Genomic DNA, 56,687 nt, shown 5'->3' on the forward strand with positions numbered 1-56,687 from the left:
CATATCCCTTCCAATTCCATATTCAATTTTCAAAGACCGTCATCCCCGTCGCCCCAGAAGCCCTAGAAATGAGCCCCGCTGCGTCGGTGAACGGGCTTATACGGGGGCTACCGGGAGGGGTCAACAGGAAAATTGCATTTTTGTGAAAAAATCAGATTCCGTGGAACTTTTTGAACCAAACGGCGAATTCCCTCATGCCGTCCTCAAAGGAGACTTCAGGCTTCCACCCGCACAATTCTCTCACTTTTTCCAAAGAAGCCCATGTCGATTCCATATCCGCCACAGGACGGGGGTGCCGTTCAACAAGAGCCCTCTTCCCCAAATCCCGTTCAAGCAATGCGATCATGCGGGTAACTTTTTCAGGCCTGTCACCCCCAAGATTAAGCAGGCGCGCCTTTCCTGCTTCTGGCGGCTTGGCAAAAACCTTCACCACACCTCTGACAATGTCATCGATATAGGTGAAATCGCGTGAAAGATCCTTCCCTTCATAAAGGGTGACGGGCCGATCTTCTGAAATCGCTTTTGCAAACCCGTAATAAGCCATGTCAGGCCGTCCCCACGGACCATAGACCGTGAAAAACCTCAACCCCGTCTGCGGGATACCATACAGATATGAATAGGATTCCGACGTCAGTTCGGCGGCACGCTTGGTGACCGCATACAGAGAACTCGGCTGTTCGACCCGATCCGTTTCCCGAAAAGGGGTTTCCTGATTGCGCCCATAGACCGAGGACGAAGACGCATACACAACATGCGTCAGTTTTTTCAGACTTCGGCACGCTTCCAGAAGCGAAACCTGCCCCATCACATTCGACGTCACATAAGAATAGGGATCCACCAGAGAATACCGGACACCAGCCTGAGCGGCGAGATGGATCACGCCCACCAGATCGGAATGTAGCCCGATGACATCCTGCATGGCCTGGGCATTGGCCACATCCACTTTCAGAAAGCTGAACTTGGGATGAGGCTCCAGCTGGCCTAACCGCGCCATTTTCAGGGAAGGATCATAATAGTCGTTGAGAACATCAATCCCAACGACATCCATCCCCTGCTTCAGAAGGGCTTCGGCAACATGAAACCCGATAAATCCGGCAACTCCGGTAACCAGAATCTTCACAGGCCCATCAGTGCTTCAGGGCAGAACTGGTAACAACATCCCCCACACGGATCCCCAGCTTCTCCGTCACACCCCCCGCGAGCTCGAGCGTATTAGCAACTACACCATCGCTCCGCAGGATAGCTTCGCTCAGGGGAACAGCATTTTCCGCGATGGCATGAATATGATTTGTGGAATCAATGAAAACAATGTCCAGAGGCACAAGCGTATTGCGCATCCACATGTCTGACACCTGCGGCGCTGGCCACATGAACAGCATGCCCTCGTTCTCAGGCAGATGCTTACGGAACATTTCTCCGACTTCCTGCTGACGATACGTCTTGGCCAGTTCCACCGTGAACACATGCTTCTGCCCATCACGTGTCGTGATCGTCAGGCTATCCGTTGGCAAACGCGCCTGCGCCTGCGTGATCGGATCTTCCGCTCTGGCAACGCCAGCACTCATTCCAACAGCCGCCAGCAGCACAAAACTTAAAATTCGCATGAGGATATGACTTTCAGGTTCAGGAAATCAGGAACGGATTGGTGCGACGCTCTTCGCCGATGGTCGTCGGCATTCCATGTCCACACAGAACCACGGTATCATCTGGCAAATTCAGAAGATGGGTCCGGATGCCATCGATAAGGGCGCGTGAATCTCCATAGGCAAAGTCCGTACGACCAACCGTTCCACGAAACAGCGTATCCCCTGCCAGCACCCGTCGGTTACCGTGATCCACGAAAACGACATGCCCCGGAGTATGACCCGGAACATGCGCCACATGCAGGTCCTGTCCCAGAAAATGCAGAACCTCACCGCCTTCAACGAAGCGATCAGGAACCACATTTTCCATGCCGGTGATCCCGAAAGCCGCAGCCTGTTTCGTAATACTCTGCAAAAGGAATTCGTCCCGCCGATCCGGCCCTATAACCGGAACACTCTGATTCTGCCGTTTTTCAAGAGCTTTTTTCAGGGGAGGGGCCCCACCGGCATGATCCAGATGACCATGCGTCAGGAGAATGGCCTCGACAGACAGGTCGCCCAGTTCCTGAAGGATATCATCAACATCCCCGCCTGGATCCACCACGACAGCGCGGCCCGCGTCGTTCGAGAGAATGGTGCAGTTCTGCCGCAAGGGCGTAACCGGCACCCGCTTCGCATACAAAGGAGTCATCACTCCTCCTCCCAGACGATCCGTTCTGATGTGGCGATACAGGCTCCGCCTCCGCACGACAAGTCAATCAGGGGATTGCCGCGCGCAGATCATTGACCCGTTTTCACAGGAAGGTCACTCTTGCCCTTTCCTCTCCAGACCAAGGTGTCATCATGAGCCGCATCATCCGCACGGAACCCAACGCCATCCTGTCCAAGGCTGTCGAATATCACGGATTCATCTTCACTCAGGGCGTTGTGGCCGCGGATCTTTCTCAGGGCATTGAAGAACAGACCCGCAGCGTGCTCGCCCAGCTCGACCAGATTCTTGAGGAACATGGCACCGACAACACGCGCATTCTTCAGGCCCAGATCTGGGTGAAGGATATCGCCGATCGCGCTGCGCTCAACACGATCTGGTCGGCCTGGCTTCCGGAAAACGCAGCACCCGCCCGTGCTTGTGTTCAGGCGGTGATGGCCGACCCGAAAATTCTTGTCGAGATCATGCTCACAACAACGAAGTGATCTGACCCGAACGATTGTGGCGAGAATGCAGCACGATGTGGTGTCAAAAAGATTTTCCATGGAAATGAAAATTTAACACACAGGTCTGCATTCTGCTCTTGTCAGGGTTGCAGGAAGGTTGTTACCTCCCTGTAACCCGAACAACACACAACCAATCAGGATCCTAAAGATCGTGAAGCATAAAAGTTGCCGGAAAACCTTTCTCTCCGCTCTGGCGCTCTCCGCTGTCGCGTTCTTTTCAGGACAGGCTCAGGCCCGTCACAGTTCGGGTCATCATGGACGGGCTGTTTTCCACGCCCACCGTTCCATCAGTCACCACCATTCCTATGCTCACGTCATCCAGTGCGTCGCCTATGCCAAAACGGCCTCCGAGGTCGAACTACACGGCAATGCGCGGGACTGGTGGTATAATGCTGCTGGCGTTTACGCGCGCGGGTCTGCACCGCAGGCCGGATCGGTTCTGAACTTTCGGGCTATCCGCCGCATGCCACTCGGCCACGTCGCTGTCGTGCGTTCGGTTGAAGACAGCCGCACGATCTATATTGACCAGTCACACTGGGCCTCGAATGGCATTGCACACAATGTCCGTGTCGTTGACGTTTCTCCCAATAATGACTGGAGCGCCGTCCGCGTCAGCCTCAATGATCGCAGCGGTCGACTGGGCAGCATCTACCCGACATACGGCTTCATCTATCCCCACTCCGACGAAGGTGACCGCAGCCCGGCCCCGCATGTTGTGCTGGCCCGTGCCTCGACCTCCTCGAGTTTCCGTCACAGTGCTGTCGTGAATGGCTCCGATGCCCTGAGCCATCCGATGCTCAGCACGGAAGTTGCCGAAGCGCCGGACGACGCCTTCACCTCGGACGCGCCAGACCGCTCGATTCGCTGATATAATCGGGGAAATATAACCCGGCGCTCAATCCGGCCGGGATTCCCGATGATAGGGATGGCCGGTATTGATGGCCTGGGCCCGGAAAACCTGTTCGGCGATCAGAACCCTGACCAGCATGTGCGGCCAGGTCAGTTTCCCAAGGGAAATCACGGAATCAGCGCGCTGGATCACGCTCGAATCCAGCCCTTCCGCACCACCGATCAGAAAATGAATGGGACGCCCCGACTCCTGCCAGCGGGACAGCATCTCCGCAAGACGCAGACTGTCAGGCGTCTTGCCGCCCTCATCCAGAGCCACGATCAGCGCATTGTCGGGACAGGCCCCCAACAGAGCCGCAGCATCCTTGCGCTTCTGCTCTTGGACGCTGCCCTTTGACGGCGCGAGTTCCGTCACCGTCAGGGCGGGCCGGATCCGGCCCGCATAACGTTCGAACAGTTCGCGCTCCGGCCCGGCTTTGAGCCGGCCGATTGCGACGAGTTTCATTCAGTCCTGCGCTTCGCCCTGTCCGACCGCGACTTCGTTTTCGCTGCCATCCAGATCCGTGCCCCACATCCGCTCCAGACCATAAAGCTCGCGGCTTTCCGGCTTGAAGAGATGAACAACAACATCACCAGCGTCGATCAGGACCCAGTCGCTACCATTCGCGCCTTCGATCAGGATACGCTTGATGCCGATCTCATTGAGTTTCTTCTCGATGTGATGCGCCATCGCGGAGATCTGGCGGTCGGCGAGACCGGTCGCGATGACCATGCGGTCTGCGAAGTTCGCACGGCCAACAAGATCCAGCACAACAATGTCTTCACCCTTGTCTTCATCCAGACTCGTGGTGATGACCGCAAGCATGCTGGTCAGAACGTCCGGCTGCACGGCTTCGCGCTTGACGGCCGTTTTCTTCGGTCCGGCGACAGCAGCCTTCTTGCGAGCCGTTCCCGGCACCTTGGCAGCCTCGGCCAGTGCCGCATCGGGGGAGCTGGTTTTCCGGCGCACAGGCTTTTTGGCCTGCGATTCGGGAGAGGTCGTCTTGGTGATGGTTTTTACTCCTGATCGGACTCCGGACGAAACTGGCCGGACTCACGCAACGCTGTAGCCGATATATCGTTCTGCGGCGCAGAAAGGAACGTCCATGCGTTGCCTTTTCGCTCCGCAAGCACCGGAGATTCCCGCGAAGGCCGCCTCTGATGCCGTAAAACAGACGCCCCAGCCCCTCTGAGCGCGGGCGAAACGCTTCCCGGACGCGGAGCGACGGCTATGGGAACCATCGCCGCCAGGCGCCGCCAGCGCTTCCATCGCGAGAGTTGCGCCAGGCCGTCCGCCCCCATCAGCCAGACAAACCGCACATGCGGAAAGCGCTGCTTCAGCAACGCCACGGTCCTGACAGTAAAGCGCTGCCCCAGACGGGACTCGATATCGGTCGCAACGATTCGCCGCCCATCTGCAATCCGCTCCGCAGAAGCAAGACGCACCCTGAACGGCGCCATCCCCTTGCCCGGCTTGAGCGGATTCCCCGGCGAGACCATGAGCCACACCTGATCCAGCCGCAGCGCCCGCAATGCCCGCCGTGCCACCATGAGATGACCGGCATGGGCGGGGTTAAAAGATCCCCCCAGCAGGCCGATCCGCATGTTCCGGCCGTCGCCAGACGTCGGAATACTGCTCAGCCCCGCACCTGTCCGGTGCCGATCACCTCGTAGCGATAGCATGTCAGCTGTTCGAGCCCCACCGGGCCGCGTGCATGCATGCGGCCAGTCGCAATCCCGATTTCCGCTCCGAATCCGAATTCTCCACCGTCACAAAACTGCGTGGACGCATTCCACATCACAACCGCACTGTCCGTTCCATTAAGAAACCCAGCCGCGGCCTCCGCATCCTCCGCAATAATGGCCTCGGTATGCGAGCTTCCATGCCGGGCGATATGATCCAGAGCGTCCTCAACCCCATCCACCACCGCAACCGACAGCACCGAATCCAGCCATTCCGTCCTGAAATCTTCAGTTCGGGCCGCTTCAAGTGTCGGCACAATCGCGCGGGCCCGGTCATCAGCCCGGAACGCGCATCCTTTCGCCCCCAGATCCTGAACCAAGAGCGACAGGAGTGTCGGCGCAATCGCAGCGTCAATCAGCAACGTTTCCGTTGCCCCACAGACGCCCGTCCGGCGCATTTTCGCGTCCAACAGCACCTTCCGCGCCATGGCCGGATCAGCGCTTGCATGAACATAGGTGTGATTCAGGCCATCCGCATGAGCAAGAACCGGAACGCGGGCTTCGCGCTGCACCCGCTCCACAAGGGATTTGCCACCACGCGGAATAATCAGATCAATCTGCCCCGAAGCCTGCAACATCGCCCCCACCAGAGCACGATCGGCAGATGGCAGAATCTGCACACAGGCTTCATCCAACCCGGCGGCCCGTAATCCATCTTCCATCGCAACCTGAATCGCGCGCGCCGAATGCAGGCTCTCCCCGCCCCCGCGTAAAATCACAGCATTGCCTGACTTGATGCACAGCGCCGCCGCATCCGCGCCAACATTCGGACGGCTTTCGTAGATCATGCCGATCACGCCAAGTGGTGTCGCAACCCGGCGGAAGTGCAAACCATTCGGCCGATCCCACTCTGCCAGAATACGTCCCACCGGGTCCGGCAGACGCGCAACATCCTCCAGACCCCGCGCCATGGCCTCGATCCGCTCCGGCGTCAGCGTCAGACGATCACGGAAAGCTGCATTCCGGTCTTCGGAAAGGGCAGCCAGATCCTTCCGGTTGGCCGCAACAATCCCGGCAGACCGCTCCCGCAAAGCTTTTGCAGCCTCAAAAAGCGCAAGATTACGGATTTCCTCGCTGGCGCGCGCCAGATTCCGGCTGGCACGGCGGGCCTTTTCCGCCAGACCGCCCAGAATCCGGACGGCGTCTTCCCCCGTCTCAGACATTGAAACGGAACAGCAGGACGTCTCCATCCTGCACCACATATTCCTTGCCTTCGATCCGCAGCTTGCCGACTTCCTTGGCCCCGGCCTCGCCATTGCAGGCCACGTAATCGTCGAACGCCACGGTTTCGCAGGCGATGAAGCCACGCTCGAAGTCGTTGTGAATGACAGCAGCGGCCTGAGGTGCCTTCGTCCCGGCCGTAATCGTCCAGGCGCGGGATTCCTTCGGTCCAACCGTGAAATACGTCCGCAGACCCAGAAGTTTGTAACCAGCCGCAATCACACGATCCAGTCCGCTGTCCGTCAGGCCCAGACCGTCCAGAAATTCCGTACGGTCTTCATGCGGCAACTGACTGACTTCCGCTTCAATGGCGGCCGACACCACGACAACGCCCGCACCCTCGGCTTCGGCCCGCTTGCGCACGGCTTCCGAAAACGCGTTGCCGGTGGACGCCGAGGCTTCCTCGACATTGCAGACATACAGAACAGGCTTCGTCGTCAGAAGCTGAAGACGGGACGCCTCAACCTCCTGTCCCTTCGGAACAGCCGTCCGCGCCGGCTTGCCATCCCGCAGAGCCACAAGCAGCGGCTCCAGGAGTTCAAGCTGTGCCTGTGCCTCACGATCGTTGCCGCGGGCGCGTTTCTGAAGCCCGATCTGGCGCTTCTCAAGGCTCTCCAGATCCGCCAGCATCAGTTCAGTTTCAATGATGTCCGCATCACGAACCGGATCAACGCCACCTTCAACATGCGTGATGTCGTCGTCTTCAAAGCAGCGCAGAACATGCACAATGGCATCGACTTCACGGATATTGGCAAGGAACTGGTTCCCAAGCCCTTCGCCCTTGGACGCGCCGCGAACCAGACCGGCAATATCCACGAACTCAAGGCTTGTCGGAACCTTGCGGATGGACTTGCCGATCCGCGCCAGTTCATCCAGCCGCGCATCCGGCACGGCCACACGCCCCGTATTCGGCTCGATGGTGCAGAACGGGTAATTCGCAGCCTGTGCAGCCGCCGTTTCCGTCAGGGCATTGAACAGCGTGGACTTGCCAACATTGGGCAGACCAACGATGCCGCAATTGAAACCCATTCGTGCTCTCCATCATCATTAAAAGACCGCTCGGACGCGAACGACCCGTTCCAGAAAATTCCGTTGCCCTGTTGTTCGCAGAAACCGGAGAGGCTCACAACCTCCCACCCTCGCGAAACAGGCTTCAGCCCACGATTCCCGCCAGATCCTGCAAGGCCCGCACATGCGCCTTCAAAGCCGCACGCCCCTGTGCAGTCAGAACCAGCCAGGTTCGCTGCCGCCCCCCCAGAGGCGCCTTGCGCAACCGCACATAGCCCGCTTCCTGCATCTGCGCGAGATGCTTGGACAGGACCGAGTCACTCACACCCAGAAGGTCCCGCGCCCGGCCAAATTCCATGTCGTTCACTTCCGACAGGGCCGCAGCAAGCTGCAAGCGAACCGGAGGATGAATAACAGGATCGAATTGGGGAACAGCCGTCACAACCGCGCCGTCATACCAGCCTGCCAGGCCCTCCGCCAGAGCAACGCAACCCCATAGCCGATCGCAAAACTGCCCAGCGTCGCAATCCACGGCAGCCACGCCAGATGAAGCACCCTCGCCCCCGCTCCGGACAGCGCCATCATCGCATAAACCCCCAGAATCATACCGATTGCGATCTTCCGGGTGCGCCCCCGCCGGTATCCATTGACGAAATATCCCATCTGCCGCCGCGCGAGCGCGTAGAAAATGCCCATCAATGCGACGCACAGCCCTTCCAGCAGAAAAATAAAGGGCGGGTCCAGACTCATCGCAAAGGTCAGAAGCGCCAGCAGACCGCCCATGACCGGCGCATTCCACCACGGACAGACCAGCTCCTTCGGAAGCCTGTTCCTGAAGGCGTCCAGGGCTTCCAGCTGCGCACGCGCATCGTCCCGACTCCTCACATTCGTCGTTTCGAATCCATCCTGCTGCATAGCCTTGACTTTCCAATATGGAAAATGATGATCTGACTTTCCAATATGGAAAGAGAACCCATTCATGACAATCCTGCACGACATCCCGACAGCAAGAATTCTGGCAATCCTCTGGCTCGCATTCCTGCTGGCCGCCTGCGTGCACCACAGCCGCAGGGGAATGCAGGACTGGAAAATCTTCCGCACTGCCCCCCATACTCAGGAAAGACGCCGCTTCTATCTGAAATGGCTGTTGCAGAGCGTCCTGTTTTTCGATCTTGGGGGTCTCGTGACGCTCTGGATTCTGCCTGAATCCGTGAAGCCCACATCCCTTATCCAGCTACGCCTGTCCGCACCGGCGACACCGGTCAGCACGACGCCTCCTGAAATATCACCCGCATTTTTCGCAGGATTCACCTGCGGTCTTCTGATCCTCGCGGGCATGTTCATTCTGCTCCGCAAGCTGAAGCGGCCCGCACTCCTCAACCCACTTGGTGATTTTTCTGCCCTGATCCCACGCACCCTGCCCGAAGCCGGGCTGGCCTTTCTGCTCTGCCTGAATGCGGGTCTGGGAGAAGAGCTTTTCTTCCGTCTGGCACTTCCCCTGCTCGCAGGCCAACTCACCGGGAGCCTGATCGCAGGCGCAGCACTCTCAACACTGCTGTTCGGGGGAATGCACTGGTATCAGGGGCGCAAAGGCGTGCTGATCACAACGGTCATCGGCCTGATCTTCATGCTCCGCGCCCTCCACGGAACCCCCCTGATCTGGCTGATGGGATTTCACGCCCTGATGGATGTCATGGCCCTGTTTGTCAGACCCGCCCTGACCGGCCATTTCAGCCGGAACACCGTTACGCCGCCAGCAGGGCAACCTTTGTCATGAAGGCTTCGTGCTCTTTCTTCGCAAGGAGGGGCGCTGCGTCCGCCATGGCCTCAAGCCAGCGCTCGAGTTCCGGCTCTTCCGCCTTGGCGAAATTCCCCAGCACATGACCCGTCACACGATCCTTGTGCCCCGGATGACCGATTCCCATCCGCACGCGCCAGTAATCCGGCCCCGACAGACACTTGTCCATCGAGCGCAGACCATTATGCCCGGCGGCGCCACCACCACGCTTGATGCGCAGCTTGCCGAAAGCAAGATCGAGTTCATCGTGAAATGCGGTGATATCGTCCGGCGCAATCTTGAAGAACTGCGCGGCCTGCTGAATACTGTCACCCGACAGGTTCATATACGTCATCGGCTTGAGGAGCAAAATCTTCTGCCCCCCGATGACGCCTTCGGAAGTCTCCCCCCGGAAGCGCTTGCGCCACGGTGAAAAACCGTGGCGCCTGGCGATCTCGTCGACCGCCATAAAGCCGATATTGTGTCGATGACGGCTCATCCCCGGCTCGGGATTGCCGAGACCGGTCCAGAGCCTCATGACATTACTTCTTCTTTGCGCCCGGCTTCGTGGCAGCGGCAGCTTCAGCAGCGGCCTTGGCAGCAGCTTCGGCTTCCATTTCGGCGTCAATGGTCGGTGCCGCGATGGAGGCGATGACCATGTCCGCAGCCTGACCACTGGCCAGAACAGCGCCTTCGGTGCCCTTGAGGTCCGTCCAGCGCACGTTTTCGTGGATGTCGAGGCCGCTCAGATCTGCCGTGAAGTGCTCCGGAATGTTGGCCGGATCAGCCTGCACGTCGATGTAATGACGCACAACGTTCAGAACGCCGCCACGCTTGATGCCCGGGGACTTCTCTTCGCCAACGAAAGCGATGGAGACTTCCACGTGGATCTTCGTGCCAGCCGTAACGCGCTGGAAGTCCACATGGATCGGGGCATCGGAAACCGGGTGCAGCTGCACGTCGCGGATCAGGGCCGCAACCGGCTCTGCGCCTTCGACAGCAAGGTTGTACACGCGCGAGGACCAACCACCGCGATGCAGTTCCTTCATGATCACGCGCGGATCAAGTGCGATGATGGAGGGCTCTTCCTTGCCACCGTAGATCACGGCCGGCACCAGGCCCTCACGTCTCGTTGCGCGCGCTGCCCCCTTACCAGCCTTCGCACGCGTCGAGACAGCAAGTGTCGTCAAATTAGCCACTGTTACGCTCCTGCGTATTGAATTTCGTCAACACAGACCTCCAGGGGTGCCTGTGCGAGGCGCGGAGTAGCGGAAAACCGCCACCGATACAACCATTTTCGGACTCAACGGCCCTGCTGCACCCCTCTGGACCATCCCGTCCCGCGACCGCTACGATTGCGTTCCGTTTCCACAGTTCCCGGCAGATATCCCCTCCGATGAGCATCGCCGCCCGCATCGAATGCCTGCCCTTTACCCGCTTTCACTGGAAACTGCTGTTCCTCGGCGGCCTCGGCTATACCTTCGACGGCCTCGATTCCGCCATTGTCGCCTTTGCGCTGCCCATGCTGAAAAACCAGTGGCATCTGAGCGGCCCGGCGCTGGGCCTGCTCGGAAGCGCCACCTATCTGGGCTACGGGCTGGGCGCCCTGCTATCCGGCTGGTGGGGAGACCGGTCGGGCCGCCGCCGCGTCATGATGAGCGCGCTGGCCATTTACGCCATCGGCTCGCTCCTGTCCGCCGGATCGTCCTCCTTCATCGCCTTCTTCCTGTGCCGCCTGCTATCCGGGATTGGGGCCGGTGCGGAAGCCACGATCATCGCACCCTATCTCAGCGAATTCGTCGCCGCGCGCTATCGGGGCGCCTTCACCGCGGCCCTGACCGGATTTTATTCCTTCGGCTACGTCACGGCGGCGATTCTGGGATTCATGCTTGTCCCCGCCATGGAGGATGGCTGGCGCTGGGCTCTGGCCCTGACAGGCTTTCCAGTCCTCATGCTGCTGTGGTGGCGCCGCGCTCTGCCCGAATCCCCCCGCTGGCTCGACGAACGGGGCCACACGGCAGAGGCCTGCCGGATCGTCGGCGATATTGAAGAAAGCGCAGGCCTCGCGGTCGGCCTGACCACCACGACCGACCGTGGCGCTCCTTCCCTGCGCCCGGTCCGGGATCTGTTTGCCCCGAACCTGCGGCGCTCCACCTTCATGAGCTGGGCCATGTGGCTCGCCATCACTTTCAGCTTCTACGCCTTCTTCACCTGGATCCCGACCCTGATGATGGAACGGGGCATGACCATCACCCGAAGCTTCGGCTACGCCATCTCGATCTATTTCGCCCAGCTCCCTGGCTATGCCTGCGCCGCCCTGCTCACTGACCGCCTTGGACGACGCGGAACCGTGGCCCTGTTCATGCTCGCCGGAGCACTCAGCGCCATCGGCATGGCCGCCAGCCGGACCTCCATGGAGGTCCTGATCTTCGGCATCCTGCTATCCTTTTTCATGAACGGCACTTTCGGCGGCATCTACGCCTACACCCCCGAACTCTTCCCGACCGCCCTGCGCGCCCGGGGCATGGGCCTCGCTTCCGCCATCGCACGCCTCGGCGCCATCGCCTCCCCCGTCCTGATCGGCTGGCTTTACCCGCTCGCCGGCTTTCCCGGCGTCTTCGGCCTGACCACCCTGATCCTCCTGTCCGGCGCCACCGTCACACTCCTCTTCGGCTCCAGAACGGAAAAACGCCCCCTCGACGAAAACCAGACGTTCGCACAGACCTGATTTTTGCCTCAGCCCGCCTCATGCCGCATTCCGAACGGAATCATGCCTGATTTTCATTACAGAAGTGTTCCGCTTTTGCAGAATGGGATCTCAGGGTGCAGACAGTTACGACAGGCGCACAACGCAATCCGGGGATCGACCTGCTCAGGGGCATTTCCATTATCCTCGTCGTCATCCATCACCTCGCTTTGCGCATCCCCCTGATGCACACCGGCCTTTCCACCGTCTTCCCCGACTTTCTTCTGAAAGCCCTGACCTGGGACGGCGCCAAAGGCGTGAAGATCTTCTTCGTCATTTCAGGCTTTCTGATTACCGATCACACAATGCGCCGCTGGGGCAGTCCGGGTAAAATCAACGTCTTCGCCTTCTCCGGACGCCGCGCCTGCCGGATCCTGCCATGCCTGCTGGTTCTGTTGGGAATTCTCGCGGTTCTCAAAATCGCGGGCGCGCCTGACTTCCGCTTCCATCACGACAGCCAGACGCTGCCTGGCGCCATTTTTGCAGCCCTGTTCATGCATCTGAACCTCTATGAAGCCCGGACGAACTACCTTCCGGCCAACTGGGACGTATTGTGGTCGCTGTCGGTCGAGGAACTGTTCTATCTCGCCTTCCCGATCCTCTGCCTCCTGAGTGGGCGCATTCCAAAACTGATCGGCCCCGGACTGCTTGTCTGCATTTTCGCGCTGCTCGCCCTCTCGCTCCCGTTTGCGGAATGGCAACTCCGGGACGCCTCGGAAATCTGGCAGGACGAGGCCTATGGACCAGGCATTTCCGCAATCGCCATGGGCGTCTGCACAGCCCTGCTCGCACACCGGATGCCTCCTGCCATGTTTGCGCGCCTCACGCCTTGGCTGGGCTGGGCCGGAACCTTCGGTGTCGGGCTCTATCTGCTGGACAGCCATATCCTCTGGCAGATCCTGAACTACGGCGCTCCGCTGTTCTTTACATTATCCTGCGCGGTCCTGCTGCTCGCCTTCTACAACGGCTGGGGCAAGGCGACTGCAAGCCGGTTTCTGGCATGGCCGCGTCAGTGGGGACGACTAAGCTATGAAATCTATCTCAGCCACATGTTCGTCGTCATGCCGATGGTCCACCTGTTCAGAGCCACCGGAGAGAACTGGACGTTCGGCTGGGTCTGGTTCATCCCGACCCTCGGCCTGTCCTTCTGCCTCGGTGTCCTCGTGGACCGTTTTTTCTCACGCCCCGCCGATCGCTGGCTGCTGGAGAAATCCGGCCTTCGCCGCCCTCAGCCCAGTGGAGAGGCCAGCGGGCGGATCGCCGAAATCTGATGCCCGATATGCCCACCGCCTGCGAGTGTGCGGCGGCGATGGCTGAAGAAACGCGGATCTGTCAGCGTATCGACGCCCAGAATCTGTACGGTCCGGACTCCGGCCTGTTCCAGACGAAACCCGCAATAGCCCGGCAGATCAAACAGGAAATGCCCGGCGCGGGGCGCTGAACGGAAAAAGATTTCCCCCTCCGTCCCATAAGCCAGAACAGCATCGCGCATATCCGGCCCGACTTCATAGCTCTCCTGTGCAATGCAAGGCCCGACAACAGCCCGAATTCCCACAGCCCCCAGCGCAACCATCTGCGCTACCACGGATTCGAGAATCCCGCCCGCAGCGCCACGCCAGCCCGCATGGGCCGCACCCACGATCCGTCCATCCTCAGAAGACAACAGCACCGGCCCGCAATCCGCCGTAATGACGCCCACGCCGATCTCCGGACGGTCCGTCACCAGCGCATCCCCGACCTCCCCGGCCCCCGCGACCCAGAGGGACGTTTCGGCCGTCACAGGCACAGTGATGTCACTATGCGTCTGCTTCAGCCCCAGCAGATGATCCGGCTCAACCCCGATCGCCTGTGCCACCCGGGCCCTGTTCTCCGTCACATTCGCCAGATCGTCCTGCGAGGACAGCGAACAGTTCAGGCTGTCATACGGCGCCGGCGAGACGCCCCCGAGCCGCGTGAAGAACCCGTGCGGCACCCTGAGAACCGATCCCGTCAGCACGGCCTCAGACATGTGCCGACACCTGCGCCGGGCGCCGCATCGCATAAACCATAAGCCCCATCCCCGCGAGCGCCATCGGAATGCACAACAACTGCCCCATCGTCGTGCCACCAGACAGGAACCCGATATTCGCATCCGGCTGCCGGAAAAACTCGCAGAAACTCCGTGCACAGGCATAGCCGAACAGGAACAGCCCAGAAAGGAACCCAAACCGCTCACGCGCCGCCGGACGACTGGCCGCAAACAGCATGACGCACAGCAGCAGCACACCCTCGGTCAGGGCTTCATACAATTCGGAAGGATGACGCGGAATCGGCCCACCCGTCGGGAAAATCATCGCCCAGGGCAGATCCGGAGACGCCGGACGCCCCCACAGTTCCCCGTTCACGAAATTCGCACAGCGCCCAAGCCCCAGCCCGATCGGCACCACCGGCACAATGCGGTCCGCAAAGGCCAGAAAGCTCAGACGGTTCTTCCAGCTGAAATAGGCCAGCGCCAGAATGACGCCCAGCGCCCCACCATGAAACGACATCCCGCCGTCCCACGTCTTGAAGATTTCCAGCGGGTGCGAAAGATAATCCATCGGCCGGTAGAACAGGACGTAACCCAGCCTCCCCCCCAGCAACACACCAAGAATGGCGTAAAACAGAAAGTCGTCGACCTGCTCTTTCGTCGCCACTTCCGGCGCCAGACGGTTCAGCCGCTTCGCAATCGGCAGCGCAATGATGAACGACGCCATATAGGCGAGCGCATACCAGCGCACCGCAAGAGGGCCGACATGAAAGGCAACCGGATCAAAATCAGGAAAGATCAGAGGATGGCTCACAGAATCGGCTCTCAGAGATTGGGGTGGGAACGGGAAAGATAGTCGCGCACATACTGCCCGATTCCGTCTTCAAGAGACGTAAACGGCGCATCATAGCCCGCAGCGCGAAGGCGGCTCATATCCGCACAGGTAAAGGACTGATACTGCCCGCGCAGCTTCTCGGGCATGTCCACGAATTCGACATCCCTCGCCCGCTTCGCAGCGTCACAGACCGCATGTGCCAGATCGAGATAACTCCGCGCCACACCGGTCCCGCAGTTGAACAGCCCGCTGACCTGAGGATGATCGAACAGCCACAGCATGACGTTGACAACATCCCCGACCCAGATGAAGTCCCGCTGCTGCTGCCCGTCGGCCAGTCCCGGCACATCCGAGCGGAACAGCTTTGCCGCACGATCCTGCACGACCTCATCGTATTTGACCTTCACGACCGAGATCATTGACCCCTTATGGTATTCGTTCGGCCCATAAACGTTGAAGAATTTGAGCCCGGCCCATTGCGGCGGCACAGCCGCTCCGCTTTCGATTTCCCGCTTCACCCACAGATCGAAAGCCTGCTTGGACCAGCCATACAGGTTCAGAGGCCTCAGGCCATCAATGCCATCCAGCCCGTCACGGAACATCTCCGGCCGGTCCGCCGCCCCGTAGGTCGCGGCAGAAGACGCATAGATCATCCGCACCCCCCGCGCCGCGCACCACCGCCACAGTTTCTGTGACAGGGCCACGTTGCTCGACCAGACAAGATCTCCGTCCCGCGCCGTGGTGGCGCTGATCGCCCCCATGTGAAACACGGCTTCCACATCCGGTTCGGTCGCAAGGAAACCTTCCAGCTCATCAGGCGTGATGATGCGATCCGGCGCATGGGACGCCAGATTGCGCCACTTCACTCCGTCCCTGAGCCGGTCAACCACAACCGTCCGCAAGCCCCGGCGACGCAGGGCGGCATGAAGACACGAACCAATGAATCCGGCCCCGCCGGTGACGATAATCATCCTTCCTGTATAGTCTGCCCCCGATAACGATCCAAGCGACGCGCCCGACACGACACGCCGCAGAACAGCAGGACCCTCATCATGGCTGACAGACCCCGCTTTTTCGACGACCTCGCTGGCCTCGCCGGTAACGCATTTTCCGCCGTGACCGGCGCCCGCGAAGAGCTTCACGCCATCATCCGCACCCGCGTGGACGAAATCCTCAACAGCCTTGACCTCGTCCGCCGTGACGAATTCGACGCGGTACAGGAAATGGCAACCCGTGCGCGCATGGCACAGGACGCAACAGAACAGCGTCTGGCCGAAATCGAATCGCGTCTGGCTGCTGTCGAGGAGCTTGCAACCGAAGAAAAAGGCGGCCCACAGGGCTGATCTGCAACAGTCCCCGAAACCAGTGTGACTTTTGCAACGCGTAATGCTTGCACCCGAGGCCAAGGCTCCATAACGTAACTGATGTCGGGAGCGGGTTTTCCGCTTCCGGCCGCAGACATCTGGAGCGCCGCACCGGCGCCAGGCCGGTGCCAGGCTCCACGGCCTTGGGAGACCCGCCATGCCTGCCCTGAGCACCTCACTCACCAATGAAACAGAATCCCATCCGCTCGACCTGATGGAACAGGTCATGGGCCTCTATGAATGGGAGTTCGAACGCCTCGGCCCGTCCGAAATGGCCGCCCAGGCCCCCGGACAGTGGTGCGACTATTCCCTGTACTTCACATGGTCCGACGAACTGTCGGCCCTGCATCTGAACTGCATCATGGACCTGCGCTCCCCCGCAAAGCGCCGGCCGGCCGTCCACGAACTCGTTTCCCTCGCCAATAACCGCCTCTGGATCGGCCATTTCGCCGTCGATCCCGACACAGGCACGCCCTCCTACCGACATACGCTCCTGCTGCGCGGCGTGCAGACGCTGCCAGGCGAAAGCATGGAAGACCTCGTGGAAATCGCGATGTCAGAATGCGAGCGTTTTTATCCCGCCTTCCAGTTCGCGCTCTGGGGCGGAAAATCACCGCAAGAGGCCATAGACGCCGCCATGCTCGACTGTGTGGGAGACGCCTGACAGTGCCATCCGTCCCTTCAATCCTTCTTGCAGGGTGCGGCAAGCTGGGAGGCGCGCTCCTCGACGGGTGGCTCGCCTCCCCCACTCCGCCACGCCTCGTCGTCCTTGACCGACACCGAACCAGTCCGGACGATACGATCACTGTCGTCCGGACAGCCGCCGAAATCCCTGCCGATTTCCAACCCGACATCATCGTCCTCGCCGTTAAACCTGGCGCTGCCGAAATCGTGATCGACGCGCTTGGAAAAGCGCTGGGGCCGCGCCTGAACGGTGCCGCCCTTCTCTCAGTCATGGCGGGCCGTACCTGCGAGGCTCTTTCGGAAGCAGCCCGGCTTGCGGGCGCGGACATTCCGGTCCTGCGCGCCATGCCCAACACCCCCTCCTCGGTCGGTGCCGGGATCAGCGGTCTCTACGCTTCGGCCGCAGCCACCCCGGAGCAGACCTCCATCTGTCACGATCTGCTTTTCGCGGTTGGCGACGTCGTACCGGTCGAAAACGAAAACGATCTGTCGGTCGTCACGGCCATTTCCGGCTCCGGCCCGGCCTATGTGTTCCTTCTGGCCGAACTGCTGGAAAAAGCTGGGCAACAGCATGGTCTGGCGCCGAATGTCGCCCGCCGTCTGGCCCGTGGAACAATCTATGGCGCAGGACGCATGCTCGACGATCTGCCCGAAAGCGCAGAAGACCTCCGCAAGGCCGTCACCAGCCCCAACGGCACCACGGCCGCAGCTCTGGCCATCCTCATGAAACCCGATGCATGGCCCGAAACGGTTCCAAAAGCTATTGACGCTGCTACAAAACGGGCCGACGAACTCGCTGGCTGACGGTTTCTTTATGGGAGAGAGCTTGTCGGCGGACCGCAATGCTCCCACCAATAGACCAGAAGCTTTCGACAGGAGACCCGTATGGACGGACGGCAGGACCCCTTTGAATCCGACGACATGGCACTGAGTGGTCCGCCGGACATGGCGCAGGAAGCCTTCGACGCCGCCCTCCTCCAGTCTGCCCTGTCGCTCGCCGCAAGCGAGGGATGGCACCGCTTTTCACTCGTGGATGCCGCCCGGGACGCCGACCTGCCGGTCGAGACAGTCCGCAAACGCTATCCCGTCAAAGCCCTCCTCCTGCTCCAGCTCGGGCGTCTGGCCGACGCCAGCGCCCTGCGTGACGATGGTAATGGCGGCACGCTGCGCGAATATCTCTTCGACCTGATCATGCGCCGCTTCGATATTTTTCAGGAATATCGCGAAGGGGTGCGGGCAGTCTTGCAAGCTGTTCCCTACGATCCCGCTCTGGCCGCCTTTCTGGCTGGCACAACCCTTGATTCCATGAAATGGCTGGCAGAAACAGCCGGAATCGACTGCACGGGTTTCGGCGGCGTATGGCGCATCAATGCCCTTGCAGCCGTCTGGGCACATGCCATGCGGGCTTGGGAAAAAGACGAAAGCCCGGACCTGGCGGCGACCATGGCTGCCCTCGATGGCGCACTGGACCGTGCCGAGCGATATGGGATTCTCAAGCCCTCAGCCCGGCGCAAAATGGACGAGGCCCTGAACAATACCGGCCTGCCAGACCACGATCTCGAACTGGAGTCCTGACTTCGGACTTTACGAAGACAACCGGTTCGGACTAGAAGTCCGAAAGCATGCGCTCCAGAGAGCGCATCGATTGGGGTGTAGCCAAGCGGTAAGGCAGCGGATTTTGATTCCGCCATGCGGAGGTTCGAATCCTCCCACCCCAGCCACCCTCCATTCAGACAGACTGCTTCAGTCCCGGACTGGCCTTGAACCGCACGGTCCGTCCCGCAGAAACCGTGACAGACTCTCCGGTTCTGGGATTGACGGCCTGCCGCGCCCTGGTTTCACAGACCGTGAATGTTCCGAAGGATGGCAGCGTAAATCCTCCTTCTTCCCGTAATTCCTCGATAATCGCCTCAATCATGTCATTGACGGCCCTCTGGGCAACAACCCCAGTGCAATTCATGGAATCCTGAAGAACTGCGGCAAGAAAAGCTTTGCTCATGAATGAAACTCCGGATTTACTGAATACAGATCGGGTCTTTCCAATACAGAAACGCCGCTCAAGCGCATCAAGGGGCAAGTTTTCCATCGTCTCGAGATGTCATAATATTTCATATAGATCTGCTTCAGAAACAACCATAATATCATGAATTTAACGTTTCTTTCTCCCTCTGGCGGGTCCGCAACGATGCCTGTCTGCCTGTTTGCCTATTACAGTCCGGATTCCAGACTCCCGCCCCACACCCGGCATCTGCTCAGCCAGATTGCCTCCTGCGGTTTCACGATTCACATCGCAGCCTCGGGCCTCTCGGACGCTAACGCCCACCTGCTTCAGAAAGATCTCGCAGACCCGGCCGATCCGATCGCCGCGACTGTCCATCCGCGCCCCAATACCGGGCTGGACTTCGGAGCCTGGCAGTTCCTGCTTGCCAAAGGATGCGCGGACAACGCGTCAGAAATTCTTTTCGCCAATGACAGCGTCTTCGGCCCGCTCCTCCCCCTGCAGCCCATCATGGAGCGGATGCGGGAAAAGGATTTCCAGATCTGGGGCATGGTCCGCTCCGAGGCGGTCGTGTCCCATCTCCAGTCGTGGTTCCTGTGCATGACGCGCGACGCCCTGAACCACCCGGCGATCCAGCGCATTTTCAACCAGCCCTTCAACGACATGACCAAGGACGAAATCGTCCTCCACGGAGAACTCGGCCTTGGGCTGGCCATCAAGGCATCCGGTCTGTCCACGGGAGCCTCCTGGGGCAGCACCCGCGGCCTTGCCCGTCTTCTGGCCCTCAACCCCATGCATGCGGACTGGCGGACTGTTCTGCGGTCGGGCAACGCTCCGTTCATCAAAACCGAGCTGCTGCGCGACAATCCAAGCGGCATCGCCTCCATCCATCTATGGAGAGCGGAAATTCCAGATCCGACCTTTTTCAATCCGGACTGGATCGCGGCCTATCTGACCTCAACTCCACCCCGTAACCGCTCTGGCCGGGCAAGCCTGCGCGCCAGAGCGGTTCAGGCGTTCGCCAGCGAAGACCGCCGCCACGCCCTCACAGCCCTGCTCCTAGGACGCTAGACCCTTCGGCCCGAGGCCTGTTTCAGAAAGCCATAAAGCTCATCTGCCTGTATGTCATAGGTCGCAAGCCGATCTCGAAAGGGGTTGGCGTAAGCCTCAAAACGCTCGGGTGCATCCAACAATGACGAGACAGCCTCGGCCAACGTCCTGGCTTTCCCGTCCAGCGACAGGCAGGTTCCGTTCAACCCGTCTACTACGTCCTCAGACTGCCCCCCCGGAGATGTCGTCACAACCCAGACATCCCGTGCCAGCGCCTCACGCACCGTCAGGCCATAGCTTTCCTTCCATTGCGACGGAAACAGCAGCACGTCGACCTGATCGTAAAAATCGTCCAGCCCTGACTGCGTATAGGCCGGGACAACACGAAGCCGCCCCCGCACCGACCAGTCTTCGGGAAAAATCGACTGGAAGCCCAGATTGAGCTTGTTATCAACCAGCACAAGCTCCCAGTCACTCCGGGACAGAGACTGCATCGCTTCTTTCAGCATACCATAGCCCTTGACGGCCTCCGTCCCCCCGACAAACCCGAACCGTAGCGGTGTACCGGCAGTTCGCTTCCTGCGCGGACGCTCAGGCCAGCGAAACCCGTTCCGGTTGACCACGATACGCTCGGGCGCAATCCCGTTCGCCAGATACAGCTCACGATGCGCCTGTGACGGACTAATCAGCAGAGCTGCCCCATTCAGCGCCTGTCGCATCACCACAGCCCGATCCGCGAGATGCCGTGCCCCTGACACACAAGCCTGACAGACAGCCGGATCAATGGTCGTCTGGAAGCAGTAACGCCCCTCAGCCCGAACCATGAACTGACGCTCACACAACCACCAGGCATCATGCAGCGTCAGAACATAGGGAACCCCCTTCTCCTGACAGACCCGCAAAAGCCCGGCTCCAAGACCCTGCGCGGCATGAACATGAACGACATCCGGCTGACAGGCCTCCAGAATTTCCGCGAACCTTGCAGCCATGGCCGGATTGTCCAGTTGCCCCAGCCCCCCCTGATCATCAGGCAGAACCGAGGCAAAAACCGTCATGCCATCCACATCGTAGCGAATATCGCCATCAGGAAGATCCATAACGCTCGGGCGGGACGTCAGAACACTGACCTTCACCCCTTTGCGCACCAGCCGGCGCCCCATCTCCTCAGCCACGATCGTGGCCCCCCCAAAAGAGCGGGGAGCGAAATAGACATTCGCCATAAGAACCCTGAGGTCCTGCGCTTCCCGAACGACCGGAACACCGAACAGAAGCCGGGCCTGTGTCTGCACCATCGCCTCCGGCGCATAGCGAACCATCACGTCTTCATACGCCGCCTCCGCCAGACGCCGACGATACCCGTCATCCCGAGCCAGCCTGAGAAAGGCATCCCGCCATGCCGCGGCATCCGCCGCCAGACACCCGTTCTGTCCATCTCGCATCACACTCAAAAAAGCCGCACGAGGCGAACAGATCGCAGCGACCCGGACAATAGCCGCTTCAAGAAACTTGATATTGCTCTTGCAATCGTTGAACAGCGTCGGCTCCAGGGGGGCAATCGCAATATCCGTCCGCGACAGAGCCCCGAGATATTCAGCATAGGACAGTTCGGTCAGACGTTCGACCCGGTCCCCAAACCGTTCAAATACTTCAGAAAGCTGCAACTGCCCGATCACCCTCAGGCACAGCCGGGGCTCCTCAGCCATCGCAGCCAGCAAGCCTGACTCTGCCTGCCTGAAATCGGCATCATGGGTATTGGTGCCTGATCCGTAAGACACCCACACACGCCCGACTCCTGAATGCACAGGCAGGGACGCTGCAATTTTCAGCGTCTCCACATCCAGAGCATTCTCCAGAACCATCACATCCGACAGACCCGCCCTGCGCATGGCACCTGCAAGCGCCTCGGTAGAAGCAATGCCCCGACCACAGGCCAGCATACACCGGCGAAACAGCACCACCCCCGACAGCAGAAGATCGCGCTCCTCCGCAGGAAGAGCTTCGATATTTCCGTTCTGACGATATTCCTCTTCATCAAAAATCAGATCATCGACCTCCCAGCGAGGAGCAAGCTCCAGCCGATGAGCCTCCTGAACCAGCTTCAGAACATCCTTAAACCCGGGGACCCGATAAAAAATGACCTGTGTACAAAGCTGCAACGCCGACATGGCATCAGCAATATCGCGCCAGTCAACAACCTGAACCGACCAGCCCAGCGCCGTCAGAAAATCCCGCTTCTGCCAGACACGATACTTGGCACACTGCCGCAGACTGAGTTCCGCGATGATCAGAACCTTCGGTCGCAACCCCTCTGCCGGATGTCCGCAAGCGGCTTTGTAAGGATGGGGCTGCCCCGTTTCGCTACCGGCTTCAGGAAGACCATCCCGCACTTTCGCGCCAACCCGTTGCAGACGACGCAGGCGATGGACGACAGTCTTCTGAATCCCAGCCAACCCGTCCCGCCCCCACAGACGCAGAAACCGTCCCGGAACCTCCCGCACAGGTCTGCCGGACAGCAGTTTACCCAACATCAATGCACGAATAGCGCGCAGAGGAAGCGTCACACGCCAGGACAGGGAGGTCTGAATCAAAGAAAGCTGCCGAAGAAGAAGCTGATTTTCCTTTTGCAGCTGCTCGGCCCTCAATCCATTCAGCCGGGCCGCACTTCGATAGCTTTCAGTCAATATATCACGCGCGTCATCGCGCATTCCGTCAGGCTTTCAAAAAGGTCAAAAACACGAAAGGCCGGACCCTTGCGGATCCGGCCTTCCTGAACACTACAGATCTGTCAGATGACAGAGTCCATGATCAGCTCAGGGTGAAGTTCGAAGCGTTCAGATCGCTGACGCCAACGAACGTGATCTTGGAGCTGTCGGACAGTTCGATCGTGGTGTTACCACCAGCAACCGTAGCGCTCGACAGAACATTCGCCAGACCGTTGTTGTTCTGAAGGCCATACTGATACAGAGCCATCAGGTTGCCGGCAGCGCTGCCGAAGTCGGTGATCGTATAATCGCCACCAGCAGCGCCCTTGGTCAGGGCGAACAGGTTTGCAGCGCCCGAACCACCCGTGAGGGTAGCAGAACCCGATCCACCAACCAGCGTATCTGCAGAAGAACCACCGATGATGGTTTCGTTGCCCGTGCCTGCGAAAGCGTGCAGCGTGCCATTGGAAGACGCAGCCGACACGGTCTCGTTTCCATCACCACCAACGAACAGATTGGTCGAGCTTGCAGAACCGCCAACCAGCAGCAGGTCGAGGCCCGAAGCGCCGAACAGCGTGGACGTACCAGCGGAGACGGTCGTTGCACCCGTGCCATTCAGGAACGTCAGGGAGCCCGAGGCCGTGATGGAATTGGACGTACCACGAACCTGCCAGAGGTCGGCAGAAGCCGAAATCGTGTCATTCAGGCCGCCCGAGACGGTGCTCATGGCGCCGGTCGAGAAGTACGTGCTGGAGCTGCCGCCCGTGATGAAGCTGTTGTTGCCGCCCGAAACAGTGTTGTGCGACGTCGTGTCGTACACCGTTGCATTGGAACCCAGCGTAACCACGGAGCTACCGCCGAGCAGCGTAACCGTATCCGTACCGGTCAGACCGTCGATGGTGTCCTGACCCTCGGAGCGAACGACGTTCGTCCCGCTGCCCAGAACGATGCTGTTGTTGCCAACACCACCGCTGATGGTGTTGTTACCGCTGGTACCCGTAATGGTGTCGTTGCCGTCACCCATCGCAACGGTCCAGTTGCCCGAGGAACCGGCGCCATTGAACGTGTTGTTGCCAACACCGCCAACGAACGTACCGTTCTGGTTGCCAGCCTTGAACGTAACACCGGCATAATCACCGGCAAGAACGCTGATGCTGCTGGCCGTGCTGCCCGAAACGTCCAAGCTCACGGCTGAATTCAGCGTGTCCTGACCGGATTCGGAATAGCTGCCAACGGAGATGTACTGGGTGGTACCGCCAGAAACGGAATAATCACCGCCCTGACTGATCAGACCATGGCCAGGATTGGAACCCGTAGCAGAGTTGCTACCGGTGACCAGGTCATAAGATTCGAGACCGCCACTGGTGTGGAGGGTGGAAAGAGCAGTCTGGTACTGCTGCGCCAGAAGCTGGGTCTGACCACCATTGACCGTGACCGCAAAGGTCTGGCCGGAGGCGCCAACGACTGTAGTAATGTTAGCCATTACCATGCACTCCTAAAATAAGGTTGCCTCGCACCGGCGGCCCTCGGACCACCCAAATGATCGAGCGACGAGTCTTGCACATACCAGAGCCGGATTGTCAAAGGCAATCAACTTTGCGCACGATACAAGGATTCACGATCCAACATTTACAGATTCGAAAGGCAGCGCCGACAAAGAGTTCTCCATTTTCATTATATGAAAACGGAAAAGAGCGGATTACCCAACTCTTCAATCAAATCCTTTTATATCGAAAAAGTTCCGTCAATGTTAATTTCGTAAGAAATAAATATTAAGACTACCGCTTCAGTCCTTATGGAAAACGGCATGTCTTTTTTAAGATATGCTTTCCTCCGCAGAAAAACCGACCCGCACAGGCCTTCTCGTGAATTTTTCCAAACCGCCTTCTCTCTCCTCTTCAGAGGCCGACCGTTTTCTGGTCCGTCTGGCGCTTCTCCTGACATCAGAAAAGACCGATGACCGTATCACTTCGAACCGACAGGATGTGGCCGATCACGTTCACTTGATCACCTGGCTGACGATGATCCTGACCGAGGAGAAGGGCATCTCAACCGCCCGGATCGAATACTCACCGCGCCTTCCCGGCCACACCGGGCAGAATCTCCGTCAACTTCTGGACACACACCTTCCGGCCAGCGACATCCGGATCGTGCCCCACCCGCCCCGGAATAACGAAGTGTCTCCCCCTGTCCTGCTTCAGGTCATCGGAGACGCAACAGAAGGATCTGCCTCATGTCCTGTTTTACAGTTCGGAGCTCATCACTCTGAAGGGTCCTTCGCTTTCACTCCCGAAAATGTCCTGATCCATGCAGGCGATTCCCCATTTCTGGGATTTCTACTCTCCGACACACCGGAAAGCAGACATTACCGACAGGCCATCCAGCAGCTTCTCCGCAACGACCGGAAAACGCGTCTCCTGCAGACACGGACACAGAAGGTGCAGCAGGAATCTCTGGAAAAGACACACATTATTCAGGATCTGCGCGTTTCACTTCGCATACTGTCCAACAGCAAGGCAGCGACTCTTGCAGCCATACATCCGAATAACCCTGCGGAAGAGAACACTGCACCTTCCGTCGAAGCGGCTTCCGTTCCGGTGCCTCCCCTGTGGCTCCGGGCCTGCCGCCGCCTGAAGCGCTCTCTTCGTCCCCGGCCTTCGCCCATCGACATTCCCGTTCCGAATCCCGCTACTGACGAGGACGTCACACCCTCTTCTCCAGCTCCTTTCTCCGTCTCCCGCGTCCTTTTCATCGCCGGCGAACCGGGCACACCCGGCGTTCTCTACCGGTGCGACAGGAATGCAGCCGCAGCCCGGGATGCGGGCTTCGAGGCCAGAGTCGTCCCCTGTGCCTCTGTGGGCTTCGACGATATCCGCTGGGCAGACGTCATGGTGTTCTGGCGCGTTGAATATAGCGGTCATGTCAGTACGATTTTCGATCTCGCCAGATCCGAAAACGTCATGACCATTTTTGACGCGGACGATATTGTCTTTGTGCCGCATTACGCACGCGTCGATCTGATTGATGGTATCCGCTCGATCGGCGCCACGGAAGAACAGATCGAGCGCTGCTTCTCGGACATGCGCCGCACCTTCCTGCGCTGCGACCAGGGCTCTACCACGACGGCGGAACTGGTGTTTGCCATGCACAGCCTTCGCCCCGTCGTTCACCTGCTACCCAATGTCTACGACATGACCTCGCTAAAGCGCGCCCGGATGGCGCTGCGCATGCGTGGAGAGCCGGGCAGCGTCAACGCCGAAGACGGACTGGTCCGCATCGGCTACGCCGCAGGCTCCCGGACACATCAGCGGGATTTCGGCCCCATCTGCACTACCATCGCGGATATCCTGCACGAACGCCCGCAGGTCCGGCTTGTCCTGTTCCGCGAACCCGACACACATCGCCCCATTCTGCTCATGGACGAATTTCCCAGCCTGATCCATGTGCAGGACCAGATCGAATGGCGCGACATGGTGCCGCTCGCGGAGCTTCAGGACGAATTTGCCCGGTTCGACATCTCCATCGCCCCCCTGGAGACAGGAAATGTCTTCTGTGAGGCAAAGAGCGAGATCAAATTTTTCGAGGCCGCCCTGTCCGGCGTGGTGACGGTCGCCTCTCCCACAGGTCCGTTCCAGCGCGTCATCCATCACGGAGAAACCGGCCTTCTCGCCAGTAGTCCGGCCGAATGGCACGATGCTCTGATCGCTCTGATCGACAACCCCGAACGGCGCATCCGGATGGCGCGGGATGCCTATCATTCCATTCTCTGGCCCTTTGGTCCGCAGGCCCAGGCCCAGCGGATGAAACTTGCGCTGACGTCCCTGAATGGAGACGACGCAGCGGCCCTCGCGGTGGAAACACGTCTGGCCAGAGACCGCCTTGCCCCGTCAGGCCTGCCTGTCATTCCCGCCAGCCGGACCCTTTTCCACCATGACGCCCTGGGGGAAGCGCCGGTCACGGTTGTCATCACGTCCTATAATTACGAAGCGCATCTTCTGGACGCTCTGGAATCCGTCGCCGCTCAGACCCTGCCGGTACTGGATCTGATTGTCGTGGATGACGGATCGTCCGACGGCTCGCTTGCTTTGGCGACAACATGGATGGAACGGCACCGCGAACGCTTCAATCGCCTGATTCTGCGTCAGTCCCTCACGAATGCCGGTCTGGGTGGCGCACGCAACATCGGAATGGATGCAGCCGAAACAGTGCATGTCATGCAGCTTGATGCCGACAACACCCTGCGCCCCGAAGCCTGCGAAACCCTTCTAGGCTCCATGAATGACGGCACAGCCTATGCCTATCCGCTCATCGCCTGTTTCAACGAAAACGGCCCAGTCCTGATGGACATGACTGCTGACACCCAACACCAGCCAGGCACTCCAGAACTTCTGGGAGACCTGCCCTTCAACCCGCTCTCCCTCGTTTCCGGAAACCGCATCGACGCGATGGCCATGGTCACGAAATGGGCCTGGGCCGCCGTCGGCGGCTACTATGTTTCACGTGAAGCAATGGGCTGGGAGGACTTCGATCTGTGGTGCTCCATGGCAGAACGCGGCCTGCCCGGCCATCACGTCCCGCAGATTCTGGCTGACTACCGCCAGCACGAAACATCCATGACGAATGCCTCGACTGAAAAAGATGCCCACAAGGCCCGCGTCGTGGCCTTCGTTCAGGCACGCCATCCGTGGATCCGCCTCAGCGCTGAACAGGCAAAACCCCGGAAAAACTAACCTTCCCCTCCAGATCACCCACAAAAAAAACCCGCTCCCGGACAGCTCCGGAAGCGGGTTTTTCATAACCTGAAGATCGAACCGGGCTCCTCGAAAGAAGCCCAACACGCCCCAATCAGAACGGTGCGTCGATATCCACAACGTCGATCAGCTTGTGATTGACGAATTCCTTGATCCCCAGACCAATCAGCTCGCGGCCATAACCCGAACGGGCCACGCCACCGAACGGCAGATCAGCCTTCACCATCGTCGGATGGTTGATATAGACCATGCCCGTATAGATCTGCTCGGCAACCTTCACGCCGCGCGCGGTATCCTTCGTGAAGACCGAACCACCCAGACCGAACGGCGAGTCATTGGCAATGCGAATGGCGTCCGCATCATCCTTGGCACGATAGAGCTGCGTCACCGGACCGAAGAACTCCCAAAGACGGGCTTCATTGTTCTCGTGCAGGTTGGTCATCAGCAGCGGCTGGAAGAACGCACCCTTCTCCGGCACCGACGGGCCAATCGCCTCGACAACCGCACCATGCTTCTTGGCTTCCTCGACCTGAGCCTTCAGATCGTCCGCAGCCTTTTGCGACGACAGCGGCGCCAGTGTGGTGGACGCATCCATCGGATCGCCAGCCTTCAGCTTGAGAACTTCCGCCTTGTACAGCTCAAGGAAACGATCATAGACGGCATCCGCCACGATCAGACGCTTGGCGGACACGCAGACCTGACCGGCATTCCAGTGACGGCCGAAAGCCGCCCATTTCGCGGTCTTCTCCAGATCAGCATCGTCCAGGACGACGAATGCGTCAGAACCGCCCAGCTCCATCGTGGACTTCTTCAGGGCCTGCGCTGCAATCCCGGCAACAATGGCGCCTGCGCCTTCGGACCCCGTCAGAGCCACGCCACAGACGCGCGGATCCTTGAGGATCGTCTCGGTGTGATGACGGGCGGCATACAGGTTGCGGAACCCGCCCTTCGGCAGCCCGGCTTCCTTCATCAGGTCATCGAACGCAGCCGCGCACTGCGGCACGTTGGATGCGTGCTTGAGAATGACCGTGTTACCGGCAGAGAGCTGCGGCGCAATGATGCGGGCGATCTGGTAGAACGGGAAGTTCCACGGCTCGATTGCAAACACGATGCCCTGCGGCTGGTGGATCAGAACGGCATCGCCCGAATTCGGGTCCGCAACCGGCAGCTTCTCGGATTTGAGAAGCTCTTCGGCATGTTTGGCATAATATTCGAAGATTTCAGCCGACAGGATCGTCTCGGCCTTGGCTTCGGCGTAAATCTTGCCCATTTCCAGCGTCAGAAGACGGGAATACTTGTCGATATCACGACGAAGGATATTGGCGGCGGCGGTCATGATCTTCGCACGCTCGGCGAAAGACGTGTGGCGCCAGCTTTTGAACGCATCATAGGCTTCGGTCAGCGCGGTCTGGACTTCCTGATCGGTGGCATCCGGGAAAGTCTTGAGCGTCTCACCGGTATAAGGGTTGATCGTAGCATAAGCCATGACGGGTCATATTCCTGTATGGTGACGTGTTTGCGACATATTGGCACGAATGCCGAAAGACAAAACCCCCTAACATTCCTCCCTCCCGAAAGTTCACAGAGCTGTGTTCGTTTCAGGGAGATTATCCCATAACTCCTCAAGCCACGCCGTCGCCGTACTGTCAGAGGGCGCGCGCCAGTCTCCCCGTGGCGAAAGAGAGCCGCCCGCTACCAGTTTCGGCCCGTTGGGCATGGCGGAGCGCTTGAACTGGCTCGTCCCAAAAAACCGCCGCAGAAAAATTTCCAGCCAGTGCCTGATTTCGGCCAGATCGTATGAAATTTTCCGATCTTCCGGATAATGCGCGGGCCAGTCTCCGCAGGATGCGTCCCCCCAGGCAATCTCAGCCAGAAACGCGATCCGGGACGGGCGGAACCCATGACGCAGAATATGATAGAGCGTGAAATCCTGAAGCGGATACGGCCCGATCGTCTGCTCCGTGCTCTGCACACCCTGCCCGGTATCGGGAACCAACTCGGGCGTGATCTCCGCGCTGACAATCCGCTCCAGAACGGGCCCAACACCTTCACCCAGCTTTCCCTCACGCGCCAGCCAGCGGATAACATGCTGGATCAGAGTCTTCGGCATCCCGGCATTGACGTTATAGTGGGACATCTGGTCCCCCACGCCGTAGGTGCACCAGCCCAGCGCCAGTTCCGACAGATCGCCCGTCCCGATCACAATCCCATTGCGGTAATTGGCGATCCGGAACAGGAAATCGGTCCGCAACCCCGCCTGCACGTTCTCGAACGTGATGTCATGAACCGGCTTTCCTTCCGCAAAGGGATGGCCGATCCCCGCCAGCATTGTCTGCGCCGTAGGCCGGATATCCAGCTCGTTCACTTCAACACCCAGCGCCTTCATGAGCGCATGAGCCAGAGAGCGGCTTTCACTTCCCGTCGCAAATCCGGGCATCGTGTAGGCCAGAACATGCGTCCGCGGCCAGCCAAGCTCGTCCGCCGCCCGCACCGCCACCAGAAGCGCGAGTGTGCTGTCCAGCCCGCCTGACACCCCGATCACGGCCCTTTGCGCCCCGCTGGCCTGCAATCGCCGCCGCAGTGCACTGACCTGAATGGTCCAGCCCTCGTAACAGTCCCGCGCCAGCGTCCGCGCATCGGATGGCACGAACGGAAACCGCACAACCTCCCGCTTCAGCCCCAGATCCGTCGTAGGGGGCTGAAGCATGAACCCGACAGCCCGGAACTCCTGACCCGCCTGCCCGAACTGCCCGGTCCGCATCCGCTCCTGCCGCAACAGATCCAGATCCACATCCGCCACAACCAGCCGCTCGCCCTGCGGAAAACGGTCCGACTGTGCCAGAAGTCGCCCGGCCTCATGGACCGATATCTGTCCGTCCCAGGCCAGATCCGTCGTGGATTCCCCCTCGCCTGCCGCCGCATAGGCATAGGCCGTGAGCGTCCGCATGGACTGCGCCTGGCATAGCAAAGACCGGTCATCCGTCCGCCCGATCGTTACCGGCGAGGCAGACGGATTGAGAATGACCGTCGCGCCCCCTTCCGCAAGCTTCCCGCTCGGCGGAGACGCAACCCACAGATCCTCACAGATTTCCACGCCGAGCGTCAGGCCGCGCTGATCTTCTGCCTGAAACAGCAGATCCGCACCAAACGGCACGTTCTCCTCAAACAGGCAAATGCTCCCCGACGTACGCAACCCGGACGTGAAATGTCGCGGCTCATAGAATTCCCGATAGCGCGGCAGATGAGATTTCGGCACCACGCCCAGAATCCGCCCCCGATGCACGACCGTCGCACAGTTATAGAGCAGTCCGCCCCGCACCAGCGGCACCCCCACCACCGCAACGGACAACAGATCCCGCGACCCCGCCACAACCCGTCGGAGAGCCTCAAGCGCTCCCTCCAACACCACATCCTGAAACCGCAGATCGTCCAGCGTATAGCCCGTCAGCCCCAGTTCAGGGAAAACCACCGCCGCCACACCCTGCCGATCACAGTCCCGCAGAACATTCAGCGTCCGTTCCGCATTCTTCAGCGGATCAGCAAGCATCACCGGCAGCGTACAGGCTGCGATCCGGGCAAACCCCTGATGATACAGGGAACGGAACAGGGTCATGACAATCCTCCGGCAGGCAGGCTTCACGAAAACAGGAACCGCGCGCCCGGCCCCCACATAAAACGGATGCTGCGAAAATGAACCCGTTCATCCCGCCGCCGTTCAGCCTTTTCAACACCCGCTTCTCCGTCGGAGGGCGCGACTGACAAAGGAGACACCCCATGGACCTGCTACGCTGGACCATTGCCTTCCTGATCCTGGCCCTGTTCGCCGCGGTGCTGGGCTTCGGCGGAATTTCGGCAGACTTTGCCTATATCGGCAAGATCCTTTTCTTCATTTTCCTGGTACTGCTGGTCATCAGCCTCATCTTCGGGCGTGGACGCGGCACCCGTCTCTGAGTACAGCCTTCAGCGGCGGGAGCGTCCCATGCGGACGCTCCCGACCAAGGCAACCAGAAAGACCGCTACAGCATACAGACCGCCGAGTTCCGTCATGGAAACCGGCAGACCGAACAGGTAATCCGGCGAATCACACGGCTTGTTCGGCCGGGCTGGCATGGCCGACATCCAGTCCTTGAAACTGCCACCATGAAAAACCGGTGCCCGGCATTCGGGGGCGGGGCTAGGCCAGAATTTATGCTCCACGCCCGCATGCAGCACCGCCAGACCGATGCTGGTCATCAGGCATAAAATCCCGGCAAAAACCGTATAACGCGCATAACGTCTGGGCAGAACGATCGTGACAATTCCGATCCCGATCAGCACCCACCATGGGCGCCGCTCCCAGAGGCAAAGCTCGCAGGGCGCGAGCTTCAGCCAGTGTTCAGCAAACCAGACAACCCCGAGCGCCACCGCTCCAGCCAGAACATAAAACCCACCCAGCGCAGACGTGGAAACGGGGCGACGTGGTCTGTTCATGGGCACGAATGGATTTCCTCCAGACTATCAAGAAACTGCTTGGACCAGCTTCCTGCGGTATTGCGCGACACTTCGCCATACATCGCCGACCATGCCGCATGACGGGCCTTGACGTCCATGGTCAGGCCAATATGCAGCGCATCCGCCATCCCTTCGGCATCCAGCGGATTGATCAGCAGCGCCTCCGGCATTTCCGGAGCAGCACCCGCAAACCGCGACAGCACCAGCACACCGGGATCGTCCTCGTCCTGCGCCGCAATGAACTCCTTGGCCACCAGATTCATGCCGTCGCGCAGGGGCGTGACAAACCCCACATCCGCCATCCGGTACAGACCAGCCAGAATATCACGCCCGATCGGCCAGGTCGTATAGCGGATCGGCACCCAGTCCGGCGTGCCATAAGCGCCATTGATCGTCCCGACCAGCCCGTCCAGTTCTTCCTTGAGCAGCCGGTAACTCTCCACCCCGCCACGCGAAACCGGCGTGACCTGAAGGAACGTCACCTGCCCCCGATGTTCAGGATAATTTTTCAGAAGAGCCTCGAACCCCTTCATCCGCTCCGGAAGCCCCTTGGAATAATCCAGCCGGTCCACACCGATGATCAGCCGCGTGCCTTCCAGCGTATCGACGATCTTCACGACCTCGTCTGAGACCGCACTTTCAATCGCCTGCTGACGGAAACTCACAGGATCAATCCCAATCGGCACAGCCTTGACGGCGGCTTTCAGACCATAGGCCTCGAAACATCCCCTGAGATTGGCCTCATCTTCCGGCGTCTGCACCCCGATCAGATCACAGGCCGCCAGACCGGTCAGCAGCATGTCAAGCTTGGGCAGAAGCCGCGCCACGCTCCAGGGCGGAAACGGAATATGCAGGAAAAAACCAATCCGTCCCGTCACGCCCCGGTCACGCAGCATCTGCCCTAGCGGGAACAGGTGATAGTCATGGATCCAGATCGTATCGCCCGGCTCCAGAAGCGCGATCAACCGGTCCGCAAAAACCCGGTTCGCCTCATAATAGACGTCGCAGTCCTCGCGCGTGTAGCGGATCAGGTTGGTGCGGTAATGGCACAGGGGCCACAGCACACCATTGGAAAAATTAAGATAGAAGCGGTCGTACTGCTTCTGCGTCAGATCAAACGTCACATAATTGACGTTCCCGACCTGCTCACGCTGGACGGGCCGATCGGCCGCATCCGCATGCTGATGCCCCGACCACCCGAACCAGACGGTCTCCCGCGTCTGGACCGCGTCGTACAGGCCAACCGTCAGCCCGCCCGCAGGCTGCGTCCGCTCCCCTGGCGCGGGTGTGCGGTTCGATACAATGATCAGGCGCCCCATCCGCGTCCCTCCGAAAGATCGTGCAGCCAGCGTCGGAACGTGGCCGCATCTGGAAAATCATCCGGAATGAGCCAGCCCTCGCCACCCATCTGGCGCGCAGCCCTCACCCCGTCCCGGTCCGTTACGTCATCGCCGGCAAACAGCGGAAGGCGTCCCCTGAAAGGCGGTTCCGCCATCAGTTCCTCAAGCGCCTTGCCCTTATCGATCCCCAGCGGCCGAAGCTCGATGGCCATCTGCGCATCCTGAAGATGAAACCCGTGGCTCTCCACGGGCCAGACCGACGTCAGTTCCCGGAACGCCGACTCCGCCTCGGGAACACGGCGATAATGCAGCACCATTCCAGCTTTTTTGTGTTCAATGCTGGCCCCGGGATAATGGACGGCAAGTTCCTCGCTTTTCGCGGTCCAGTCGGCCGGAACCAGCGGCAACACGCGCTGGCGCACGTCCTGATCCGGCGCCGGACGCACGGCAACACCGTGCTCACCTGCCACAGCATAGGGAATACCCGGCAGGAAATGATCAATCTGGGCGATGGGTCGCCCCGTGATGATCGCCAGCGCACCGTCGAGCATATCGCGCAGCCGCTGCAGATCGGCCGTCAGCCCGTCCGGAACGCGGACGGCTTCAGGCGTGGGGGCGATATCTACGAGGGTACCGTCAAAATCAAGCAGCAGGGCTGCCCGGGATGGGGAAAAGGGAACCTGAATCATGAAGCTGTCATTTCTTCCTGTTTCTGGGTCATTCCGCCCCGTCCCATCCTCATTCGAGGCCGGGATCAGCCTCGGGAGGCGCCAGGGGCTGCCCTGAAGGCGGCGCCGGAGCAAGGGACGGTGCCGCACCTGTGGAGGGCGCGAGCGGAATGGGATTATGACTGTCCGGAGCAAGCGGTACAGGACCACCCGAGGCGGAACCGGGCGCAGATACCGAAGCATCGCCGCCTTCTTCCACCGGAACGTCCGCACCGGCGAGCACGGGCGCCTTTACCGCTGGCAGAGGTCCCGCCTGCGGTGCCGTCGGCACACCCGCACAGGAGACAACGCGCACATCATACAAAGGGCTGCCATAAGTTGCGACAGAAGGTTCCTGCGCCAGCATCCAGCCATCAAAAGGCGGCCGTCCTGGGTCGCTGCTGTCCTTCAGATGCAGCAGAGCCCCGGCATCCGCCGCCAGCGTCTGCGGCCGACTGACACAGGACTCAACCCCGACCGAAAGACTGCGATAGGTCGCGCTCCCGCCCACAGGAACCGTCAGAAGTTCCAGATGGCCGTCCAGCCGATCGAGAACACGCAGCACCGCCTGTGACTGCCCCTGCCAGGTCGAAGCCGGATACATGGCCGGAGGCGCCACACCCACCGCAGCCTGCGCTCCCCCCGACAGACACGCCCCGGCAATGCCGCACAGAAGCGCCCGGCCCATAATACGCCGTTTCATCATGACGGTTCTCCCCCGGAACGCCCCTGCAAAGGATTTTTCAGATCCGACAGCATGGCCTGAAACGTCTGCAACATCGCCTGTGGCGCAACCCCCATCAGAACCCCGTCTTCAAAAGCATCCTGTAGGGCCTGACGCAGTTCCGCATCGTTCTCGCGCAGGATCTGCACCTTCTCCACACAGGACACGGGGTTCCCCTCATGGTCGACCCACAGAAAAGCACCTTCCCGCGCCTGCGTCATGCCTCAGGGCTCGTCCGACAGACTGCCCGCAGCCGGCTTGGACGCAGCAGCCTTCTGGCTCTTCTGCAAAGAATCCGTCACGGAGAAAATGAACTTGCTCAAAAGCTGCTCCAGACTGATGGAGCCCTGGGTTTCCGTCATGACACCGCCGGGCTTTACCAGCGAATCCGCCCCACCCGGAGACAGCGCAATATACTTGCCACCCAGCAGGCTGTCAGACGTCACGATCGCAGCGGAATCCGTGGGCAGCTTCACATCGGGCGCCAGCGTAAACGTCACCTGCGCCTGAAACGTCTTCGGATCGACCGTCGTGCCGGTCACGTGCCCGACGGTAATTCCGGCCAGACGCACATCGGACCCCACATTCAGCCCGTCGATCTGGCTGAACGAGGCATGAACCGGATAGCCTCCGTCGTTACCCTGATGATGCCCGACCATCGCCGCCACCAGAAGTCCCGCAAGGCAGACAAGGACTGCGAACCCGGCCAGAAGCTCCAGCCGGTCATGGCGGACCGTAACAGCGGTCATGACAATACCCTCGTGAAAATCATCCTTCCTGCACTACCCGACTCCGCTTCCCGCGTCCAATCCCCCCGCAGAAATCGTCCCGATCAGGCGTGGGAAAAATGTTATCCCCCATATCCCCATGTTCCCACCCATTAGCGCCCGTCGAGAGGCCCTTTTCCGGCTTACGGCCCAACCGGCACAGGGCGTAGATTTACATCATGACAGCTCGCCTTCACTGGACCGGCGTTCGCATGAGGACGCTTCAGGTCATGACCGACCCCGACGACAGCGCCATGCGCTCCGTCACCCTTCCCGCTGCCTGGGATGACGAGGCCGCACAGGCCCTTGCGCGCATCACCCTGAATGGCGGGCCGGTCAGACTTGCCGCCGAAGCCGCGCGCTGGGTGGACACGATCGACGCGTGCCCCCCTCTGCCCGGCACCCCGGCGAACACCCCCGCTCCGGGGCGCAGCCTGTCCTATCTTCTTCTGATGCAGCAGATGGCGCCCAATACGGCGCTGTGGCAGTGCCAGCCGGACGAAGCGCCGGGCTTCACCATCCGCCTGTCCAGCTTCGTACAGGATGCCGGATTTGCCACGGAACATTTCGTTGCCTGCCTGCGTCTGGCCTGCGACGCCCTGCGCCGCCTTCATGCCGCAACACGGATCGAACGCACCGGCGAGCTGCCCCTGTTCGATCTGCCCGCGAAGCCTGAAGACGAAGCCGCAGGCCTCGTCCTGCTGACCGATCTGGACGCCTGTCTGGCCGCCCTCGGCCTCGACTATGACAGCGACGACGCCCGGAACGCGGCCCGCGCCCTATCCGCACTCGCCACCACGGTGGCCCGAGCCGGGACGAAACTGCCGCCGCCCGCCATCCCGGAATCCCCGCTGACAGACCTCCGCGCCGCTGCATCCTCGGCCTACAGTACACAGGAAGGTCGGCATTTCTGCCCGATCGAAACCGGCTTTTCCTCGCCCGGTCCGACCGAGGGGCTTCTGGGCGTCGAAACCTGCGGCCTCGCCCCGGCATTTTCTCCCCTGCGCGAGGACGGACATCTGCGCGCCTCCACGCTGGCCCGGCTGGCCTGCCGCGGCCTGACGCCCGAATCCGCGCTGGCATTGGCGCTGGCGGGCGAAACGCCGCTGCCGCCCGTTCGCCCCGAAGCACAGGGCGCCATGCATACAGCCCTCAAAAGCGTTGTGGATTTCCTGCCCGCCGTCCCCGAACCCGATCTCGCCGATCTTCAGGCCAGACTGGCCCGCGGCGTGCGGCGCCCACTCCCGATGCGCCAGACCGGCTTCACCCAGCGCGCCGCAGTGGGAGGGCACAGCCTCTTCATGCGCACCAGCGAGTTCGAAGACGGAACGCTCGGCGAAATCAGCATCACCCCGCCCCGCGAAAGCCCCATGGCCCGCGGCCTGATGGACTGCCTGGGCCATGCCGTCAGCATCGGCCTGCAATATGGCGCCCCGCTGGAATCCTTCGTGGAGCGATTCGCCTATACGCGCTTTGGCCCCGCGGGCACCGTGGAAGGCGATCCCTCCACGGCCTACGCGACCTCAATGCTGGATTATGCCTTCCGTACCCTGTCGGACGCCTACCTCGGTCAGCCCATGCCCGACGCTCCACGCCTCGAACCCGGTTCGGAAGACCCCGCCCCCATGCTTCCCTTCGGACGAAGCTCGGGCGAGAGCCCGGAATGGAAAGACCGCGGACGCCGCCTGAAGCTGGTCAGCTAGGGCGAAAACGGGTTTCGATGGCTCCGGCGAGCAGAATACATTGACAGTCAACGGACTCGCCGGTAGCTAGCGCCTGCGCTGAGAAGGAATCCGGTTGAATGGCCGGGTGAAAACGATGCGTACAGGGTAAGGGATCAGATCTCATGGGACACGCCCCTGCCGGTAACGACGGAAACTTCGACGAACGCCTCCGGCGTGCCCGTCAGAAGCTCGATCCCCGCTCAGGGGAATTCGCCGTAACCGACGCGGGCAATGATGACAGTTCCATGTCATCCCTTGGACTGGCGATCCGCGTGGGAACCGACCTTGTGGCCGGGCTCGCGGTCGGTGTAGCCATAGGCTACGCCTTGGGTCACTGGTTCGGGTACAGGGCTTTGTTCCTGTCCGTCTTCGCCCTGGCGGGATGTGGTGCCGGCATGTTGAATGTCTGGCGGGTTTTGAAGGATTCGGACATGGTGTCCGGACCGAAAGATGACGGGAGAAGCCAGCGTGGCAGCCGGATCGACGATTGACGCGCTCGGACAGTTCGAGCTCCATCCGGTTCTCGGACATCTGGGAGAAGCCCTGCGGTTCTCGCAGTCACCACTGTTCATGCTGATCGCCGTCGCCATCGTTCTCGTTTTCCTGTATGTCGGAATGCGTCCTGCCGCCGTTGTGCCGGGTCGCCTTCAGGCCGCCGCCGAAATCAGCTACGACTTCGTACATGACCTTGCCGTCAGCACGATCGGCGAAAATGGCGCGACGTTCTTCCCGTTCGTCTTTGCGATTTTCTTCTTCATCCTGGCCGGCAACTATCTCGGTCTGCTGCCCTTCTCCTTCACGTACACCAGCCACATCGCCGTGACCTTCGGTCTGGCCATCATGGTGTTCGTCATCTCGATCCTTGCTTCCATCCGTTTTCAGGGTGTCGGCTTCCTCAAGCACTTCCTGCCCGCTGGAACGCCTGTCTGGCTTGCTCCGCTGCTGGTGCCGATCGAGCTCATCTCTTTCCTTTCGCGTCCGGTCAGCCTGTCGATCCGACTTTTCGCCAACATGGTGGCGGGTCACGTGCTTCTGGAAGTGTTTGCCGGCTTCACGATCATGCTCGCCGGTCTGGGCGCATTCGGCCATGTCCTGGCCATCGCCCCGATCGCGATCAATGTCGCGCTGACGGCCCTCGAACTGCTGGTGGGTGTGCTGCAGGCCTATGTGTTCGCCATCCTCACCTGCATCTATCTGCGTGAGGCCGTCGCTCACTGAGCCACACCGCTTCGCACTAACCCTTTAATCGACCCAACAAGGAACCTGACAATGGACGTTCAAGCCGCTCACGAATTCGGCATCAGCATCGCCCAGGCCGCCCGTGACCTCGGTGCCGGTATTGCCGTTTTCGCCCTCGCCGGTGTCGGCATGGGTCTCGGCAACATCTTCTCCACGCTGATCAGCTCGGTTGCCCGCAACCCGGCTTCGCGTCCGCATGTCTTCGGCATCGGCATGCTGGGCTTCGCGCTGACGGAAGCCGTCGCGCTGTTCGCCCTGCTGATCGCGTTCCTGATCCTGTTCGCCTGAGGTCGAACATGTACCGTACGCCACGCCTCTTCCTGTTCGCCGCTCCGCTTGCGGCCGTGCCGGGCCGTGCCGTGGCTGCGGGCATGCCACAGCTGAACTTTCACGATCCGCTGCTGATCGGACAGGTCGTCTGGGGAGCCGTCATTTTCGGCGGCTTCTATCTCGGCCTGAGCCGCTTCGCACTGCCGCGTGTCGAACGGGTCCTCACCAACCGTCGGACCCGCATCCAGAGCGATCTGGATGTTGCCCGCAAGGCAAAAGCCGAGGCTGACCGCGCCAGCGCGGAACTCCTCAGCGCCCGTCATGAAGCAGCCGAGCAGGCCCGCGCCCACGTGGAGCGGATCCAGAGCGAAGCCCGCGCCAACGCGGATGCTCACGCTGCGGAAACGGCCAAGCGTCTCGAAACCGAGATCGCAAACGCCGAGACCCGAATCACCCAGTCCCGTGAACAGGCCCTGTCCAGCCTGTCCGAGATCGCCACCAGCACCGCCCAGGATCTGGTTTCGCGTCTGATCGGTACACAGGACGAACAGTCTGTCGCCAGCGCCGTCAAGCGCGTCAGCGCCTAAGGAGACGATGATGTTCCACGATCCCCGGTTCTGGACCGCCCTCGCCTTCGTCCTGTTCTTCGTCATTTTCGGGCGCAAGCTCTGGGTAGCCCTTACCGGCCACCTGGATGCCCGCGCTGAAAGCGTCCGTCACGACCTCGACGAAGCAGCCCGCCTGCGTCGCGAAGCCGAGCAGATGCTGGAAGATGCCACCCGCGAGCGTGAAAAGACCCTGGCCGAAACACAGGCCATGCTTGCACGCTCTGAAGCCGAGGCCGCTGGTCTGGCAGAACGCGCCCGCAAGGACGCTGAAGCCGCCGCAGCCCGCTACGAGAAGATGGCGCAGGATCGGATTCACGCTGCCGAGCGCTCGGCCATCCGTGAAATTCAGGATCGCGCTGCCCAGATCGCAGTCGCCGCAGCCCGCGACGTCGTGTCGACCCGCCTGACGGAAAGCCCCGACATCGCCTCCAGCCTGCTCGACCAGAGCATCAACAGCCTGCCGGAAGCCCTTCGGCGCTCCGCTGCCTGATCCGATGCCCACCTTCACGGTGCAAGGTTCCTTTCATGACGACGGACAGCCCATAAGGCTCTCCGTCGTCATGGCCGTTCTGAACGAGGCGGACAATATCCTCCCTGTCTGTCAGGAACTGGCTGAGACCTTCGGTGCCGACCCTTCAATAGAAATTCTGGCCATTGACGACGGCAGCACTGACGCCACCGTCAAAAAGCTACTGGAAGCCCGGCAGACCCAGCTGCCCCGCCTGCGGATCATCAGCCATCCGAAGCGCCTCGGAAAATCAGCCGCTCTCCGAACAGGCATCACCGCCGCGAAGGGACAATGGATCGCCACCATTGACGGCGACGGGCAGGATGATCCGTCCGCCATCCTGACAATGCTGGAGCGTGCGACATCGACTCCGGACGCCCCGCCTCTGGTGGTCGGCGTCCGGCGCAAGCGCAACGACCGCCTCTCACGCCGGGTCGCCACGCGCTTCGCAAACGGACTGCGCCGTCGTCTCCTGAACGACGGCTGCCCCGATACAGGCGCACCGCTCAAGCTCTTCCCGCGCGACCTGTTCTTGAAAATTCCACAATTTGAAGGCGTCCACCGCTTTCTTCCCGCCCTGCTGGGACATTACGGCGCACCGCTGATCTGCATCGAAGTCCAGCATCGCGCCCGACTGCATGGCAGCTCGAAATATACCAATTTTAACCGGGCTCTTGTGGGTATCCGTGACCTTCTGGGCGTCATGTGGCTTCAGAACCGCACGCACCTGCCCGATCACCTGACCGAACACTGAAACCGTCACCGGGTCACGCTTTCGCGGCTCCCTGCCGCACGTCCGGCCTGACAGAACGGCGCGGAGAGTGCCCATGATCCTGAACCTCCGGCATTACGCTTTTCTGGGGCTGCTGGCCTTTCTGCTCGCCCTGCCAGGCCGCATGACACTTCCGCCACTTGACCGGGACGAACCGCGCTACATGGAAGCATCGGAACAGATGCTCCTCTCCCATAATTTCGTCGACGTCCGCTTTCAGGACAAGCCACGCTATCTTCAGCCAGCCGGAATCTATTGGCTGGAAGCAGCCTCAACAGCTGCCGCCGAAAAAATCTTTGGCCCATCGGTGCTGCGCAAGACCTGGCCGTACCGGATTCCCAGCCTGCTCGCCGCCACAATGATCGTGCCATTGACGGCCTGGATCGGCGCAACCCTGTTCGGAGGCCCCACCGGCCTGATGGCCGCTGGCCTGCTGATGGTCTCGACCCTGTTCGTCGCCGAAAGCCATATGGCGACCATCGACACCGTCCTGCTGCTTGATATCCTGTGCATTCAGGCCGCACTTCTGTACGCCTTCACCGATCGACAGAAGAACCGCCCCACCCATCTCCGGGTCGCGGTTGCCTACTGGCTCGCTCTGGGTGTGGGTCTCATGCTCAAGGGCCCCGTCGTCCTCATTCCGGGTTTCGGCACCCCTCTGGCCCTGTGGCTGATGGAGCGGGACCGGTCATGGTGGGCACGTCTTCGCCCCCGCTGGGGCTGGCTCATCATGCTTGCCGTCGTCGTTCCCTGGTGCGTCGCCATCGAAGTCATCAGCGGCGGAGACTTCTTTGCCCGTGCGGTCGGACGCAATTTTCTCGGCAAGGTGGCCCATGGTCAGGAAGCCCACGGACTGCCCCCCGGCTTTCACCTTCTGGTCTTCGGACTGGCCTTCTGGCCCGGATCGCTTTTCGCCGCCCTCGCCATCCCGGCCGTCTGGAAGAACAGAAAACTTCCACAGATCCGCTTTCTGCTGAGCTGGATTCTCCCACACTGGCTGGTATTTGAACTGATCGCCACCAAACTCCCCCACTACGTCCTGCCGACCTATCCCGCGATTGCCATTCTCACCGCAGCCAGCCTGATGATCTGGCCCATTCCCAAAAGCCCGCGATGGGCAAAAGCCCTGCTCGGCGCTTACGGCGTTGTGTGGACAATCCTCGGTGTCGGCTTCTGCTTCGCTGGCAGTATTGCTCTCTACAGTCTTGAGCACACAGTCTCCCTCTCAGCGCTGATCGCTCTGGGCGGTGCCCTGCCGCTGGTGATCGGAGCTATCATGCTGCTGCTGAAACGGGACCGCAAACAGGCTGCCTTCTGCGCCATGGGCGCAGCCGTCATCGCTCATGCCGGCCTTTTCCTAGGCGTCATCCCTAATCTGCAAACCATCCGCCTCAGCCCCCGGATCGCAGACCTCTTCGAAAACGTCCGTCCCTGCCCTGACAGCATCCTCGTCTCTTCATCCTATTCAGAGCCAAGCCTCGTCTTCCTTGCAGGTCCCAACACTCAGCTCATAGGCCCCGCAGCCGCAGCAGAATATCTGCACAATCACCCGCAATGCAGTCTGGCGTTGATTGATCGCCGGGATGAACCCGTTTTTAATAAAGAATTAACCAAATACGGCCTCGACATTGTCGAGTATGGGCGCCTTCAGGGCATCAATTATTCAAACGGACACCATCTTGATTTAGGGCTTTTCGCCCCTCGATGACTGTACACATCGCAGAATTCAGACGATACTGGAGAAAATATGGGATCTTAATGGCGCGTCCCGCGTATCATAAAATTGAAACCTCGCGTGTCTCACGCTCTGATATTTGATAACAAACAGTCAACATAACCAAGTCTTTGACGGCGCCAGTTTTTATCCTAAGCTTGAAATACTATGTCAGAATCAAAGCATTAATGATTTGTCAGGAGAAAATTAATGATTATCTGCCAAATTGATGAATTTTCTGTTAACGGTATACGGGGATGGGCAACAGATACTGAAAATCCCTCGCAGCCCGTATTCCTTCACGCTTTGGCAGACGGTCAGGAATTCCTTCAGTTTCATTGCACGGATCTGCGTGAAGATGTGCATGCCTCCGGTATTCCTTCACTCAATACCGGCTTCCAGATCCCAATGCCGCACAGCCTTCTTGACGGCAAAACGCATACTATCACCTTCAAAAACCGCCTTCAGCAGATTGAAATCTATTCACAAGGCCAGGGGCTGGAACATATTTCCTTCTCTGGCAGGCTCCCTGTAGAAACCCATTCTTTCGTCGATGGCCTGAAACAGGGCGTTCTGAGTGGCTGGGTCGTCCGTGGCAATGCAGCTGAAGGATGGAAGGGGGGCCAGCAAATTCTCGTGACCTGTAACGGTCAGAAAATTGCCCAGATCGAGGCCAACAGATATCGAGGCGATGTTGGAAAAGCCTTGTCCTGTGACCCTTATTGCGGCTTCCAGTTTTCGCCACCAGACCTATATCGCAAACCCTACGAGCAGGAATTCCGTTTCTACGTCCTGCCCGACATGCTGGAAGTTGCCAACAGCCCCTGTCTGACCAGCTTTGTCACGGACGCCAACGAATCCCTGATCATTGACGTGATCGACCAGATTGACGCGCTCCATGTGGAACTGACGCGCCTGCGCCGCAAAGTCAGGGAAATTCTCCCACAACCCGGATTTACCATCGCCGATTATCATTCCTGGGCAACGGCCTACTTCCCGGTTCTTCGCAAATATGTCGACCGTACCCGCAACGATGACCTTATCTTGGCGAACCCGCTGGTCAGTATTGTCTGTCCGGTCTGGAATCCGGATCTCACGGATTTTACAGCAGCAATCGAAAGCGTCCGCGCCCAGACATGGCAGAACTGGGAACTCATCCTTGTTGATGACTGTAGCAAAAATGCTGAACTGCAAGCCGTCATTGAAGATTTTGCCAAAGCTGACTCCCGCATAAAGCCGCTCTTCCAGAAACAGAATGGCGGCATCAGCATTGCGACCAATGCGGGACTTGAAGCCGCCCAAGGTGAATGGGTCGCGTTTTTCGATCACGATGATCTGCTCGCGGATGTCGCCGTCGAATACATGCTCCGGGAAGCCACAAGAAGCCGCGCCGATCTGATCTATTCAGACGAAGATAAAATTGACGCCAGCGGTTATTACCGGGAGCCCGCTTTCAAAACGGACTGGAACTACAGGCTTCTTCTTGGCGTCAACTATGTCTGCCATTTCGTGATGATCCGTCATTCTGCCCTGCAGAAAGTCGGCGGCCTCAACAAGGAATATGACGGCGCACAGGACCACGATTTCCTGCTTCGCGCCTCCGAGCACATTCCTTCAGAAAAAATCCATCACGTCCCTGAAATTCTGTATCACTGGCGCATCACTGCAAATTCAACGGCTTCCGACATTGGCAACAAGCGCTATGCCATTGATGCGGGCATCAAAGCGGTGAACGACCATCTCGAACGTCGCAATCTGCCCGCAAATGTCGATTCCCAGATGGGAATGACGCTTTACACAGTGAACTGGCAGTTCAATCAGCTTCCGTCGGTCACGATCATCATTCCCTACAAGGATGAAATTCCCACGACCGCCCGCTGCCTGGATGCCATCCAGAAATATACACGCTATCCGAATTACAAGGTTATTCTGGTCAACAACTGGTCGATCACAGAGGAAGCGGAGGCTTTTGCACAGAAAGTCGATGACATTCCCAATGTTGAGATCCTGACCGTCAAAGAACCTTTCAACTACTCCCGCATCAACAATCTCGCAGCAAAAGACGAAACATCCGATTTCCTTTTATTCCTGAACAACGACGTTTTTGTTGAGCAGGAAAACTGGCTCGAAATCCTTGTCAACGAAGCCCTTGCAGATCCGCAGGTTGCAATCGTCGGCGGCAAATTCGTCTATCCCAATCAGACCGTGCAGCACGCCGGGGTCCTGCTCGGGATCGGTGATGTCGCCGGGCATGCCCATGTCGGCATCCCGCGGAACGAAGGCGGTTACGCAGGTCGTGCCTACTTCCCACAGGAAATCTCGGCTGTGACCGCCGCCGGAATGCTAATCCGTCGTCCAGCCTTCGAACTGGTCGGAGGCTTTGACGAAGAGCACCTCAAAGTCGCGTTCAACGATATTGATCTGTGCCTCAAGGTGCGCGACGCTGGCTACAAGGTCATCTGGACCCCGGATTTCTGTGCAGAGCATCATGAAAGTCTGAGCCGCGGCAGCGATGATCGTCCTTCAACAGAACGCCGCTTCTTCCACGAAACACAGTTCATGATTGAAAAATGGGGCAATACGCTTCGTGCGGATCCATTCTACAATCCGCATTTCACCCTCGACAGACAGGTCTTTTTTGACCTGACAATCCCGGGCGTGGATGAAACGCGATATCCCCCTCTCGAATCTGCGAGAAAGAAAATTCGTCCTCTCTGGGACACTTCAACGCTCACAGCAGAATCAAAGACATCTCCTGCCACGAAAAAGCCCGTGACTAAAAAAATCCAGACCAAAACCCGGATCAAGAAACCCTCTGCTACAACCGCAGCCAAAGCGGCTGAATAACACCGAAGTTCTTCGATAAATAAATTCAACCGGCCATGGGTTGCTGCATGCAATAATGCAGTCCATGGCCTATTGGGTATGGCCAGATCGAAAAACCGTTTCCTGACAAATCAATGACAAGAAAAAAGCAGTTTTCAAAAACTGTCTTATTATAAGAGAAAGAGATGACCGTGGTGGAGCTGAGGGGAATCGAACCCCTGACCTCCTCATTGCGAACGAGGCGCTCTCCCATCTGAGCTACAGCCCCACGGTCAAGCAATAGTTCTCCTCTTCCCACACACTGTCAAGCGGAGCTGCGCGCAGGATGTTGTTCTGTGCTACTGCTATGGCTACAAGCTTTTTCCGACCGGCCTTTCGGCTGCCCCGACCGACATTCGACGAGGTTTTACATGGTTGCCCTGCACGCCATTATCCTGATGCTGATCCAGGCTTTCGTATGGATTCTTCTGGCGTATTGTATTCTGTCGATGCTGCTTGGTTTCGGGATTCTCGATATCCGCAACCGCTTTTTCTATTCCATTTTCAACACACTGGCCAAAATCGTCGAGCCCGTGATGTCGCCAATCCGCAATATTCTGCCAAATACTGGTGGTATAGATTTTGCTCCTATGGTGGTGCTGCTGCTGATCCAGTTTCTGGTCTATCCGGTCGTAAACCGGATCTTTTTCATGCTCGCAACCCAGAGCAGCTTTTAAAAAGCTTTATCTCAGGGAGCGCCACACCTCTTCAAGCGCCTCAATGAGGCTGTCAGCGGTTTCCTGATGCAGCATCCCGTCCGGACGTTGCATCAGGACCAACCACTTCCCTCCCTGCGGGCGCTCCATCTTGATGCTCCAGTCCCCGGGAATACGGGAGAAAACCCGCTCCATACGTGCTTCAGCCGTTAACGGCTTTGCGTAGTTATGTCCCATCGCTGATTGCTTTCGCTTTTCCGACCGAGATTTTTCGAAGGTCAGCCCGTACCACCCACCGTCAGACCGGAGATTTTCAGGGTCGGCTGCCCAACACCTACCGGCACACCCTGCCCAGCCTTGCCGCAGGTTCCAATCCCCGGATCAAGCGCCACATCGGACCCGATCATAGAAATCTGGTTCATGGCATCCGCCCCGTTTCCAATCAGAGTCGCCCCCTTTACCGGACGGATGATTTTCCCGTCTTCCACCAGATAGGCTTCCGAGGCCGCAAACACGAATTTTCCCGACGTAATATCAACCTGCCCGCCGCCGAAATTCACGGCATAGAGGCCCCGTTTGATCGAGCGGATCATCTCGTCCGTCGTGGCACTCCCTTCAAGCATCAGCGTATTGGTCATGCGAGGCATCGGAGCATGGGCATAGGACTGGCGACGCCCGTTTCCGGTCGATTTCGTTCCCATCAGCCGGCCATTCAGACGGTCCTGAAGATATCCGGTGAGAATCCCATCCTCGATCAGCACTGTCCGGGACGTCGGTGTGCCTTCATCATCAACACTGAGAGAGCCCCGACATTCGGGCAACGTCCCGTCATCAACCACAGTCACGCCTGAAGAGGCCACACGCTTGCCGATCATCCCTGAAAAGGACGACGTTCCCTTGCGGTTGAAATCCCCTTCCAGCCCATGACCTACGGCCTCATGGAGCAGAATGCCCGGCCAGCCCGGCCCAAGCACCACATCCATCTCGCCCGCAGGGGCCGGCGCGGCATCCAGTGTGATCAGGGCCTGTTTCAGCGCCTTGTCGACAGCATCCCTCCACGTTTCCGGGGCCAGCAGACGGTCCAGTTCGTAACGCCCGCCCAGACCACAGCTTCCACTCTCGCGCTGACCATCCTTTTCCACAACGACCGACACGTTCATCCGCACCAGAGGCCGTAGATCCGCAACATCGCCCCCGGCATCCGCCCGACGCATGATCTGCACCGCCTGCCATTCAGAACTCAGCACGGCACTGACCTGCACCACACGGGAATCCAGCCCCCGTGCATAGGCATCAATTTCGCTCAGAACTGCAGCCCGGGCCGCAAAATCCGTCCCTTCAAGCGGACGGGAGTCTCCATAGAGCCGCTGGTTCGTCGCCTGCGGCCCCGGCGCCATGACGCCACTCCGTCCCTGCCGAACGGCCCCAACCGTACTGACGGCCCGCGCCAGAGCATCACGGCTGATATCGTCAGCATGAGCGAAAGCCGTCTCCGTTCCCAGAACAGCCCGCAAACCAAACCCTGAAGACGTGTTGAAGCTGGCCGAACGGATCGTCCCGTCATCCAGACTGATACTCTCGTTTTCCCGATATTCCAGAAAAAGCTCACCGTCATCCACACCCTCAAGCCCCCGATCAACGAGTGCCTTGGCATCGTCACGGGTCAGCTTTGAATCAGGGCGTCCGAAAAACAGGGCATCGGTCGTCGCAAGAGCGCCCAGAGCATCAGCAGCAACAGACATGAAAAATCTCCAGACAGAAACAGAAAACGGGTGGCAGAACCGTGCTTTTAAGAAAGGGCTTTTTCCAGCCGTTTCAAGGCTTCGGAGAGGATCTCGGGCTTTTTGCAGAATGCGAACCGGATCAGGTTCTGCGGTGGAGCATCCCCCTCAGGGTCATAGAAGGCTGAAACCGGGATCGTCGCGACCCCCGCATGCTCAACCAGCCAGCGCGCGAAGTCCACATCATCGCGTCCATCTGCATGACGTGAAATATCCGCCACGATGAAATAGCTTCCATCGGCGGGCAATGTCTCAAAGCCCAGACGATGCAGACCGTCCCGCAACAGATCCCGCTGCATTTCCATCTGCGCCGACAGAGCCTGGTAATAGCTCTCGTCCTTGTTCAGCCCATAAGCCACAGCCCGCTGAAGGTTCGGAGCAGTCGCGAACACCAGAACCTGATGCGCCTTCGCCACCACCGATGCCAGCGCGGCCGGCGCGGTCACATAGCCGACTTTCCATCCCGTCAGGGAGAAACTTTTGCCCGCACTTCCGATCCGCATGCACCGCTCCCGCATTCCCGGCAGCGTCATCAGAGGCATATGTTTCACGTGAAACGTCAGGTGTTCATAAACCTCGTCACAGATCGCATACGCATCATACTCCCGCACCAGATCCGCAATCAGTTCAAGCTCCTCGCGGACAAAAACCTTCCCGGACGGATTCATCGGCGAATTGAGCATGATCGCCTTGGTCTTCGGCCCAAACGCCGCCCGCAATTCCGCTTCCGGCAGCGACCAGTGCGGCGGCTGAAGCCGCACACAGCGTGGAACGGCTCCCAGAAGCCTGAGCGCCGGCAGATAGGTGTCATAAAGCGGCTCGATCACCACCACCTCATCCCCCGGCTCCACCACCGCCATCAGACAGGCCGCCAGTGCTTCGGTCGCCCCGGACGTCACCACAACTTCCGTCGCCGGATCGACCTCCAGCCCATAGAAACGTCGGTTGGAAGATGCCACAGCCTCGCGCAGCTCCGGCAGCCCCGTCAGCGGCGCATACTGGTTACGCCCGTCTTGCAGCGCCTCCGCAGCCACCTGAATGATATCCTGCGGCCCCTCCGTATCCGGGAATCCCTGCCCGAGATTGATCGCCCCATGTTTTACGGCCAGCTGGGACATGATCGTGAAAATGGTCGTCGGAAGACCCGCAAGATACTGATTCGGAGTTTTCATTGATGAGGTCCAGAACACACGAAAAACACAAAGCGTCTCACCATTGCAGGCCAGCGCGGGGCTGAAAAGCCTTTAGTCCCGCATCCGTGTTTTCCGACGCATATCGCGCAGCAGGATCTGCCCCAGCCCCCGCATAAGAAGCATCGCCAGCACGATCAGAACAATGCCGACACCACAGGAAACAACGGCCGCTTCCCAGGAAACGGGAACGGCATTTTTCGGTGCACCATCCGTCGTGATCGTGAACGAAAACGCTTCGTCATTCATAATGAACACGTCCTGCGGAACAAAGAACCGCAACGCGGGCATCGCCGCCAGCAGAACCCCCGCCAGACCGAACACAATGACCACCAAGCCACCAGCAAACGCCAGAAGGCTTCCCGCAGCCAGCCGCAACACAACCCACAACAGGGCAAACGGATTGGACTGCTGCACCCCGACCGACAGCTCATGCCGGATCGTAAAGCGTGCAGCGAGCCTGCCCGGCTTCCCCAGCTTTTCCAGAAGTGCCTGTACGGCGCCATCGCCCAGCCGCGCCTGCGCCGCAACCTGCGCCCGCACTTCAGCAACAATCAGGTCCCGCTCGCTCTCAGGCAGGCTCAGCAGGCCGCCCCGGAATTCATGCAGATAACGCTCAACCGGCAGGGACAGAAGATCACTGTCTTTCCAGCCATCCAGAGATTCGGCAGCACGGGTCATGAGGATATTTCCCAAAAAGAGTCTCGCTGCCCTCTTTCCATGCAAGTTCCGGACCAGACGTGGAAAGCTTTGATCCGCTTCCGCAAGATTCTACCTCAAATCCGCAGAATGGCGTAATTTCCCATACTCGACAGACGGGCATTTGTCGCTTAATCGTTTTGCAGCCGTTTACACGATGCAAGGCGACAGATCGATGGCCAAGAAAGCCCCCACTCCCTCTACCGCGACACCGAAGGCCGCCCCGGCGCGCCGTACCTCGAAGGCCGCAGCGCCCAAGGCTGCCCCCGCAGCTTCAGGCAAGCCGCCCGCTCCGAACCCGCAGGCCGTGGCCCGCGTCTTCGAGATGATCCAGGAGCACGCGGCGGAATTCGTCGATCTGCGCTTCACCGACCCGAAGGGCAAGTGGCACCACACGACCCAGACGGTCTCGACCATCGAAGACGAAACCTTCGTCGAAGGCTTCATGTTCGACGGCTCGTCCATCCAGGGCTGGAAAGCCATCAACGAGTCCGACATGGTCCTGCTTCCGGATCCGGAAACGGCCGTCATGGACCCGTTCTCCGCCAAGCCGCAGCTGATCCTGTTCTGCGACATCATTGATCCGAAGACGGGCAATTTCTACAACCGCGACCCGCGCTCGACCGCCAAGCTCGCAGAAGCCTATCTTAAGTCAGCCGGCTTCGGCGACACGGCGTTCTTCGGTCCGGAAGCCGAGTTCTTCATCTTCGACAACGTGCAGTTCGGCACAGGCCCGAATTTCGGCACGTATCAGCTCGACAGCATCGAAGGTCCCGGCGCCTCCATGAAGGCCTATCCGGAAGGCAACATGGGCCATCGCCCTGTCGTCAAAGGTGGCTACTTCCCGGTCCCGCCCGTGGACAGCGAGCATGACCTGCGCGCCGAAATGCTCTCGACGATGGGTGAAATGGGCCTGCCGATCGAAAAGCACCACCACGAAGTCGCACAGTCGCAGCACGAGCTCGGCACGAAGTTCGACACGCTCGTGAAGTCCGCCGACTTCATGCAGATCTACAAGTACTGTGTGCACAACGTTGCCCATTCCTACGGCAAGACAGCCACGTTCATGCCGAAGCCGATCTCGGGCGACAACGGCTCGGGCATGCATGTCCACCAGTCCATCTGGAAAGACGGCAAGCCGACCTTCGCCGGCGACAAGTATGCAGACCTGTCCGAAGACGCGCTGTTCTACATTGGTGGCATCATCAAGCACGCGAAGGCTCTGAACGCCTTCACGAACCCGTCCACCAACTCCTACAAGCGCCTGATCCCGGGCTTCGAAGCGCCCGTGCTTCTGGCCTACTCCGCAGCGAACCGTTCGGCTTCGTGTCGTATCCCGCACGCGACCAACCCGAAGGCCAAGCGCGTCGAAGTCCGCTTCCCGGACCCGATGGCAAACCCCTATCTCGCGTTCGCCGCCATGCTGATGGCCGGCCTCGACGGCATCCGCAACAAGATCCACCCGGGCGACGCCATGGACAAGGATCTGTACGAGCTGCCGAAGGAAGAACTGGCCCAGATCCCGACGGTCTGCGGTTCGCTCCGTGAGGCTCTCGAAGCCCTCAAGGAAGACCACGCATTCCTTCTCGAAGGCGGCGTCTTCACCAAGGACCAGATCGAAAGCTACATCGACATCAAGTGGCCGGAAGTCTACAAGTTCGAACACACGCCGCATCCGGCAGAGTTCGAGATGTACTACTCGGTCTGATCCGGGTCAGAACATCACGTCTACGGAAAGCCCGGCCTTCGTGCCGGGCTTTTCTGTTTTCAACACACCACGTCAAGACGGCCCGATGATCCCTCCCGCCCTTCAGGCCTTCTCCTCCTCCGCTCTGCCCGTCCTCGACATCGCAGGCACGATCGTGTTCGCGATTTCCGGCGCGATCGAGGCCGCGCGCGCGCGCCTGACCATCGTGACGTTCATGTTCTTTGCTGCCATTACCGGCGTCGGTGGTGGAACCGTGCGGGACCTGCTGATTGGCGCCCCCGTCTTCTGGATGCACACCTCCATCCCGATTACGGCCTGTCTGCTGTCCGCCATTGCCGTGTGGTTCACCCCGGCCCGCTTCTGGCCAGCCCGCGCCGTGGAATGGTTTGACGGTCTCGGGATCGCAGCCTATGGCGTCTTCGGCTCAGCCAAGGCGCTGGCCTACGGCATCCCGCTGATCCCAGCGGCTCTCATGGGAATCGTCAGCGCCTGCATGGGCGGTATTTTCCGGGATGTGCTGGCAGGCGTGCCGTCCATCATCATCCGGCCGGAGCTCTACGTCACGGCCGTTGCCCTGGCGTCAGGAACCTATGTCTCCCTGACGGCGCTGGGTCTGAGCACCACAGTTGCAGCAGATCTCGCCGTTCTGGCCGGCTTCAGCCTGCGCGCTGCGGCTCTCATCAAAGGGCTCGGCCTGCCCCATTACAAACGATAGGCGGCAGGCGCGTTCAAACGCCAGTCAGGCGATAACGTCGAACCCAACATCTTCCACGACATGCTGCAACGCCACCGGCGTCACTTTCTGCTCATCATACTGAATGGCAGCCTGTCCCGGATCAAGCGTTACCTCCGCCGACGACACACCCGGAACGTTGGACAGGGCGGACTGTAACTTGCCCGAACATCCGTTGCACGACATCCCGTCAACCTTGAACGTCACCATCGAAACCATAACAGACTCTCCTGTCTTCAAAGGCTGCTCCGCAAAGCAGCCGTTCCCCGAGTGGGACATATTCCCGCAAAAATGCAAACAGCTTTTTCAGGCTGCGTCAGCTGACTCGTCCAGCGGCTGGACCTTCATGATTTCAGCCTGCGCTCCACATTTCGCAAGCACCTCACCCAGAACCTTGAAATGCGGTGACGCCAGATGCGCTTCAAACCCGGCTTCCGAAGCCCAGATTTCGTTGGCAACGAAGCGGCCAGCCTTTTCCGTATCCCGGCTGATCACATACTGGCGGCAGGCCTCCTCCTTGCGCGAAGAGACAACACAGGCCGCAAAAGCCTGCTCGGCAGCGGCAGCGTGTTCGGCGGCAACCGTAACAACGGCCGTGATGTGAACCGTCTGGCTCATGATGGAACTCCTCATCAACAATAGAAGCTACCCCATCCGCATCTTCCGAAAGCGGGCAGCGTTTCACGTGAAACCATACCTCACCCCTTTGTGAGAAAGAACCCATGCCGGGTATCACACCCACAAAGACCGAACAGCAAAAAGGCGCCTCCCCGAAGGAAGGCGCCCTGTCCCGAACACCAGACGGAAAAAGCCGCTCAGCCTTCAGCGTAGGTCGAAATATCCGGGCAGGAACAGACGAGGTTCCGGTCCCCCCAGGCATTGTCCAGACGCCCGACCGGCGACCAGTATTTCGACGTGTCCACACCGCCGGGGAAACACCCCGCCTCGCGGCTGTAAGACCGCTCCCACGCGCCTGCCAGATCCGCCGTGGTATGCGGCGCAAAACGCAGCGGGCTGGCGTCCATCGCCACACGCCCGGCTTCGACTTCGGCAATCTCCGCACGAATGGCGATCATCGCATCGCAGAAACGATCCAGCTCGCCCTTCCCTTCGGATTCCGTCGGCTCAATCATGAACGTCCCCGCCACCGGGAAGCTGACGGTTGGTGCATGGAACCCGTGGTCGATCAGACGCTTGGCGATATCATCCACCGTCACACCGACCGTGTCCTTCAGCGGCCGCAGATCCACGATGCATTCATGCGCCGTAAAGCCGTTGGTGCCGCGATACAGAACCGGATAATGCCCTTCCAGACGCGATGCGATGTAGTTCGCATTCAGGATCGCCATCGTCGTCGCCTGACGCAGTCCCTCGTCGCCCATCATCATGATGTAGGCCGCGGAAATCGGCAGAATGGACGCCGACCCGTAAGGCGCTGCGGATACCGCAATGCCATGCTGCCCCGGCAGATACGGCGCAAGATGCTTGCCCACGCCGATCGGCCCCATGCCCGGACCGCCACCGCCATGCGGGATGCAGAACGTCTTGTGCAGATTGAAATGCGAGACATCCGCGCCATACAGACCCGGCCGTGCCAGACCAACCTGCGCATTGAGGTTCGCGCCATCCAGATAGACCTGCCCACCCGCTGCATGAACCAGTTCGCAGATCTCCACGATCCGCTCCTCGAACACGCCATGCGTGGACGGATACGTGATCATGATGGCCGCCACGCGCCCGTCATGCTGCGCAATCTTCGCCTTCAGATCCTCGACATCAACATTGCCATTCTCATCGCAGGCCACGACGACAACCCGCATCCCGACCATCTGGGCAGAAGCCGGATTGGTTCCGTGTGCTGACGCCGGAATCAGGCAGACATCGCGGTTCTCGTCCCCACGCGCGCGGTGATAACCACGGATCGCCAGAAGCCCGGCATACTCACCCTGCGCGCCGGAATTCGGCTGAAGCGACACGGCGTCATACCCCGAAATCGCACAGAGCGTGCGCTCCAGATACGCGAACAGCTCGGCATAACCCTGAACCTGATCGACGGGCGCGAACGGATGAATCCGCGCGAATTCCGGCCAGGTGATGGGGATCATCTCCGCCGTCGCATTGAGCTTCATGGTGCAGGAGCCCAGCGGGATCATCGTCCGGTCCAGCGCCAGATCCTTGTCCGCCAGCGCACGCATGTAGCGCAGCAGATCCGTCTCGGAACGATGGGCATGGAACACAGGATGCGTCAGCAGCGGCGCCGTCCGGGACAGGCCCTCCGGCAGCGCATCCGTCACATCGAGCCCCTGCTCGACAGACGCCAGATTCGCACCCTCACCCGCGAACGCCGCCCAGACCGCACGGATCGTTTCCGGCGTCGTGGTCTCGTCACAGGACACACCAATCCGGCCATTCCCCGCATCGCGCAGATTGATGCCCGAGGCCACGGCCCTCGCCAGCACCTGCGGCGCAGCAACACCCGCCTGAACGGTAATCGTGTCGAAGAACACCTCCGTCTCGACGCTCGCGCCCAGAGCCTTCAGCCCGGCAGACAGGATCGCCGCCATCCGGTGCGTGCGTGCGGCAATCGCCTTCAGCCCTTCCGGACCATGATACACCGCATACATGGACGCGATGATCGCCAGCAGCGCCTGCGCCGTGCAGATGTTGGACGTCGCCTTCTCGCGGCGGATATGCTGCTCGCGCGTCTGAAGCGCCAGACGATAGGCGGGCTTGCCCGCACTGTCGCGCGACACGCCGACCAGACGCCCCGGCATGTGCCGCTTGAACGCATCGCGCGTCGCCATGAACCCCGCATGCGGGCCACCAGCCCCCATCGGCACGCCATAACGCTGCATCGAGCCAATCGCGATATCCGCGCCCAGCGCACCAGGGCTTTCCAGCACCACGAGCGCCAGCGGATCACAGGCCAGAGCCGCAATCGCACCCTTCTCATGCAGCGCCGCAATCACGCCGCGCAGATCCCGCATCTGCCCTGAAGACCCCGGATAGGACAGCAGCGCGCCAAACACGGACGATGCGTCCAGATCCGTCTCCGGATCTCCAACCACAATATCCCAGCCCAGCGGCTCGGCGCGTGTGCGGATCACGGCAACCGTCTGCGGGTGCGTGTCGGCATCCACGAAGAACGCCGTCGCCTTCGACTTGCCCACGCGCTGCGCCAGCGCCATGGCTTCCGCACAGGCGGTGCCCTCGTCCAGCAGGGACGCATTGGCAATGTCGAGCCCCGTCAGATCCGCCACCAGCGTCTGGAAATTCAGCAACGCCTCAAGGCGGCCCTGGCTGATTTCGGGCTGATACGGCGTGTAAGCCGTGTACCAGGCCGGATTTTCGAGAATATTCCGCTGGATGACCGGCGGCAGAACCGTATCGTAATAGCCCTGCCCGATCATGGAGGTCAGAACCTGATTGCGCGACGCAATCTGACGCAGACGTACAAGCGCATCCTGCTCGGTCAGGGCCGCACCGATCCCGTGATCCCCGCGATCGAGAATGGCGGCCGGAATGGTCCGGTCGATCAGGTCATCGAGACTGGACGCGCCAACGACCCGCAGCATCTCCCCGATTTCGGAAGGACGCGGGCCGATATGGCGGGAGCTGAAATCTTCGGTCTGGGCAGGCCACAAGGTCGTCACAGGCAGGTTCTCTGGCATTTCATGAAAAGCGGAGGCAGAAATTCGGGGCGGGATGAAAGAAAAACGGGGTCTGCCAACGCAGACCCCGCAAGCCTCAGAGGCTCTTATACTGCTCGGCCGTCAGCAGGCCCTTGAGGTCGTCCGGGTTGGAAACCGTCATGCGGAAGATCCAGCCCTCGCCTTCCGCATCGCGGCCCACCAGCGTCGGATCATCGGACAGCGCTTCGTTAAAGCCCGCCAGCGTGCCCGCTACCGGCGCATAGATGTCGGACGCCGCCTTCACGGACTCGACAACCGCAGCCGCATCACCGGCGGCAACTTCCGTGCCCTCGTCCTTGGCTTCAACGAACACCAGTTCGCCCAACTCTTCAGAGGCATGCGTCGTGATGCCAACAGTCGCCTGCTCGCCATCGACGCGGATCCATTCATGAGACTTCGTGTAATAGGTCGTCATTGCTGCTTTTTCCTGATCTGAAATTCGACTGTAAGTTCAGCGCTTGAAACCGGGTGCCACGAACGGCATCGCCCGCACATGCAGTGGCACATACTTGCCCCGCAGTTCCGCAAAAACGGGTGTGTCCAGCGCCGCATGATCCGACGCGACATAGCCCATCGCAACAGGAGCCTTCACGCTCGGGCCAAACGCCCCGGACGTGACCACCCCGATTTCCTTCTGCCCCTCGGCATCGGCAAAGAGCTTCGCCCCCGCCCGCACCGGAGCCCGACCTTCCGCCAGCAGACCCACGCGCCTGCGCGACACGCCATCGCGCGTCTGCTTCAGCACGACTTCCGCCCCCGGATAGCCGCCAGCGCGGGAGCCGCCCTCACGACGCGCCTTCTGGATCGCCCAGCCCAGCGAAGCTTCAACCGGCGTGGTCGTAACATCAATGTCATTGCCATACAGGCACAGCCCGGCCTCCAGACGCAGCGAGTCCCGCGCGCCCAGACCAATCGGCAGCACATC

59 protein-coding genes and 2 tRNA genes (1 of these 61 running past the window's edge) are annotated in these 56,687 nt (G+C 60.0%); 25 read left to right on the forward strand and 36 right to left on the reverse strand.

Annotated elements, in window-relative coordinates; all coding sequences use genetic code 11:
- Positions 1-151: 151 nt before the first annotated feature.
- Genes HK22_RS00005 through HK22_RS00015 form a run of 3 tightly spaced genes read right to left on the reverse strand, consistent with a single transcriptional unit; the run spans position 152 to position 2,274 of the window.
- Positions 152-1,120 (reverse strand): NAD-dependent epimerase/dehydratase family protein, encoded by a 969-nt coding sequence (locus HK22_RS00005; RefSeq protein ID WP_086647897.1) that lies wholly within the window; start codon positions 1,118-1,120, stop codon positions 152-154.
- 7 nt (positions 1,121-1,127) lie between these two features.
- Complete coding sequence (locus tag HK22_RS00010; protein WP_198945436.1) at positions 1,128-1,604, reverse strand: DUF192 domain-containing protein; 477 nt, start codon at positions 1,602-1,604, stop codon at positions 1,128-1,130.
- A gap of 19 nt (positions 1,605-1,623) precedes the next feature.
- Positions 1,624-2,274 carry an MBL fold metallo-hydrolase gene (locus tag HK22_RS00015; RefSeq protein WP_086647898.1) on the reverse strand — a complete coding sequence of 217 codons (651 nt, stop codon included), beginning with the start codon at positions 2,272-2,274 and terminating at the stop codon, positions 1,624-1,626.
- Between the two features lie 152 nt (positions 2,275-2,426).
- Between HK22_RS00015 and HK22_RS00020 the strand changes: the two genes are divergently transcribed.
- Positions 2,427-2,777, forward strand: coding sequence for a RidA family protein (locus HK22_RS00020; RefSeq protein ID WP_062030482.1), 351 nt, complete (start codon positions 2,427-2,429; stop codon positions 2,775-2,777).
- Positions 2,778-2,949: 172 nt separating this feature from the next.
- A complete protein-coding gene (locus HK22_RS00025) occupies positions 2,950-3,666 on the forward strand; it encodes a CHAP domain-containing protein (RefSeq protein ID WP_086647899.1) in 717 nt (238 codons plus the stop codon).
- Positions 3,667-3,693: 27 nt separating this feature from the next.
- Here HK22_RS00025 and HK22_RS00030 read toward each other — a convergent pair whose 3' ends face one another.
- The 7 genes from HK22_RS00030 to HK22_RS00060 form a co-directional block, all read right to left on the reverse strand.
- Positions 3,694-4,152, reverse strand: a complete 459-nt coding sequence (locus HK22_RS00030) for a 23S rRNA (pseudouridine(1915)-N(3))-methyltransferase RlmH (protein WP_041111584.1) — start codon at positions 4,150-4,152, stop codon at positions 3,694-3,696.
- Entirely contained in the window at positions 4,153-4,605 is a 453-nt protein-coding gene (gene rsfS, locus HK22_RS00035; protein ID WP_086647983.1) for a ribosome silencing factor, read from the reverse strand.
- 98 nt (positions 4,606-4,703) lie between these two features.
- Complete coding sequence (locus HK22_RS00040; protein ID WP_233142303.1) at positions 4,704-5,291, reverse strand: nicotinate-nucleotide adenylyltransferase; 588 nt, start codon at positions 5,289-5,291, stop codon at positions 4,704-4,706.
- Between the two features lie 32 nt (positions 5,292-5,323).
- A complete protein-coding gene (locus HK22_RS00045; RefSeq protein ID WP_369827192.1) occupies positions 5,324-6,592 on the reverse strand; it encodes a glutamate-5-semialdehyde dehydrogenase in 1,269 nt (422 codons plus the stop codon).
- Complete coding sequence (gene ychF / locus HK22_RS00050; protein ID WP_062030489.1) at positions 6,585-7,679, reverse strand: redox-regulated ATPase YchF; 1,095 nt, start codon at positions 7,677-7,679, stop codon at positions 6,585-6,587. Before ychF ends, HK22_RS00045 begins: the two co-directional genes overlap by 8 nt.
- A gap of 124 nt (positions 7,680-7,803) precedes the next feature.
- Entirely contained in the window at positions 7,804-8,100 is a 297-nt protein-coding gene (locus HK22_RS00055) for a transcriptional regulator (protein WP_062107026.1), read from the reverse strand.
- A complete protein-coding gene (locus tag HK22_RS00060) occupies positions 8,097-8,573 on the reverse strand; it encodes a hypothetical protein (protein WP_086647984.1) in 477 nt (158 codons plus the stop codon). The genes HK22_RS00055 and HK22_RS00060 overlap by 4 nt, the downstream gene beginning before the upstream one ends.
- Before the next feature lie 64 nt (positions 8,574-8,637).
- Between HK22_RS00060 and HK22_RS15265 the strand changes: the two genes are divergently transcribed.
- Complete coding sequence (locus tag HK22_RS15265; RefSeq protein WP_233142273.1) at positions 8,638-9,435, forward strand: CPBP family intramembrane glutamic endopeptidase; 798 nt, start codon at positions 8,638-8,640, stop codon at positions 9,433-9,435.
- Here HK22_RS15265 and pth read toward each other — a convergent pair.
- Positions 9,404-9,973 (reverse strand): aminoacyl-tRNA hydrolase, encoded by a 570-nt coding sequence (pth, locus tag HK22_RS00070; protein WP_086647902.1) that lies wholly within the window; start codon positions 9,971-9,973, stop codon positions 9,404-9,406. The two genes, HK22_RS15265 and pth, sit on opposite strands and share 32 nt — an antisense overlap.
- A 4-nt stretch (positions 9,974-9,977) precedes the next feature.
- A complete protein-coding gene (locus HK22_RS00075) occupies positions 9,978-10,634 on the reverse strand; it encodes a 50S ribosomal protein L25/general stress protein Ctc (protein ID WP_062030493.1) in 657 nt (218 codons plus the stop codon).
- Between the two features lie 197 nt (positions 10,635-10,831).
- Here HK22_RS00075 and HK22_RS00080 point away from each other — a divergent pair, with 197 nt between their 5' ends.
- Complete coding sequence (locus HK22_RS00080; protein ID WP_086647903.1) at positions 10,832-12,163, forward strand: MFS transporter; 1,332 nt, start codon at positions 10,832-10,834, stop codon at positions 12,161-12,163.
- Between the two features lie 95 nt (positions 12,164-12,258).
- Positions 12,259-13,452 carry an acyltransferase gene (locus HK22_RS00085; protein WP_086647904.1) on the forward strand — a complete coding sequence of 398 codons (1,194 nt, stop codon included), beginning with the start codon at positions 12,259-12,261 and terminating at the stop codon, positions 13,450-13,452.
- Here HK22_RS00085 and HK22_RS00090 read toward each other — a convergent pair.
- The 3 genes from HK22_RS00090 to rfaD are packed head-to-tail and all read right to left on the reverse strand — an operon-like array spanning position 13,410 to position 15,995.
- A complete protein-coding gene (locus HK22_RS00090; protein WP_086647905.1) occupies positions 13,410-14,189 on the reverse strand; it encodes a polyphenol oxidase family protein in 780 nt (259 codons plus the stop codon). The two genes, HK22_RS00085 and HK22_RS00090, sit on opposite strands and share 43 nt — an antisense overlap.
- Positions 14,182-14,988, reverse strand: coding sequence for a prolipoprotein diacylglyceryl transferase (gene lgt, locus HK22_RS00095; RefSeq protein WP_086647985.1), 807 nt, complete (start codon positions 14,986-14,988; stop codon positions 14,182-14,184). Before lgt ends, HK22_RS00090 begins: the two co-directional genes overlap by 8 nt.
- A 26-nt stretch (positions 14,989-15,014) precedes the next feature.
- Complete coding sequence (gene rfaD, locus HK22_RS00100) at positions 15,015-15,995, reverse strand: ADP-glyceromanno-heptose 6-epimerase (RefSeq protein WP_086647906.1); 981 nt, start codon at positions 15,993-15,995, stop codon at positions 15,015-15,017.
- Positions 15,996-16,076: 81 nt separating this feature from the next.
- Between rfaD and HK22_RS00105 the strand changes: the two genes are divergently transcribed.
- From HK22_RS00105 to HK22_RS00125, 5 genes are all read left to right on the forward strand, one after another.
- Positions 16,077-16,367 (forward strand): accessory factor UbiK family protein, encoded by a 291-nt coding sequence (locus HK22_RS00105; RefSeq protein WP_086647907.1) that lies wholly within the window; start codon positions 16,077-16,079, stop codon positions 16,365-16,367.
- A gap of 178 nt (positions 16,368-16,545) precedes the next feature.
- A complete protein-coding gene (locus HK22_RS00110) occupies positions 16,546-17,052 on the forward strand; it encodes a YbjN domain-containing protein (RefSeq protein WP_062030506.1) in 507 nt (168 codons plus the stop codon).
- A 2-nt stretch (positions 17,053-17,054) separates the two neighbouring features.
- Positions 17,055-17,876: a pyrroline-5-carboxylate reductase gene (gene proC / locus HK22_RS00115; protein WP_086647908.1), complete on the forward strand. Its 822-nt coding sequence runs from the start codon at positions 17,055-17,057 to the stop codon at positions 17,874-17,876.
- 81 nt (positions 17,877-17,957) lie between these two features.
- Complete coding sequence (locus tag HK22_RS00120) at positions 17,958-18,647, forward strand: hypothetical protein (RefSeq protein ID WP_062030510.1); 690 nt, start codon at positions 17,958-17,960, stop codon at positions 18,645-18,647.
- A 71-nt stretch (positions 18,648-18,718) separates the two neighbouring features.
- Positions 18,719-18,793 (forward strand) — tRNA-Gln (locus HK22_RS00125).
- A gap of 8 nt (positions 18,794-18,801) precedes the next feature.
- Here the strand turns inward: HK22_RS00125 and HK22_RS00130 are convergent.
- Positions 18,802-19,071 (reverse strand): HU family DNA-binding protein, encoded by a 270-nt coding sequence (locus tag HK22_RS00130; RefSeq protein WP_062030534.1) that lies wholly within the window; start codon positions 19,069-19,071, stop codon positions 18,802-18,804.
- A 144-nt stretch (positions 19,072-19,215) separates the two neighbouring features.
- Between HK22_RS00130 and HK22_RS00135 the strand changes: the two genes are divergently transcribed.
- Positions 19,216-20,142 (forward strand): rhamnan synthesis F family protein, encoded by a 927-nt coding sequence (locus HK22_RS00135; RefSeq protein ID WP_233142276.1) that lies wholly within the window; start codon positions 19,216-19,218, stop codon positions 20,140-20,142.
- Here HK22_RS00135 and HK22_RS00140 read toward each other — a convergent pair.
- Complete coding sequence (locus HK22_RS00140; protein ID WP_086647909.1) at positions 20,139-22,826, reverse strand: glycosyltransferase; 2,688 nt, start codon at positions 22,824-22,826, stop codon at positions 20,139-20,141. The genes HK22_RS00135 and HK22_RS00140 overlap by 4 nt on opposite strands.
- A 100-nt stretch (positions 22,827-22,926) precedes the next feature.
- Positions 22,927-24,306, reverse strand: coding sequence for a calcium-binding protein (locus tag HK22_RS00145; RefSeq protein WP_086647910.1), 1,380 nt, complete (start codon positions 24,304-24,306; stop codon positions 22,927-22,929).
- Positions 24,307-24,646: 340 nt separating this feature from the next.
- Here HK22_RS00145 and HK22_RS00150 point away from each other — a divergent pair, with 340 nt between their 5' ends.
- Positions 24,647-27,553: a glycosyltransferase gene (locus tag HK22_RS00150; protein WP_233142278.1), complete on the forward strand. Its 2,907-nt coding sequence runs from the start codon at positions 24,647-24,649 to the stop codon at positions 27,551-27,553.
- Positions 27,554-27,668: 115 nt separating this feature from the next.
- Here HK22_RS00150 and HK22_RS00155 read toward each other — a convergent pair whose 3' ends face one another.
- Together HK22_RS00155 and HK22_RS00160 are read right to left on the reverse strand one after the other, a co-directional pair.
- A complete protein-coding gene (locus HK22_RS00155; protein ID WP_062107043.1) occupies positions 27,669-29,060 on the reverse strand; it encodes an NAD-dependent succinate-semialdehyde dehydrogenase in 1,392 nt (463 codons plus the stop codon).
- A gap of 93 nt (positions 29,061-29,153) precedes the next feature.
- Positions 29,154-31,187 carry an NAD(+) synthase gene (locus HK22_RS00160; RefSeq protein ID WP_086647911.1) on the reverse strand — a complete coding sequence of 678 codons (2,034 nt, stop codon included), beginning with the start codon at positions 31,185-31,187 and terminating at the stop codon, positions 29,154-29,156.
- 167 nt (positions 31,188-31,354) lie between these two features.
- Here HK22_RS00160 and HK22_RS00165 point away from each other — a divergent pair, with 167 nt between their 5' ends.
- Complete coding sequence (locus HK22_RS00165; protein WP_198945444.1) at positions 31,355-31,525, forward strand: DUF1328 domain-containing protein; 171 nt, start codon at positions 31,355-31,357, stop codon at positions 31,523-31,525.
- A gap of 9 nt (positions 31,526-31,534) precedes the next feature.
- On the opposite strand, the gene HK22_RS00170 is transcribed toward HK22_RS00165, so the two are convergent.
- Genes HK22_RS00170 through mlaD form a run of 6 tightly spaced genes read right to left on the reverse strand, consistent with a single transcriptional unit; the run spans position 31,535 to position 35,585 of the window.
- Positions 31,535-32,044 (reverse strand): disulfide bond formation protein B, encoded by a 510-nt coding sequence (locus tag HK22_RS00170; protein WP_062030544.1) that lies wholly within the window; start codon positions 32,042-32,044, stop codon positions 31,535-31,537.
- Positions 32,041-33,384 carry a trehalose-6-phosphate synthase gene (locus HK22_RS00175; protein WP_086647912.1) on the reverse strand — a complete coding sequence of 448 codons (1,344 nt, stop codon included), beginning with the start codon at positions 33,382-33,384 and terminating at the stop codon, positions 32,041-32,043. Before HK22_RS00175 ends, HK22_RS00170 begins: the two co-directional genes overlap by 4 nt.
- Positions 33,372-34,094, reverse strand: a complete 723-nt coding sequence (gene otsB, locus HK22_RS00180) for a trehalose-phosphatase (protein WP_086647913.1) — start codon at positions 34,092-34,094, stop codon at positions 33,372-33,374. The genes HK22_RS00175 and otsB overlap by 13 nt, the downstream gene beginning before the upstream one ends.
- 49 nt (positions 34,095-34,143) lie before the next feature.
- A complete protein-coding gene (locus tag HK22_RS00185; RefSeq protein WP_198945439.1) occupies positions 34,144-34,818 on the reverse strand; it encodes a DUF2155 domain-containing protein in 675 nt (224 codons plus the stop codon).
- Entirely contained in the window at positions 34,815-35,057 is a 243-nt protein-coding gene (locus HK22_RS00190) for a hypothetical protein (protein WP_086647914.1), read from the reverse strand. The genes HK22_RS00185 and HK22_RS00190 overlap by 4 nt, the downstream gene beginning before the upstream one ends.
- A gap of 3 nt (positions 35,058-35,060) precedes the next feature.
- On the reverse strand, positions 35,061-35,585 hold the full coding sequence (gene mlaD / locus HK22_RS00195) for an outer membrane lipid asymmetry maintenance protein MlaD (protein ID WP_062030554.1): 525 nt from the start codon (positions 35,583-35,585) through the stop codon (positions 35,061-35,063).
- 197 nt (positions 35,586-35,782) lie between these two features.
- On the opposite strand from mlaD, the gene HK22_RS00200 reads away from it, so the two are divergent.
- From HK22_RS00200 to HK22_RS00240, 9 genes are all read left to right on the forward strand, one after another.
- Positions 35,783-37,306, forward strand: coding sequence for a vitamin B12-dependent ribonucleotide reductase (locus HK22_RS00200; protein WP_086647915.1), 1,524 nt, complete (start codon positions 35,783-35,785; stop codon positions 37,304-37,306).
- A 143-nt stretch (positions 37,307-37,449) separates the two neighbouring features.
- Positions 37,450-37,818, forward strand: coding sequence for an AtpZ/AtpI family protein (locus HK22_RS00205; RefSeq protein ID WP_086647916.1), 369 nt, complete (start codon positions 37,450-37,452; stop codon positions 37,816-37,818).
- On the forward strand, positions 37,796-38,545 hold the full coding sequence (locus HK22_RS00210) for a F0F1 ATP synthase subunit A (protein WP_062030620.1): 750 nt from the start codon (positions 37,796-37,798) through the stop codon (positions 38,543-38,545). The genes HK22_RS00205 and HK22_RS00210 overlap by 23 nt, the downstream gene beginning before the upstream one ends.
- A gap of 81 nt (positions 38,546-38,626) precedes the next feature.
- A complete protein-coding gene (locus HK22_RS00215; protein WP_024717170.1) occupies positions 38,627-38,854 on the forward strand; it encodes an ATP synthase subunit C family protein in 228 nt (75 codons plus the stop codon).
- 8 nt (positions 38,855-38,862) lie between these two features.
- Positions 38,863-39,423 (forward strand): ATP synthase F0 subunit B', encoded by a 561-nt coding sequence (locus HK22_RS00220; protein WP_062030561.1) that lies wholly within the window; start codon positions 38,863-38,865, stop codon positions 39,421-39,423.
- A 10-nt stretch (positions 39,424-39,433) separates the two neighbouring features.
- A complete protein-coding gene (locus tag HK22_RS00225) occupies positions 39,434-39,934 on the forward strand; it encodes an ATP synthase subunit B (RefSeq protein ID WP_062030563.1) in 501 nt (166 codons plus the stop codon).
- Between the two features lie 4 nt (positions 39,935-39,938).
- Positions 39,939-40,706: a glycosyltransferase family 2 protein gene (locus tag HK22_RS00230; protein ID WP_086647917.1), complete on the forward strand. Its 768-nt coding sequence runs from the start codon at positions 39,939-39,941 to the stop codon at positions 40,704-40,706.
- A gap of 73 nt (positions 40,707-40,779) precedes the next feature.
- Positions 40,780-42,432, forward strand: coding sequence for a glycosyltransferase family 39 protein (locus HK22_RS00235; protein WP_086647918.1), 1,653 nt, complete (start codon positions 40,780-40,782; stop codon positions 42,430-42,432).
- Between the two features lie 216 nt (positions 42,433-42,648).
- Positions 42,649-45,285: a glycosyltransferase family 2 protein gene (locus tag HK22_RS00240; protein WP_233142280.1), complete on the forward strand. Its 2,637-nt coding sequence runs from the start codon at positions 42,649-42,651 to the stop codon at positions 45,283-45,285.
- 171 nt (positions 45,286-45,456) lie between these two features.
- Here HK22_RS00240 and HK22_RS00245 read toward each other — a convergent pair.
- A tRNA-Ala gene (locus HK22_RS00245) sits at positions 45,457-45,532 on the reverse strand.
- A 142-nt stretch (positions 45,533-45,674) separates the two neighbouring features.
- Between HK22_RS00245 and HK22_RS00250 the strand changes: the two genes are divergently transcribed.
- Positions 45,675-45,980, forward strand: coding sequence for a YggT family protein (locus HK22_RS00250; RefSeq protein ID WP_086647919.1), 306 nt, complete (start codon positions 45,675-45,677; stop codon positions 45,978-45,980).
- A 6-nt stretch (positions 45,981-45,986) separates the two neighbouring features.
- Here the strand turns inward: HK22_RS00250 and HK22_RS00255 are convergent, their stop codons facing one another.
- From HK22_RS00255 to HK22_RS00270, 4 genes are all read right to left on the reverse strand, one after another.
- Positions 45,987-46,196: a hypothetical protein gene (locus tag HK22_RS00255; RefSeq protein WP_086647920.1), complete on the reverse strand. Its 210-nt coding sequence runs from the start codon at positions 46,194-46,196 to the stop codon at positions 45,987-45,989.
- A gap of 41 nt (positions 46,197-46,237) precedes the next feature.
- On the reverse strand, positions 46,238-47,701 hold the full coding sequence (gene tldD / locus HK22_RS00260) for a metalloprotease TldD (RefSeq protein WP_086647921.1): 1,464 nt from the start codon (positions 47,699-47,701) through the stop codon (positions 46,238-46,240).
- Positions 47,702-47,748: 47 nt separating this feature from the next.
- On the reverse strand, positions 47,749-48,912 hold the full coding sequence (locus HK22_RS00265; RefSeq protein WP_086647922.1) for an aminotransferase: 1,164 nt from the start codon (positions 48,910-48,912) through the stop codon (positions 47,749-47,751).
- 72 nt (positions 48,913-48,984) lie between these two features.
- Positions 48,985-49,611, reverse strand: coding sequence for an HAAS signaling domain-containing protein (locus HK22_RS00270; RefSeq protein WP_143412349.1), 627 nt, complete (start codon positions 49,609-49,611; stop codon positions 48,985-48,987).
- 343 nt (positions 49,612-49,954) lie between these two features.
- Here HK22_RS00270 and glnA point away from each other — a divergent pair, with 343 nt between their 5' ends.
- Together glnA and HK22_RS00280 are read left to right on the forward strand one after the other, a co-directional pair.
- Positions 49,955-51,337 (forward strand): type I glutamate--ammonia ligase, encoded by a 1,383-nt coding sequence (gene glnA, locus HK22_RS00275; RefSeq protein WP_086647989.1) that lies wholly within the window; start codon positions 49,955-49,957, stop codon positions 51,335-51,337.
- A gap of 85 nt (positions 51,338-51,422) precedes the next feature.
- Positions 51,423-52,052, forward strand: a complete 630-nt coding sequence (locus HK22_RS00280) for a trimeric intracellular cation channel family protein (RefSeq protein WP_086647924.1) — start codon at positions 51,423-51,425, stop codon at positions 52,050-52,052.
- A gap of 24 nt (positions 52,053-52,076) precedes the next feature.
- On the opposite strand, the gene HK22_RS00285 is transcribed toward HK22_RS00280, so the two are convergent.
- The 5 genes from HK22_RS00285 to gcvT all read right to left on the reverse strand — a co-directional run.
- A complete protein-coding gene (locus HK22_RS00285) occupies positions 52,077-52,289 on the reverse strand; it encodes a heavy-metal-associated domain-containing protein (RefSeq protein ID WP_077803642.1) in 213 nt (70 codons plus the stop codon).
- Between the two features lie 87 nt (positions 52,290-52,376).
- Positions 52,377-52,688, reverse strand: a complete 312-nt coding sequence (locus HK22_RS00290) for a putative quinol monooxygenase (RefSeq protein WP_077803641.1) — start codon at positions 52,686-52,688, stop codon at positions 52,377-52,379.
- Between the two features lie 197 nt (positions 52,689-52,885).
- A complete protein-coding gene (gcvP, locus tag HK22_RS00295) occupies positions 52,886-55,741 on the reverse strand; it encodes an aminomethyl-transferring glycine dehydrogenase (RefSeq protein ID WP_086647925.1) in 2,856 nt (951 codons plus the stop codon).
- Between the two features lie 76 nt (positions 55,742-55,817).
- Positions 55,818-56,177, reverse strand: coding sequence for a glycine cleavage system protein GcvH (gene gcvH / locus HK22_RS00300; protein ID WP_062107071.1), 360 nt, complete (start codon positions 56,175-56,177; stop codon positions 55,818-55,820).
- A 36-nt stretch (positions 56,178-56,213) separates the two neighbouring features.
- A protein-coding gene (gene gcvT / locus HK22_RS00305; protein WP_086647926.1) for a glycine cleavage system aminomethyltransferase GcvT crosses the window boundary here: on the reverse strand, positions 56,214-56,687 show its 3' end. 672 nt of this gene lie beyond the right edge of the window; the window shows 474 of its 1,146 coding nt (coding positions 673-1,146); the start codon falls outside the window, past its right edge — the gene reads right to left on this strand; its stop codon occupies positions 56,214-56,216.

Origin of the sequence: Gluconobacter sp. DsW_056, assembly GCF_002153595.1 — a bacterium.
Classification (GTDB): Bacteria; Pseudomonadota; Alphaproteobacteria; order Acetobacterales; family Acetobacteraceae; genus Gluconobacter; species Gluconobacter albidus.

Bases quoted from the DNA above. Each gene is read 5' to 3' on its own strand.
- HK22_RS00010 (WP_198945436.1), bottom strand. From the start codon at position 1,604: ATGCGAATTTTAAGTTTTGTGCTGCTGGCGGCTGTTGGAATGAGTGCT.
- HK22_RS00015 (WP_086647898.1), bottom strand. From the start codon at position 2,274: ATGACTCCTTTGTATGCGAAGCGGGTGCCGGTTACGCCCTTGCGGCAG.
- HK22_RS00020 (WP_062030482.1), top strand. From the start codon at position 2,427: ATGAGCCGCATCATCCGCACGGAACCCAACGCCATCCTGTCCAAGGCT.
- HK22_RS00030 (WP_041111584.1), bottom strand. From the start codon at position 4,152: ATGAAACTCGTCGCAATCGGCCGGCTCAAAGCCGGGCCGGAGCGCGAA.
- HK22_RS00040 (WP_233142303.1), bottom strand. From the start codon at position 5,291: ATGCGGATCGGCCTGCTGGGGGGATCTTTTAACCCCGCCCATGCCGGT.
- HK22_RS00045 (WP_369827192.1), bottom strand. From the start codon at position 6,592: ATGTCTGAGACGGGGGAAGACGCCGTCCGGATTCTGGGCGGTCTGGCG.
- ychF (WP_062030489.1), bottom strand. From the start codon at position 7,679: ATGGGTTTCAATTGCGGCATCGTTGGTCTGCCCAATGTTGGCAAGTCC.
- HK22_RS00060 (WP_086647984.1), bottom strand. From the start codon at position 8,573: ATGCAGCAGGATGGATTCGAAACGACGAATGTGAGGAGTCGGGACGAT.
- HK22_RS15265 (WP_233142273.1), top strand. From the start codon at position 8,638: ATGACAATCCTGCACGACATCCCGACAGCAAGAATTCTGGCAATCCTC.
- pth (WP_086647902.1), bottom strand. From the start codon at position 9,973: ATGAGGCTCTGGACCGGTCTCGGCAATCCCGAGCCGGGGATGAGCCGT.
- HK22_RS00080 (WP_086647903.1), top strand. From the start codon at position 10,832: ATGAGCATCGCCGCCCGCATCGAATGCCTGCCCTTTACCCGCTTTCAC.
- HK22_RS00090 (WP_086647905.1), bottom strand. From the start codon at position 14,189: ATGTCTGAGGCCGTGCTGACGGGATCGGTTCTCAGGGTGCCGCACGGG.
- rfaD (WP_086647906.1), bottom strand. From the start codon at position 15,995: ATGATTATCGTCACCGGCGGGGCCGGATTCATTGGTTCGTGTCTTCAT.
- HK22_RS00105 (WP_086647907.1), top strand. From the start codon at position 16,077: ATGGCTGACAGACCCCGCTTTTTCGACGACCTCGCTGGCCTCGCCGGT.
- HK22_RS00110 (WP_062030506.1), top strand. From the start codon at position 16,546: ATGCCTGCCCTGAGCACCTCACTCACCAATGAAACAGAATCCCATCCG.
- HK22_RS00120 (WP_062030510.1), top strand. From the start codon at position 17,958: ATGGACGGACGGCAGGACCCCTTTGAATCCGACGACATGGCACTGAGT.
- HK22_RS00130 (WP_062030534.1), bottom strand. From the start codon at position 19,071: ATGAGCAAAGCTTTTCTTGCCGCAGTTCTTCAGGATTCCATGAATTGC.
- HK22_RS00135 (WP_233142276.1), top strand. From the start codon at position 19,216: ATGAATTTAACGTTTCTTTCTCCCTCTGGCGGGTCCGCAACGATGCCT.
- HK22_RS00140 (WP_086647909.1), bottom strand. From the start codon at position 22,826: ATGCGCGATGACGCGCGTGATATATTGACTGAAAGCTATCGAAGTGCG.
- HK22_RS00145 (WP_086647910.1), bottom strand. From the start codon at position 24,306: ATGGCTAACATTACTACAGTCGTTGGCGCCTCCGGCCAGACCTTTGCG.
- HK22_RS00150 (WP_233142278.1), top strand. From the start codon at position 24,647: ATGCTTTCCTCCGCAGAAAAACCGACCCGCACAGGCCTTCTCGTGAAT.
- HK22_RS00155 (WP_062107043.1), bottom strand. From the start codon at position 29,060: ATGGCTTATGCTACGATCAACCCTTATACCGGTGAGACGCTCAAGACT.
- HK22_RS00160 (WP_086647911.1), bottom strand. From the start codon at position 31,187: ATGACCCTGTTCCGTTCCCTGTATCATCAGGGGTTTGCCCGGATCGCA.
- HK22_RS00170 (WP_062030544.1), bottom strand. From the start codon at position 32,044: ATGAACAGACCACGTCGCCCCGTTTCCACGTCTGCGCTGGGTGGGTTT.
- HK22_RS00175 (WP_086647912.1), bottom strand. From the start codon at position 33,384: ATGGGGCGCCTGATCATTGTATCGAACCGCACACCCGCGCCAGGGGAG.
- otsB (WP_086647913.1), bottom strand. From the start codon at position 34,094: ATGATTCAGGTTCCCTTTTCCCCATCCCGGGCAGCCCTGCTGCTTGAT.
- HK22_RS00185 (WP_198945439.1), bottom strand. From the start codon at position 34,818: ATGATGAAACGGCGTATTATGGGCCGGGCGCTTCTGTGCGGCATTGCC.
- HK22_RS00190 (WP_086647914.1), bottom strand. From the start codon at position 35,057: ATGACGCAGGCGCGGGAAGGTGCTTTTCTGTGGGTCGACCATGAGGGG.
- mlaD (WP_062030554.1), bottom strand. From the start codon at position 35,585: ATGACCGCTGTTACGGTCCGCCATGACCGGCTGGAGCTTCTGGCCGGG.
- HK22_RS00200 (WP_086647915.1), top strand. From the start codon at position 35,783: ATGACAGCTCGCCTTCACTGGACCGGCGTTCGCATGAGGACGCTTCAG.
- HK22_RS00205 (WP_086647916.1), top strand. From the start codon at position 37,450: ATGGGACACGCCCCTGCCGGTAACGACGGAAACTTCGACGAACGCCTC.
- HK22_RS00220 (WP_062030561.1), top strand. From the start codon at position 38,863: ATGTACCGTACGCCACGCCTCTTCCTGTTCGCCGCTCCGCTTGCGGCC.
- HK22_RS00225 (WP_062030563.1), top strand. From the start codon at position 39,434: ATGTTCCACGATCCCCGGTTCTGGACCGCCCTCGCCTTCGTCCTGTTC.
- HK22_RS00230 (WP_086647917.1), top strand. From the start codon at position 39,939: ATGCCCACCTTCACGGTGCAAGGTTCCTTTCATGACGACGGACAGCCC.
- HK22_RS00235 (WP_086647918.1), top strand. From the start codon at position 40,780: ATGATCCTGAACCTCCGGCATTACGCTTTTCTGGGGCTGCTGGCCTTT.
- HK22_RS00240 (WP_233142280.1), top strand. From the start codon at position 42,649: ATGATTATCTGCCAAATTGATGAATTTTCTGTTAACGGTATACGGGGA.
- HK22_RS00250 (WP_086647919.1), top strand. From the start codon at position 45,675: ATGGTTGCCCTGCACGCCATTATCCTGATGCTGATCCAGGCTTTCGTA.
- HK22_RS00255 (WP_086647920.1), bottom strand. From the start codon at position 46,196: ATGGGACATAACTACGCAAAGCCGTTAACGGCTGAAGCACGTATGGAG.
- tldD (WP_086647921.1), bottom strand. From the start codon at position 47,701: ATGTCTGTTGCTGCTGATGCTCTGGGCGCTCTTGCGACGACCGATGCC.
- HK22_RS00265 (WP_086647922.1), bottom strand. From the start codon at position 48,912: ATGAAAACTCCGAATCAGTATCTTGCGGGTCTTCCGACGACCATTTTC.
- HK22_RS00270 (WP_143412349.1), bottom strand. From the start codon at position 49,611: ATGACCCGTGCTGCCGAATCTCTGGATGGCTGGAAAGACAGTGATCTT.
- glnA (WP_086647989.1), top strand. From the start codon at position 49,955: ATGATCCAGGAGCACGCGGCGGAATTCGTCGATCTGCGCTTCACCGAC.
- HK22_RS00280 (WP_086647924.1), top strand. From the start codon at position 51,423: ATGATCCCTCCCGCCCTTCAGGCCTTCTCCTCCTCCGCTCTGCCCGTC.
- HK22_RS00285 (WP_077803642.1), bottom strand. From the start codon at position 52,289: ATGGTTTCGATGGTGACGTTCAAGGTTGACGGGATGTCGTGCAACGGA.
- HK22_RS00290 (WP_077803641.1), bottom strand. From the start codon at position 52,688: ATGAGCCAGACGGTTCACATCACGGCCGTTGTTACGGTTGCCGCCGAA.
- gcvP (WP_086647925.1), bottom strand. From the start codon at position 55,741: ATGCCAGAGAACCTGCCTGTGACGACCTTGTGGCCTGCCCAGACCGAA.
- gcvH (WP_062107071.1), bottom strand. From the start codon at position 56,177: ATGACGACCTATTACACGAAGTCTCATGAATGGATCCGCGTCGATGGC.